The organism is Sphingomonas sp. (assembly GCF_019635455.1).
Classification (GTDB): Bacteria; Pseudomonadota; Alphaproteobacteria; order Sphingomonadales; family Sphingomonadaceae; genus Sphingomonas.
Genome location: NZ_JAHBZJ010000005.1, coordinates 165950 through 207148 on the forward strand (window position 1 = coordinate 165950; position 41199 = coordinate 207148).

Sequence of the window (41199 nt, forward strand, 5' to 3'; positions counted from 1 at the left end):
GTTACCGCCTGCATCAGCGCGAACAGCGCGGCAAGCATCTCAGATCTCGTCGATCATGTCCGCGAGCGTGTCGAGACACGCATGGGCGAGTTGCTTGCACCGCTCGGGCGACCAGCCGAATTCGGTGTCGGGACTGGGATCATGGTCCTTGAACGGCATTTCCAGCGTCATCGACACCGCGCCGAACCGCTCCGCAAGCTGGTTGGTGGACATCGACAGATTGGCCTGGCCCGGCTTCGACTTCTCATATCCCTGTTCGAGCTGGAACAGCGGCGTCGCGGCGGCGAGGCGCCGCCCATAGGCGTAGTATTTCGCGCCCAGTTCGTCGGTCCAGCCCGGAATCCCCTCAAACCCGGCGAGGAAATTCGCCGGAATCGCTTCGTCGCCATGGACGTCCATCGCGAAATCGACGCCGGTTTCGTCCATCGCGGCGCGGACCAGAAACACTTCCGGGCTCTTCTCCATCGTCGGCGCATGCCATTCGCGGTTGAGGTTCACCCCCGCCGCATTGGTGCGCAGATGGCCACGGAAGCTGCCGTCCGGGTTCATGTTCGGCACGACATGGACGGTCGCCTTGTCGCGCAGCGTGCGCGCCGTGGCGTCCGCCGGGTCGGTCAGCTTCTCCAGCGCACCCTCGGCCCACCATTCGGCCATCGATTCGCCCGGGTGCTGACGCGCATAGATCCACACCTGCTTCGGTCCGCTGCCCATCGTCAGCAGGTCCATCGCGCGACCATCGAGCGTGACGCCGAGTTCGCGATGCGACACCCCCGGGCGCGCCGCCATGCGCGCGATCAAACGCTGGTGCCGCTCCTGCGAATAGGGGGCGAAATAGGCGAACCAGGCGACGTCGGAGGCAAAGTGATGGGTAAAGCTGAATACGCCATCGTCATAGTCCCCGTCGGTCAGCCGCCATGCCTCACGATCGACGCTGACGCGCGCGCGATAGCCGGGCCAGCCGAACGCATAGGCGGCGTTGCCGGCATTGACGATGCGGAAGGTGATCGTGCGGCCGCGCGCGCCGGCGACGCGAAAGTGGAACCACTGGTAGAAATCGGACTGGTGATCGGGGACGATTTCCAGATCGACGGAATCGCCGTCGATCCGGACCGGACGGATATTGCCGCTGTCGAAGGCGGCGTTGATGTGAATGCTCATTTCACCGTGATAGTGATGCCGGACTGGCCCGGAAACCCCTTGAACAGCGCCATGGCGAGCCGGCTGGCGGTCGGGTCGGGCTGGGCGCCCGCCTGTCCGCCGATCGCCTCGGTTACCGCCCGCCCTTCCCAGATGACCGTGTTGTCGCCGCGCCGGCGCATCTGAACGGCAAGTTCGGTGCCATAGACGGTGCGGGTCTTGCTGCCGATGCCGACGCTCGCGCCGCCGCCCAGGCCGACGCCGCCGCCATAGCTGCCCCCGCCCAGCCCGATCGTGAGCGGCGGGCGGGTGCGGATCTGCCCCTTTTCCGTCCGGCGGAAGGCGACGGTCGCGAGATAGTCCGTCTTTTGCCCGGCCGGGGCGGGGGTGAAGTTCATTCGGGCAAGCTCCGACGCCACGGCATCGGCATATAGCTGATATTCCGGCCCCATCGCTTCACCCGGTACGCCCTCGATCGCGATCGTACCGGCCGGGATCGGTTGAGAGAGGTGATAGCGCGTGGCATCGACGGGCGCGGCGCGCCCGCCGCCCATCGTCGTGCAGGCGCTGGTGAGTGCCGCAACTGCGGCGATGGCGATCAGGGCGGGGGTCTTCATCGCTTCATCCTCCTGCCGTCCGGACGGGTCGGCCTAACTGCTTCAACATCGTTACGGGGGCGTAGGTTCCCCGCGACGCACGCCTTGACTTGCCGGCCACGCACCTATAGGCGGGCGCCTCTTTTCCGGCACACCAAACAGACGAGAAACCGAGACCGATCATGAAGATCGTGAACAGCCTGAAGTCGCTCAAGGGGCGGCACCGTGACAATCGCGTGATCCGCCGCCGTGGACGCGTGTACGTAATCAACAAGACGCAGCGGCGCTTCAAGGCCCGTCAGGGCTGACCTGCACGCCGGTATGGGGACGATTCGCGCCGTTATCTTTGATATCGGGAACGTTCTCTTCACCTGGCACCCGCGGTTTTTGTACGAGCGCCTGATCGGTGACGATCGGGCGCTCGACGCATTTCTGCGCGACGTGGTGACCACCGAATGGCATTTCCAGCATGATGCGGGACGCGACTTTGCCGACACCTCGGCGGAGCTGATCGCAGCGCACCCCGAACATGCCGATCTGATCGCCGCCTGGGGGCCGCGGTTCAACGAGAGCGTGGGCGGCCCGGTCGCGGGGATGCTCGACCTGGTGGCGGAACTGGACGCGGCGCGCGTGCCGCTGTTCGCGATCACCAATTTCAGTCACGAATTCTGGCCGCCGTTCCGGGCGCAATGGCCCGATCTGTTCGACCGGTTCGGCGATATCGTCGTGTCGGGCGACGAAAAGCTGGTGAAGCCCGATCCTGCGATCTACCGCCTGGCGCTCGACCGGTTCGGACTCGACGCGGGTGAGGCGGTGTTCATCGACGACAATCCCGCGAACGTCAGCGCCGCAGCGGCGCTGGGGCTTCGATCGATCCTGTTCGAGGACGCGGCAACCACCCGCCGCGCGCTGGCAGAGGCAGGGCTGCCGGTCGCGGCCTAATGCCGGCCCTTCAGCTCGTCGCCGACGATGGTGACGACGTGCAGCACGTTGGTCGATCCGGGCGTGCCGAACGGAACGCCGGCGCACACGATCACGCGATCACCCGCCTTTGCGATGCCGTGACGCAGCGCCATGCGCTTTGCCTTCGCCACCATTTCCTCGAACGAATCGACGTCGCGGGTGTGGACCGCATGGGTTCCCCAGAGCAGCCCCATGCGGCGCGCCGTCTCCATCTTTGGCGTCAGCACCAATATGGGAACCGACGGACGCTCGCGCGCGATACGGCGCGCGGTCGAGCCGGACATGGTGAAGCAGATGATCGCAGTCGCCGACACCGTGCTCGCGATCGACTTCGCCGCTTCGGCCAGCGCGTCGGCGGTCGTCGGATCGGGGCGGGTGACGGTGAAATGCACGCGATCGCCATGCGCCGGATCGCGTTCCACCGAATCGGCGATGGCATCCATCATCGTGACCGATTCGATCGGCCACTGTCCGGCCGCGCTTTCGGCCGAGAGCATGATCGCATCGGCGCCGTCATAGACCGCCGTCGCCACGTCCGACACTTCCGCCCGGGTGGGGGAGGGGGAGGTGATCATCGATTCGAGCATCTGGGTCGCGACGATCACCGGGCGCCCCTGGCGCCGCGCGGTCTCGACGATACGCTTCTGAAGCGGCGGGACGTTCTGCGGCGGCAGTTCGACGCCCAGATCGCCGCGCGCGACCATCACGCCGTCGCACGCCTCGACAATCTCTTCCAGCCGCGCGACGGCGCTCGGTTTCTCGATCTTGGCGAGCAGCGCCGCGCCACCGCCGATCAGCCGGCGCGCCTCGGCCAGATCCTCGGGCCGCTGGACGAAGGACAGCGCGATCCAGTCGACCTTTTGCGCAACCGCAAAGGCGAGGTCGCTGCGATCCTTTTCGGTGAGCGCGGCGAGCGGCAGGATCATGTCGGGGACGTTCAGCCCCTTCGAATTGGAAAGGGTGCCGCCGACTTCCACGCGGGTTTCGATCCAGTCCGCGCCATAGCCGGTGACGCGCAACACCATCTTGCCGTCGTCGAGCAGCAGCCGCGCATCCTGGGCGACCGATTCGAAAATCTCGCGATGCGGCAGTTCGACGCGGGTCGCATCGCCCGGCGCGGGATCGCGGTCGAGGATGAATTTCGCGCCCGTTTCCAGCACGACCTTGCCATCGGCGAATTTGCCGACCCGCAATTTCGGCCCCTGAAGATCGGCGAGAATGGTGGTCGGCCGGCCGGTGATCTTTTCAAGACCGCGAATCGCCTCGATCACCGGAATCTTCGATTCCTGGTCGCCATGGCTCATGTTGATGCGGAAGGCGTCGGCGCCGGCGGCGTGGAGCGCGGCGATCATCTCGGGCGAGTTGCTGGCCGGTCCCAGCGTCGCCAGAACGCGGACCTTGCGCGATCGCGGGTGCATGGCCTTGGTCATCGCGCGCTCTCCTTGGGTTGTGCGGCCCGTTCCCTAACGCCAAATGCAGCGTATTCAACCGTGGAGGCAGAAAAGTGACAACGTTGGACAGTATCGACGACCGGATCGCCGCCGCGGCATTTCGCCGGCTGGTCCGCCATTTGCGCCACCGCACCGACGCGCAGAATATCGACCTGATGGGGCTGGCGGGCTTTTGCCGCAACTGCCTGTCCGACTGGCTTCAGGACGCGAGCGGCGGGACGCTGGACAAGGAGGCCGCGCGCACCGCGATCTACGGCATGCCCTATGCGGTGTGGAAGGCGCGGCATCATGCGGAGGCGACGCCTGAACAGATCGAGCGGATGAACGCCAGCGTCGCGCGCAACCGCCGGGAGGATGCGCTGGACGAGGCGCTGGACGAGAGTTTCCCGGCCAGTGACCCGCCGGCGATGACCGAACCCAATCGCTGACCCGGAAGCGCTGGCGCGCCGGCGACCAAGGGCATAGTCTCCCGCCAAAAGGGGGAAAGAATCATGCGCTTCAGTCCGTTTGCCGCCATCGCCTTGCTCGCCGCCTCACCGATCGCGATCGCCCAGGTGGCGGCGCCGGCCGCCACCGCGGCCTCCACGGTGCGCTATATCCATGCCGGGGCGTTGCTCGCCAGGCCGGGCGAGGCGCCGCGCGGGCCGAGCACGATCATCGTGCGCGACGGCAAGATCGCCGAGGTGCGCGACGGCTATGTGGCGCCGGAGGGCGGTGCCGAGGTCATCGACCTGAAGGACCGGTTCGTGATGCCGGGCCTGATCGACATGCACGTCCATTTGTGGGGGATCGGCGGCGATCCGATGCGCGACCGGCTGACCGCGCTGACCCGCGACAGTGGCGACGACATGATGTTCGCGATCGAAAATGCCCGCGCCACGCTGGAGGCCGGGTTCACCACGGTGCGCGACCTGGGCGGTGAGCCGCGTGGTATCCGGGCATTGCGTGAGGGGGTGGAGCGTGGCGTCGTCGCCGGGCCGACGATCGTCAATGCCGGCGCGCCGATCTCGGTAACGGGCGGCCATGGTGATCCGGGCAACGGCATGGCCGAAATCTTCGCCAATGCGGTCCACGCCAATTACCACAATACCTGCGACGGGCCGGACGATTGCCGGCGCGCGGTTCGCGAACAGGTCGCGCTGGGCGCGCAGGTAATCAAGTACATGTCCACCGGGGGCGTGCTGTCCAATGTCTCGGGCGGGCTGGGCCGGGCGATGACCGATGACGAGATGAAGGCGATCATCGACACCGCACACGGACTGGGCCGCAAGGTCGCGACGCACAGCCACGCGATGGCCGGCACCAAGGCAGCGGTCGCCGCCGGGGTCGATACCGTCGAACATGGGTCGTTCCTGGACGATGAGGCGATCAGGTCGATGAAGGCGCATGGCACATGGCTGGTGCCGACGATGATGGCGCCCGCCGCCGCGTTGAAGCAGGCGCGCGCGGGCATGTTGCCGCCGGCCGTCATCCCCAAGGCGGAGGAGGCCGCCGCCGCCGCCTTTGCCAGCCACAGCAGGGCCTATGCCGCCGGCGTGAAGGTGGCGTTCGGAACCGATAGTGGCGTTTCGAAACATGGCGACAATGCGCAGGAGTTCGCGTTGATGGTGAAGGCGGGAATGTCGCCCGCCAACGCGCTGAAGGCCGCCACCGCCAATGCCGCCGAGGCGCTGGGCCGGTCGGCATCGATCGGCAGCATCGAACCGGGCAAGGATGCCGACATCATCGCGGTTTCGGGCAGCCCGCTGGAAGACGTGACCCGCATGGAGCGCGTCGATTTCGTCATGCGCCACGGCGTGGTGCATAAATCGGGTGGCAAGCGGCAGGCATTTCCGGCGGAGTAGGCCGCCGACCCCTAAGCGCCGCGTCCAATGACGAGCCGAAGCGGGCCGTCGAAGAACGGCTGCGTGCGAAAATGGCCATAGGTTTCGTCCCACCTTCCCGTGGCGAGATCGTGGGACAGCACGCGGATGAAGCGATCGACCGCGGCTTCCGGAACGAGACTCCAACTGGAGCAGGCGAGCCGTGCCGCCGGGTCCAGAAAGGCCTCGGGTCGGCCGTAATAGGCCTCGTTGAAACCGTCGCGGCAATCGAGCGGAACCGGCACCGGCTGCACCTCAACCGCGCCGCCCAGCGCCGCGGCGATGCGATCGATCGACGGGAAGCGCCGGGCCTCGATCTCGCGCACTTCCGGGATGTAGTCGCTAAGCCAATAGTCCATCATCCGGTCGGGATCGCACACGAGGAGAACGACGGGACCGCGCGTGACGCGCCGCATTTCGGCCAACCCCTTTTCCAGATCGAACCATTGATGCACGGTGACCGTCGCCAGCGACGCATCGAAATCGGCGTCGGCAAATGGCAGGTCTTCGGCGACCGCGTTGATCGCTCGCGAGAGATGGGGTGGACGCTGCGCTCGCATCGATGCTGACGGCTCCACCGCAGTGACTTCGCGATCCAGCGGCTCATAGGAGCCTGCGCCCGCGCCGACGTTCAGGACGGTCACCGCATCACCGAGCGCACAATGAATTTGTGCAGCGATTACCGGATCGGGTTGGCGAAAGCGGCTGTATGTGCCGCCGATCTCGCCATAATCGACGTCGCCCGCGCTTCCATCCGCGCGGCGCGCACCGGTCATCGAATGCGCCCGGGCTTCACCCGACCACCCGGTTGCCGCGGCAGGTCATCGAGAAATGCGGCGACGTCGGCCAGCTTCACCGTCCGGTCGAGATAGGTCCGGCCGATCCCGCGCGCGAGGAGGAAGGGAAGGGTCCCGCCATCCATCTTCTTGTCGTGCAGCATGTGATCGACCAGCCGCGCACCGCTGGCGGCGATGCCCGCGCTGGCAAGGTCATGGGGCAGGCCGCTCGCCCGCAGATGCGCGGCGACACGCTCGGCATCGGCGGCAGGGCAGAGTCCCTGACGCACCGAGAAGGCGAAGGCGAGCGCCATGCCCGCCGCAACGCCCTCACCGTGGAGCAGCCGGTCCGAAAAGCCGGCCTCCGCCTCCAGCGCATGGCCGAACGTGTGGCCGAGATTGAGCAGCGCGCGGGTGCCGGTCGTTTCACGCTCGTCGGCGGCGACGATCCGCGCCTTGGCCGCGACCGAATGCGCGATGGCATGGGCGCGCGCGGCGCCGTCCCCGGCGAGCAGGGCCGCGCCATTTGTTTCGCACCACGCAAAGAAGTCCGGATCGTCGATCAGACCGTATTTGACGACTTCCGCATAGCCGGCGCGCTGGTCGCGCAGCGGCAAGGTGTCGAGCAGATCGGGGTCGATCAGCACGAGCGCGGGCTGATGGAACGCGCCGATCAGGTTCTTGCCCGCGCGGGCGTTGATCGCGGTCTTGCCGCCCACGCTGCTGTCCACCTGTGCGAGCAGGGTGGTCGGAATCTGGACGAAGTTGCACCCGCGCTTGAGCACCGACGTCGCGAAACCGACCAGATCGCCGATCACGCCACCGCCCAGCGCGATGACATGGTCGCCGCGTTCGATCCCCAGATCGAGCAGCCGGTCGGTCAGCGATTCGAGGTGCGTCCAGCTCTTGGTGGATTCGCCGGGCGGCAGCACGATCGTCTCGCTCGCCAGTTTTCCGGCCATGAGCGCGTCCGCCAGCCGCCGCGCGTGCGGCGCGACATTCGCATCGGTGACGATCACGAACGGTCTGGCGCGGGCGAGTGGGGCGAGCTGATCGGCGGCATGATCGAGCAGGCCGGCGGCGATCCGCACGTCATAGCTGCGCGCGCCGAGCGAGACGGGAACGGTGATCACGGCCTGAGCGCCAGGAGAATGTCGTTCACCGTCGCCTCATGCGGGGCCATGCGGCTGACGATGTGGATCGGGGCGAGCGCATAGACCGGGTTGCGGACGGCGGCGAGTTCGGTGAGCACCTGAAGCGGGTCCTTTCCCCGGAGTAGCGGCCGGTGATCGCGGCGGGAGACGCGTTCGGCCAGGATCTTGGGCGCGGCGTCCAGCCAGATCGCGGTCGCCTGGTCAAGGATCAGCGCGCGCGTATCGGCGTTGAGGAACGCGCCGCCGCCGGTCGCGATCACCTTGGGCGATCCATCGATCAACCGCGCGATCACCCGCCGTTCGCCGTCGCGGAAATGCGCCTCCCCGAACCGGTCGAAGATTTCGCTGACGGTCATGCCGGCGGCGGTTTCGATTTCGGCATCGGCATCGGCAAAGGGCAGGCGAAGCCGCTGCGCGAGGCGGCGGCCCACCGTCGTCTTGCCCACGCCCATCAGGCCGATCAGCACGATCGGGCGGGTGATTTGTAGCAGATCGGACGCCTGGGTTTGCAGCATGGTCGCGGGGGCTATACAGCGAGGGCCACGCTCGGGCAAAAGGCCCGTTGCCTGTTGTCAAATCCGGTTCGAGGGGATCGATGTCCCGTTCTGTCGTCATCATTGTCGTGGTCGCTATCTTGTTGATCGGTGGCCTTTTTTTCCTCGCCGGACGCGATGCCGAGAAGCAGCCGGCGCGTGTCGAAAAGGTCGTGCCGCTTGAAAATCTCTCGAACTAGCACCGCGATCGCGGCCGCGCTGGCGGCGCTTGCCGGCGTCGGGATTCCCGCGCTGGGGCAGGATCGACCCGAATCGCTGCTGCCGCCCGGGTTCAACGACCCGGTCGCCGCTCCCGCCCCGGCGCCGGCCCCGGCGCCTGCGCCCGCCCCGACACGCGCGCCGCAGCCCGGCGCGACGCGCGCGCCTGCACCGGGCGGCGACTCCGCTGCCTCCGGAGCCGCTCCCGATGGGGGGGCGCCCACCGCCGCATCGCCCGCCCGCGCCGAGGCCGGCAGTGGCGAGGTGGATTATGCCGTCGTCGCCAAATATGAACTGCCCGATTTCGCGAAGCGGTCGCTCGCGGTGGTCGGGCCATCGTCGCCGGCGAGCGACGGGTTGCCGGCAAATGCGTTCGGAAATGCCGATGGGCGCTATCTCGAAGCGTTGATGCGCCGGCTCGATGCGCCCATCGCCTCGCGCTGGCTGTCAATCGCGCTGCGCCGTGCGCTCCTGTCGCGGGTCAACACCCCGGCGGGGGTGAACGGCGCGGATTTTGCCGCCGAGCGCGCCTGGTTGCTGGTCCGGATGGGCGAGGCGGAGGCGGCACGGGCGATGGTCCAGTCGGTCGATGTCGCCAACTACACGCCCAAGATGTTTCAGGTCGCCATGCAGGCGATGCTGGCGACCGCGGATCCCGGCGGAATGTGCCCGATGGTGACGCCGGCGCTGCGCACCGCGCCCGATCGCAACTGGCGCCTGGCCGAAGCGATCTGCGCGGGACTTGGCGGCGATCCGAACAAGGCCGGGCCGCTGATCGACGGCGCGCGCCGACGGCTGGGCAACACCATCGATATGCTGCTGGCCGAAAAGCTGGTCGGCATGGGTGTGGCCGGGCGGCGCGCGGTGACGGTGGAATGGGACCAGGTCGATGGCCTGACCGCATGGCGCTGGGGGCTGGCGGTGGCGTCGAACACCGATGTTCCCGACCGGCTGTTGTCCGGCGTGGGTCCGCAGGTGCGATACTGGCGCGCGACGTCCCCGGCGCTGGGGTTGCGCGATCGCGCGGCGGCGGCTGAGGCTGCGGCGAGCCAGGGCGTTTTCTCCAGCCAGGCGCTGACCGACCTTTATGGCGAGATCGAGGAGCAGGAGGATGCCAGCACTGCCGAAGTGGCGGTGGCGCGCGATCTGCGCGCGGCATTCATCGCGGCGACCCCGGCCGACCGGCTCGATCGGATGCGGCAGCTGTGGGACGAGGCGCAGGGGCCGCGTGCCGCCTATAGCCGGCTGATCCTGACCGCGCGCGCGGCAGCGGCAGTCCACCCTTCCGCCGAGCATCGCGAGGACAGCGATCGCATCATCGCATCGATGCTGAGCGCGGGATATGACCGTGCGGCGATGCGCTGGCGCGACGTGGCGGCGCGCGGGAGTGATGGCTGGGGCATGTTGCTGCTGGCCGATCCCGCGTCGCGCGCGGCGGATGTGCGCGATGTCGAGGCGTATCGGAGCAGCGCGGACGCGACCAATGGCGCGATGCTGATCGCCGCGATGGCGGGGCTGGGCAAGATCACCAGGGCGGATGGCGAGCGGTTGATGCGCGGGGCGGGCGTCGAATTCGGTGCGGCGAATGCGTGGACCCGCGCCATCGCCCGCGCCGCCGATGCGCGCCAGCCGGGTACGGTCGTGCTGCTCGCCGCGATGGGGATGCAGACGCGGGTGTGGGACGGCGTCTCGCCCGAGGCGCTGTATCACATCACCCGCGCGCTCACCCGGGTGGGTCTGGAGAACTACGCGCGGATGATCGCCGTCGAGGCGATCACGCGGCTTTGAGTTTCGCGGACGAAGACGGCCGGGCGATCGGCCGCTTCCTGGAGATGATGGCGGCGGAAGCGGGGGCATCGCCGAACACGATCGCGGCCTATGCGACCGACCTGCGGCTCGCGTCCGGTGTGCTCGGCGGGGGACTGGCGCGCGCCGACGCAGCCGCAATCGAACGGCTTGCCGGGGACTGGCGCGACCTCTCGCGCGCGACGGTGGCGCGCAAGTCGGCGGCGTTGCGGCGCTTCTTTGCCTTTCTGGTCGATGAGGGCGATCGGGCGGACGATCCCGGGCGCGCGCTCCCCCGGCCGGGAAGCGGTCGCGCCTTGCCCCGCACCCTGTCCGGCGCGGATGTCGAACGGCTGTTCGCGGCGATTCAGGCGCGGATCGCGCGCATTCCCGCTGATCCCCGCGACCTGCGCCTGCTCGCGCTGATCGAGCTGCTCTACGGATCGGGGCTGCGGGCGAGCGAACTTGTGTCGTTGCCGCGCGGCGCGGTGCAGCCCGACAAACCCTATCTGATCCTGAAGGGGAAGGGCGGGCGCGAACGGCTGGTGCCGCTGTCGGACCGGGCGCGGGGCGCGGTCGCGGACTGGCGCGCGCATGTCGATCCGAAATCGCCATGGCTGTTCCCCTCGGGCAAGTCGCATCTCAGCCGGATTCGGCTGTACCAGATGGTGCGTGCTATCGCGGGGGAGGCCGGGATTCCGCCCGACCGGATCAGCCCGCACGTGCTGCGCCACGCCTTTGCCACCCACCTGTTGGAAGGGGGCGCGGATTTGCGTGCGTTGCAGGCGATGCTGGGCCATGCCGACATCGCGACGACCGAAATCTACACGCATATCGACAGCGCGCGGCTGGTCCGGCTGGTCAACGAACGACATCCGCTGGCGGAGCGGACCGCGCCGCGCCGCGTTGACGCGGACGAACGTCAGGCATAGGGGCCGGGGCAATGGCTAGTTTTCTTGAATTCGAAAAGCCCATCGCCGAACTGCAAGCGCGGATCGACGAACTGCGCGACGCGGCCGCCGGCGGCGAGGTGGATATCGAGGCCGAAATCGGCAAGCTCCAGGCGAAGTCGGACAAGTTTCTGCGCGACGCCTATGCCCGGTTGACGCCGTGGCAGAAGACGCTGGTGGCGCGGCATCCGGAGCGGCCGCACTTCAAACATTATGTCGCGCGACTGATCGACGATTACATGCCGCTGGCGGGCGATCGCGCCTTTGCCGACGACGCGGCGATTCAGGGTGGGCTCGGCCGGCTCCGGGGGCGTCGCGTGATGGTGATCGGCCATGAAAAGGGCGACGATACCGCGACCCGGATCAAGCATAATTTCGGGATGGGCAAGCCCGAGGGATATCGCAAGGCGATCCGGCTGGTCGAACTGGCCGACCGGTTCGGCATCCCGGTCGTCACGCTGGTCGATACGTCCGGCGCCTTTCCGGGCATGGAGGCCGAGGAGCGCGGCCAGGCCGAGGCGATCGCCCGATCGACCGAGGCGTGCCTCGATCTGGGCGTGCCGCTGGTCGCGTCGATCCTGGGTGAGGGGGGATCGGGCGGCGCGGTCGCGCTGGCCGCGGGCAATCGCGTGCTGATGATGGAGCACGCCGTCTATTCGGTGATCTCGCCCGAGGGATGCGCATCCATCCTGTGGCGAACGGCGGACAAGGCGCCGGATGCGGCCGAGGCGATGAAGGTGACCGCCCAGCATCTGAAGGAACTGGGTGTGATCGACACGATCGTGCCGGAGCCGCTGGGCGGCGCGCATCGCGATCGCGACGCCGCGATCGACAGGCTGGGCGATGCGATCGAGGCGGCGCTCGGCGAACTCGCGGGTGAGAGCGCACAGGCGCTGCGCCAAAGCCGGCGCGCCAAATTCCTGGCAATGGGCCGGACGTAGGAAAAAAAGCCCTCCCCGGGCGGGGAGGGCCTTCGGACTGCGCTTACGACGCCTTCATGTTGGAAGAGACGTTGGTGAACGTCTTTTTGAGCTGATTTCCCAGCCCCTGCATCGCGGCGATCGCAGCGACGGCGATCAGCGCGGCGATCAGCCCATATTCGATCGCGGTCGCGGCGCGGGTATCGCGCAGCATGGCAACGAAGTTCTTAAGCATGTTTCGCTCCAGCGTGAAAAAGGGGGCGGCAAAGCCTGTGGCCGCCGCCCCCCGTTTTTCAATCGACGTTTCGAATGAAGGGGGTCTTACGACGCCTTCATGTTCGACGAAACGTTGGTGAAGGTCGTCTTGAGCTGGTTGCCCAGGCCCTGCATCGCGGCAATCGCGGCGACGGCGATCAGAGCGGCGATCAGGCCGTACTCGATGGCGGTCGCGCCCTTCTTGTTGCCGAAAATCTTGCGGATCGTGTTCATACCGGTCTCCATCCTGTTCACAAGCTTCATCTACCCGGCTGTCCCCGGGGATCGCCCGTGTCCAGCAGGTTCGAAATTAGGGGCCGGAGGTTAACAAACAGCTTAAGGCCGAAGCGGAATCGTTCAGCCCGCGCTGGCGTCCTGAACCTGTTGCGACACGTTGTTCCACATGCCCGTGGTGCCGCCCGCAAGTTCGGTCAGCGCGCCGATCATTGCGAGCACGATCAGCGCGAGGATGAAGCCATATTCGACCGAGGTCGCAGCGCGGCGGCAGCGGCCAAGGCGAACCAGCAATGATCTCAAAGGTCGCAAGCGCGTACCTCCACCGTTTTGGGTAGTGACGGTTTACCCCAAACAGGATTAACGAAAGGTCGATGCGCGACTCGGATAGGTCCGAAACGGAACTCCTGATGGTGGTGGCCGCGGCGATGATCGATGCCGATGGCCGCGTGCTGGTCCAGCGACGTCCTCCTGGCAAGCCGATGGCCGGGCTGTGGGAATTTCCGGGTGGAAAGGTCGATCCGGGAGAGACACCGGAAATCGCGCTGTGCCGCGAACTGGCCGAGGAGCTTGGCATCGATGCGGATCCGGGGGGCCTGACGCCGCTCGCCTTTGCGAGCGAGCCGGTCGGCGATCGCCATCTGTTGCTGCTGCTCTACGGCCTTCGCGACTGGCGCGGAACGGCGCAGGCGCGCCATGCCACCGCATTGCGATGGCTCGCGCCCGCCGCCCTTCGCGACCTGGAGATGCCGCCGGCCGACGGGCCGCTCGTCGCGGCGCTGGTGGCGGGAGCTAGCGTCGGAGCTTGAGCGCGTCCGCCAGCGACGCCCTCGCGGACCCGCGCCGGGCCGGTTTTGGCTGGGACGGGTCGGGCGCCCAGCCGGTGACGAAGATCGTGTCGAAGCGCTCGACCGTTCGGCCTGCCGCGTCGGCGCGTGCCGCGAACGCATCCACCGCCCGGGCGAGGGTCGCGCGTGAGAGCGGCGCGGGGTCGGCAAGCAGGCTGGTGCCGCCCATGCCGCGCAGATCGCGGACGAGATCGAACAGCGAGGCGTAGCGGACATCGAGCGTTTCGACGTCCGCGACGGGCAGGGCGAAGCCGGCGCGTACCATCAGGTCCCCGGCTGACCGCACGTCGATCATCGGATGCACGCGCGCGGCCGGCCGGTCCACCTCCGCCGCCAGCATCGCCGCGCGCAGCGTGGACAGCGTCGCTCCGCCCAGAAACGCACCCAGGAACAACCCATCGGGCCGCAATGCGCGCCGAATCAGCGCGAGCGCTCCGGGCAGGTCGTTGACGGTATCGAGTACGCCCGCCGAAACGATAAGGTCGAAACTGCCGTCCGCGAAGCGAGGCTGGTCCTCGTCCCCCTGAATACCCCCCGCCTGGTCGGCGAACCGGCGGCCGGCATCGATCCGGGTGACGCGCGCGTCCGGCGGGGCGATGAACGCGCCGCCGAAACAGCCAAGATCGAGAATGTCGGCAAAGTCGCGACGGACGAAGGAAAGCCGGTCGGCAATCCCCTCCAGCATCCAGGCGCGCAGGAAATCGAACGTCGCATAGTCACGCGCGGCGCGGTCGCGGCGGGTGCGGCGGCGATCGCGGACGAAGATTTCGGGCGGGGACGTCACGGCGCGGCTTGTGCCGGTTCGCGCGCCGCGCGACAAGCGTGGCGTGGGGGGAACAGGCGTCAATCTGGCGAAACCGGTGCGGGCGTTGGTGGCGCTGGCACTGCCGCCGCGCTGCCCGGGGTGCGGCGATGTGGTCGATGCCGATCACCGGTTCTGCGCGGCGTGTTTCGGTGGCCTGACGCTGATCGCTCCGCCCTGGTGCGCGGCGTGCAACCTGCCGTTCGACCATGATCGCGGGCCGGATGCGTGGTGCGCCGCCTGTCTGGCCGAACCGCCCGCGCATGGCGGCGTTCGCGCGGCGGTCGCCTATGGCCCGGTCGCACGGTCGCTGGCGTTGCGGCTCAAATATGGGCGCCGCACCGGGCATGCGGTCACCGCCGCCCGCATGATGGCGAGATTGATGCCCGGGGACGCGGCGCTGATGGTGCCGGTGCCGCTGCACCGGTGGCGATTATGGTCGCGCGGGTTCAACCAGGCCGCGCTGATCGCGCGGGCGCTGTCGCGCCTGACCGGCGTACCGGTCGAGGCCGAACTGTTGCGACGCGTGCGGGCAACGCCGGTGTTGCGCAATCTGAACGGGCGGGGACGGCGCAAGGCGGTCGCGGGGGCATTCGCCCTTGCCCCCGATGCGCGCGCGCGGCTGGACGGCCGCCACATCGTGCTGATCGACGATGTCCATACCAGCGGCGCGACCAGCGATGCGTGCGTCCGCCTGCTCAGACGCGCGGGCGCGGCGCGGGTCACGATACTGTGCTGGGCGCGGGTGATCGATTCGGACGGCGCGGATTGACAAGCCGCCGTCGCGCTCTCACCTCCAGACGATCATGGCGAAGATCGAAATCTATACCCGTGCGTTCTGCGGCTATTGTTCGCGGGCGAAGGCGCTGCTCGACGGCAAGGGCGTCGATTATGAGGAATATGACCTGACGTTGGGCGGACCGAAGCGGCAGGAGATGATCCAGCGCGCGAACGGCCGCTCGACCTATCCGCAGATTTTCATCGACGATCGTCATATCGGCGGGTCCGACGACCTGATGGCGCTCGAGCATGACGGCAAGCTGGACGCGCTGATCGGCGGATGAAGGCCGCGATCCTTCAGATGACGAGCGGGATCGACCCGCACGAAAATGCGCGCGTGTTGAGCGAGGCAGCAGCCGCCGCTGCCGGTGCGGGAGCGGCGATGCTGTTCACGCCGGAAATGTCCGGCCTGCTCGATCGTGACCGTGCGCGCGCGGCGGCGAGCATCGTAGCCCAGGATGCCGATCCGGTGCTGGCGGCGATGCGCGAGGCGGCGGCGCGCCATGGCCTGTGGGTGCATCTGGGTTCGCTTGCATTGCGCGGCGAGGGCGGGAGGTTCGTCAATCGCGGGTTCGTGATCGATGCTGCGGGCGAGATTCGCGCGTCATATGACAAGATCCATCTGTTCGACGTCGATCTGCCCTCTGGCGAACGCTGGCGTGAGAGCGACGCCTATGCGCCCGGCGACCGCGCGGTCGTCGTGGACAGCCCGCTCGGGCGGATCGGCCTGTCGATCTGTTACGACCTGCGTTTCCCCGATCTGTTTCGCGCGCTGAGCGATGCGGGCGCCACCTTGTTCTCGATCCCCGCCGCCTTTACCCGGCCGACCGGCGCGGCCCACTGGCACATTCTGCTGCGCGCCCGCGCGATCGAGGCCGGGGCCTTTGTCGTCGCCGCGGCTCAGACCGGGATGCATGCGGACGGCCGCGCGACCTATGGCCACAGCCTTGCGATCGATCCCTGGGGCGAGGTGCTGCTGGACATGGGGGAGGGGACCGGCCTGGGCCTGATCGACCTCGATCCGGCGCGGGTGGTGGACGTGCGCGCGCGGATTCCGGTGCTCGACCACCGGCGCCCGATCGGCGGGGTGGAGCCGGCATGATCGTGTTCGACCTGAAATGCGGCGCGGACCATGTGTTCGAGGCGTGGTTCGGCTCGACCGCCGACTATGAGTCCCAGTGCGCGCGCAAGCTGATCGCCTGCCCGATCTGTGGCGACGTGACCATCGGCAAGGCGGTGATGGCGCCGAACGTGGCGGCAAAGGGTAACCGGGCCGCCGCCAGCGCTGCCCAAACGCCCGATCCAAAGGCGGCGATCGCCGCGCTGGCCCAGGCGCAGGCGCGCGCGCTGGAAGGCTCGCAATGGGTCGGCGCCGCCTTTGCCGACAGGGCGCGCGCGATGCATCTGGGGGAGGAGGCGCAGGCGCCGATCCATGGCCAGGCAAGCCTCGCCGAGGCAAAGGCGCTGATCGAGGACGGAGTTCCCGTCGCGCCGCTGCCGCTGCCGGTGGTGCCGCCCGAACAGCGTAACTAGCGGCTGGCAGAGCGGTGGGTTCGCAGTTAAGAGGGCGCCCGTGACCCCGTAGCTCAGCAGGATAGAGCATCAGATTCCTAATCTGAGGGCCGCGCGTTCGAATCGCGCCGGGGTCACCAATTAAATCCCGCCGGGTCAGTGACTTGGCGGGATTTTTGTTGGGGCGGCGGGGCGCATAGAGACTTTTCGAAAGTCTGCATACGGACTTTTCAGCGGCGGCAGGCGGCAGGCGGCAGGCGGCAGGCGGCAGGCGGCAGGCGGCAGGCGGCAGGCGGCAGGCGCTCTGGTCGCGCACAAGAAAAGGCCCCCGAACCCATTGGGGTCGGGGGCCTTTCACGATCCGACCCGGAAATCCGGGCAGAAGGCTTACTTGACGTGCTTGGCGATGTGCTTGTTCAGCTCGAACATCGTCGCCTTGTCGCCGCCGAAAATCGGCTTGAGCTTGTCGTCAGCCAGGATCTCGCGCTTGTTGGCGGGGTTCTGGAGGTTGTTCTTCTTGATGTGTTCCCACATCTTGCTGACGATCTCGCTGCGCGGCAGCGGGCCGTTACCGACAACAGCCGCCAGCTCCGGCGAGGGGGTGACGGGCTTCGCGATACCGCCACGGGCGCCGCCGGATGCCTTCTTTTCCGCCATTCTTTCTTCTCCTTTGCGAGTCCGCGGCCAGGCCGCCGGCTCAAATCTTCTTCAGCGCCGACGGCTTGTGCGATGCCTTCCCGCCGTTGTCGCTTTTCACGATGTACTGCGGTTCTTCGCGCGATGCACGTACTTGATGCCCTTTAATGGAGCTATCCGACGTTTGTTTGTGGAGAACTTCGCCTTCCGCGGTGCCTCCATGCGAATTCCACGCGACCCGGTCGCCCTTGTGCAGCGCCTTCGCCATGCCGATTCTCCTTTCGCGGAGCATCAACGACCAAGGGGCGCGCGGTTTCCCGCGCGCCCCCCGGCTGATCGCGATGCGGGACCGGTCGGCCCCGCGCCGCGACATGGATCAGAACTTGTAGCGGCCCTGGATTCCGAAGAAGCGGGGCGTGCCGGGATAGGCGGCATAGTTGCCGGTCTGCTCCGGCACCGCGAAGCCAGTGATGTGATAATATTGGTTCGTCAGGTTCTCGACGAAGAACTCCAGGCTCTTGCTGCGATCGGCGGTCTGGATGCCGATCCGTGCGGACACCAGCGGATAGCCCTGATTGTAGAGCACGGTGCGCCCGGTGACGGGGTCCGGGTTGCTCGACGGGATGTTCACTTCGCTGTTGTAGCGCATATCGACATGGAACAGGCCGTGGATGTTACCGGAGATACGCGGCGTCCAGGTCGTCGCGATCGTCACCGTATTGGTCGGCTGATTGTTGAGCTGACGCCCCTCCTGCCCCTGAAGCGGGGTGCCGGTGAAGTTGTTGCTCGTGTCATATTTGGCGCTGATATAGCTGTAGCCAAGGCGCACGGTGAAATCGCGGATCGGCTGAATGATCGATTCGATCTCGACGCCCTTGCTGGTCGTGCTGTCGACATTCTGGACCACGAAGTTGTTGCCGCTGAACACCAGCGACTGCAGCCCGCGGAACTTCTGGTAGAAGCCGGCGACGTTCAGCGTGAAGGCGCGGCCCCACTGCGTCTTGATGCCGATTTCATACGCATCGACCGATTCCGAATTGAACTGAAGATCCGAACCCTGCGGGCCGTTGCCGCCGAGCAGGACGCTGTCGAACGTCGCCTGGTCGAGGTTGTAGCCGCCCGATTTATAGCCGCGATCATAGCCGCCATAGATCAGGACGTCCGGGGTCAGCTTATAGGCGAGCTTGGCGGTGCCGGTGATCTTGCTCTCGTCGCGGCTGTGCGTGTAGCTGCCGTTGAATTCGGTGTTCACCGCGGGGTTGCAGCTGAGCAGGAACAGGTTGTTGAACAGGCCGAGCTGACGCAGCAGCGTGGCATATTGCGTCGCCGCCGCGTTGCCGGCCCGCACCTGGTTGAAGAAGGTGCAACTGCCGGTGTTGTTGTTGATCGTCGCGTTCAGATCCTTCTTCTCATAGTTCCAGCGCGCACCCAGCGTCAGCGAGAGCTTGTCGCTGATGTTGATGATGTTGTGCGTGAACAGCGCGAAGGCATTGGTCTTGACGCGGAAATCGTCATTGTTGTTGCCCTGGCCCGCGGCGGCGCCCGGAAGCGCACTGGCGGCCAGCGCGGCGAGGCCGGGAACCGGCGTCGACGAATAGCCGAGCGCGGTGCAGGTCGCCGCGGGAATCGTTCCCGCAGGCGCGGTGCCGGCGGCGATCCGGAAACAGCCGACCAGCGGGGCGAGCGAGGCGCCATAGACGGCCTGATAGGCGAGCGGCGAGTTGGGAACCGCCGGATTGAGGAACACCGCGCCCGGCGTCGGCACCGTGGCGCCGAGCGATCCGAAGAACTGAACCGAGCCGCCGAATGACGGACCGGCGAGCGCGTTGAAGATCGAATCGACATAGCGGTTGCCATCATTGCCGATGCGAACCGTGTCGCGCAGGTCATTGGTTTCGTTGAGATAGAAACCGCCGATCAGCCAGTCGAGCGCGCCGCCAAAGGCCGAGCCCTGGAAGCGGATTTCCTGGGTGAAATCGACCAGACGGTTGCGATAGCCGTCACGATAGGCACGATCGATGCCCGAGAAATCGATGTCCTGATCGCGCAGCGCGCGCCAGTTGCGATAGGCGGTGATCGAGGTGAGCTTCACATCGCCCAGTTCGGCGTTGATCTCTCCCGAGATGCCCCAGTCGCGCACGCGTTCGGAGAAGTCGCGGTTCGGCGACACCGCCATGCGACGATCGGAGGGATCGCCGGTGTAAAGGCCGACGCGACCCTGTGCCGCCGCGATGCCGTTGATCAGCGGTGCGAGCGAGCCGCGCACCGCGCTGACCGCGCCACAGCAATTTTCGTCGGTTTCGTAATAGTCGCCGATCAGGCGGAACGAGAAGGTCGAGGTGTCGTAGAGCGCCTGCGCACGCGCATACCAGCGATTGATGTCGTTGATCGAACGGTCGCTGTTGACGTCGTCGATATAGCCGTCGCGCTTGCGATAGCCGCCATCGAGGCGCAGCGCGAGCTTGTCCGACACCGGGCCGGTCACCGCGCCCTTCAGCTCGAACGCGTTGTAATTGCCGTAGCTGGCCTCGACCGAGCCGCCGAAGTCGAACGACGGTTGGGCGGTGAAGATCGACAGCGCGCCAGCCGACGTGTTGCGGCCGAACAGCGTCCCCTGCGGCCCGCGCAGGATTTCCACGCGCTGAAGCTCGGGCAGTTCGGACACGGCGACACCGGCGCGGGCGCGGAAGACGCCGTCGATGAACACGCCGACCGCCGGTTCGAAGCCGGGATTGTCGCCCGCCGTCGTGATGCCGCGAATGTAGAGGGTGGTGCCGGTCGCCGAGGACTGGCCGGTCGAGCTTTGCAGCGACGGCGCGAGCTGTTCCAGCCCGCGAATGTCGTCCACGCCAGCATTCTGGAGCAGTTCGTTGCCGACCGCAGTGATCGCGAGCGGCACTTCCTGAACGGTTTCGTCGCGGCGGGTGGCGGTCACGACGATTTCGTTCGCCGACTGATAGTTTTGTTCGTCATCGGCCGCCGGCGCGCTCTGCGCATAGACGGGGGTGGCGACGGCCATCGCGATGGCGGACGCCGTGAACAGCTGGAATTTCCGCATTGGGCTCTCCTTCCTGGTGGGCGCCGGAATCTCGCGTTCGGTCGCCGGTGTGATTTCAATGTCGCAGAATTACTGCCCTCCGAATCCTTACGTCAACGTCAAACTCGTCAGGAATCCCGCAGAAATGCTTGCTATTTGCCGATACGATACAAATGTGGCCGATGCGCAACACGGTGGCGACGCTTGCCGTAGCGTCAAGCGAGAGGATAGGAGCGCGACGGATGAGCACATATGATCATATCGACCCCGTGGACGGGGACATCGTCGCGCCGCCGGCCAAGATCGACGTTCCCGAGGAAGTCGCCGAGGCGATCCGCACGTTGCTGCGCTGGGCCGGCGACGATCCGACGCGCGAGGGGCTGGTCGATACGCCAAAGCGCGTGGCCCGGGCGTGGAAGGAATATTGCCAGGGCTATGGCGAAAATCCCGCCCACCATCTGAGCCGCGTGTTCGAGGAGGTGGGCGGCTATGACGAAATCGTGCTGCTGAAGGACATACCGTTCCAGTCGCATTGCGAGCACCATATGGCCCCGATCATCGGCAAGGCGTCGATCGCCTATCTGCCGCGTGACCATGTCGTCGGCATTTCAAAGCTCGCCCGGGTGCTCCACGCCTTCGCCCGCCGCCTCCAGGTGCAGGAACGGCTGACGGCCGAGGTGGCCGATTGCATCTGGCAGGGGCTGAAGCCGGTCGGCGTCGCCGTGGTGATCGAGGCGACCCATGCGTGCATGACCGCGCGGGGCGTCCGCACGCCAGGCGTGGGCATGGTGACCAGCCGGATGATGGGCGTGTTCCGCGACGACGAGCGCAGCCGTGAGGAAGTGCTGGCGCTGATGGGCTATTGATGCGCGTTCTGGTCACCGGCGGCGCGCGACGGATCGGCGCGGCGATCGTTCGCCATCTGGTGGCGGCGGGCCATCGCGTCGCGGTGCATCACCATGATTCGCACGAGGAGGCCGATGCGCTTGCGGTCGAACTGGGCGTCGCGTTGGTGACGGCGGACCTGTCGGACGCGGACGAAGCGGGCGGGTTGATCGATGCGGCGGCGGCGGCGCTGGGTGGCCCGGTCGAGGGGCTGGTCAACAATGCGTCGCTGTTCGCCTGGGACGCGCTGCCGCTGGGGGATTATGCGGGCCTTGACCGTCACATGCGCGTAAATGCGGGCGCGCCGGTGCTGCTCGCCTCCGTGCTCGCCGCGCAGGCCGGGCTGGGGGAGGGCGCGGTCGTCAACCTGCTCGACCAGAAGCTGGCCAATCCCAATCCCGATTTTCTCACCTACACGCTCAGCAAGGCGGCGCTGGCCGAGGCGACGACGCTGCTGGCCATGGCCCTTGCCCCACGCGTCCGGGTCAATGCCGTGTCGCCGGGCCTGTCGCTGCCGAGCCTGGACCAGAGCGCGGCGGAGTTCGACGCGGTGGCGCGCGCGAACCTGCTGGAGCGGCGGGTGGCGGTGGACGACATCGCCGCGACCGTCGCGCACCTGCTGACCGCGCGGAGCATCACCGGGCAGAACATCTTCGTCGATTGCGGCCAGCGGTTCGTGAAGCGCGATGGCGACGTGATGTTCGAGGGGCGGGAGCGGCCGGATGGCTGACTATACCATCCTGCTGGAAGGGCTGGAGGTCGCCATCGGCCTTGGCATCCACGCTCATGAGCGCGCCGCGCCGCAGCGTGTGTCGGTGAGCGTCGAGCTGAGGTGCCGCTACGACGCGCCGCCGCCCGACCGGATCGATGCGGTGATCGACTACGACTATCTGCGCAGCGGTATCCATGCGCTGGCGGCGAAGGGGCATATCGAGCTTCAGGAGACGCTGTGCGACGCGGTCGCGGCGCTGGCACTGGCGGCGGACCCGCGCGTGCGGCAGGTGCGGGTACGATCGATGAAGCTGGACGTCTATCCCGATGCGCGCGTGGGGTGCGAGGTGGTGCGCGAACGAAGCTGAAGGAGGGGGCGATGCGGAGATTGAGCGTGGCGGTGGGGTTGGCATCGGCGCTGGCGTGCGGTTCGACGCCGGCACGGGCCGGTCAAGAAGGGGTGACGCTGATCACCCCAATCACCCCGATCGCACCGGGCAACTGGGTGACCGACGACGACTATCCTGCCGAAGCGCTTCGGCTTGGCCTGAGCGGGGGCGTCACCTTCCTTTTGAACGTGGGGGCGGACGGCGTCCCGACCGGGTGCAGGATCGTCGAGAGTTCGCGATCGGAAATCCTGGATCGGGCGACCTGCCGGTTGTTGCTCGAACGCGCCCGGTTCAATCCCGCGCGCGACCCGTCCGGGCGAGGACGCGCTGCGACCTTTCAGTCGCGCTTCACCTGGCGCATTCCGGAATCGCGCGAACCACAGATCGTCGGACTGCGCATCGTCCGGGAAACGCGCGGCTATCGCTGTACCTTCGAATTGGAAGGCAAGACCCGCACGCTCAAGCCGCCGATCTGCACCCGGATCGCCGAAAGCCTGGCCAAGCAGGCGCGTGAGGTGGAGGGGGTAGTGCCGCTCGGCCTGCCCGAGGTGGTAGCCGCGATCGCCGATTCGATCAGCGAGTAGATCGGGGCGATCATGGTAACCGGGGACGGGGCCGTCATTCGGAATCGGCGTTTTGGGGTTGGACGAACTGCGGTCCAATCCCTATGTCGTGCGTTCGCGCGTTCAGCGACGCGCAACATGGGGACGTTACAGGGCGGTATCGTGCAATTGCTGCTATTCATCTCCGCGCTTCTCGCGGGTCTGACCGGGGCGATCTCCGGCGACCGTGACGTGCGCGCGATGCAGCAGCGCGGCGACGCCACCATTTCCCGTTCCGCAGAGGCCGCCGTCGAGGCGGTTGCTGTCGTCACCATCGCGGTGGCGTCGGTGCGGCCGGCGGCGTCGATCGCCACCACGCCCGCCGCGCCGCTGTTCGCAGTCCATGCCGTGCCGGCGACGCGCGCCGCCCGCCTGACGAGCGAGCGCCGGCTGGAATAGCCGCGCCCGCCCGCGCTCCCCTCTCCGGCGCGCGGCACCCATTTCGCCTTCGCATCGTTTGCGCTCGTGTCGCGGGCGCGCACCCCGCAAATTCATTCGACTGGAAATCATCATGTTCGGCGGCTTTGCCAAATCCCTGTTCGGTTCGTCCAACGACCGGTACGTCCGTTCGCTCAACCCCATCATCGCGAAGATCGCCGGTTTCGAGCCGACGCTTCAGGCGCTGTCCGACGCGGAACTCGCGGAGCAGACGGTGAAGTTCCGCGAACGGCTCGCCAATGGCGAGAAGATCGACAGCATCCTGCCCGAAGCCTTTGCGACGGTGCGTGAGGCATCGCGCCGTGTGCTGGGCATGCGCCATTTCGACGTCCAGATGATCGGCGGCATCGTCCTGCATCGCGGTGAAATCGCAGAGATGCGCACGGGCGAGGGCAAGACGCTGGTCGCGACGCTGGCCACCTATCTCAACGCGCTGCCCGAACAGGGCGTCCATGTCATCACGGTCAACGACTATCTCGCCCGTCGCGACGCCGAATGGATGGGGCAGATCTATCGATTCCTGGGCCTGACCGTGGGCGTGATCGTCCCCAACCTGACCGATCACGAGCGGCGCGAGGCCTATGCCTCCGACATCACTTATGGCACCAACAACGAATTCGGCTTCGATTATCTGCGCGACAACATGAAATATGACCGCGCGTCGATGGTGCAGCGGCCGTTCGCGATGGCGATCGTTGATGAGGTCGATTCGGTGCTGATCGACGAGGCGCGTACCCCGCTCATCATCTCCGGCCCGACCGACGACAAGAGCGAACTCTATATGAGCGTCGATGCGGTCGTGAAGCAGCTCGACGAGGGCCTGTACGAGAAGGACGAGAAGCAGAAGAGCGTCGTCCTGACCGAGGAGGGCATCGAAACCGCCGAACGGATGCTGGAGGCTGCGGGCCTGCTCCAGGGCGCGAACCTCTATGATTTCGAGAATACCCAGGTGGTCCACCACCTGAACCAGGCGCTACAGGCGAACGTCATGCGCAAGCGCGACATCGACTATATCGTGAAGGACGGAAAGGTCGTCATCATCGACGAATTCACCGGCCGCATGATGGATGGCCGCCGCTGGTCCGATGGCCTGCACCAGGCGGTCGAGGCCAAGGAAGGCGTGACGATCGAGCCGGAGAACCAGACGCTCGCCAGCATCACCTTCCAGAATTATTTCCGCATGTATCCCAAGCTGTCGGGCATGACCGGCACCGCCGCGACCGAGGCGCCGGAGTTCTTTGACATCTACAAGATGAACGTCGTGTCGATCCCGACCAACGTGCCGGTCCAGCGCGTCGATCAGGATGACGAGTTCTACAAGACTCAGCAGGACAAGTTCATCGCCATCGCGCGGTCGATCAAGGAACATGCCGCAAAGGGCCAGCCGGTGCTGGTCGGTACGGTTTCGATCGAAAAGTCGGAGCTGTTGTCCGAATATCTCCATAAGGAGGGGGTCGATCATTCGGTCCTCAACGCCCGGCACCACGAGAATGAGGCGCATATCGTCGCCCAGGCCGGACGGCTGAGCGCGGTCACGATCGCCACCAACATGGCCGGTCGCGGCACCGACATCCAGCTGGGCGGCAACGTCGAATTCCGCGTTGAGGACGAACTGCGTGACATGCCCGAAGGCGCCGAGCGCGACGCGGCGATCGCGCAGATCAAGGCCGAGGTCGCGGCCGAAAAGGCCAAGGTGCTCGAAGCCGGCGGGCTGTTCGTGCTCGGCACCGAACGGCATGAGAGCCGGCGCATCGACAACCAGCTGCGCGGCCGATCGGGCCGTCAGGGCGATCCCGGCCTGTCGCGCTTCTACCTCAGCCTCGACGACGACCTGCTTCGCATTTTCGGACCCGACACGCTGTTCGCCAAGATGATGCGCAACAACATCGCCGATGGCGAGGCGATCGGCAGCAAGTGGCTGACCAAGGCGATCGAGACCGCGCAAAAGAAGGTCGAGGCGCGCAACTACGACATCCGCAAGCAGGTCGTCGAATATGACGACGTGATGAACGACCAGCGCAAGGTGATCTACGAGCAGCGTTCGGACATCATGGACGCCGAAACGGTCGGCGATGTGGTCGAGGACATGCGCGCCGAAACCGTGAACGAGATCGTCGGCAGCGCATGCCCGCCCGAGAGCTATCCCGAACAATGGGATGTCGAGGGGCTGAAGACGCGTACCCAGGAAATTCTGGGGCTGGAGGTGCCGATCGAAACCTGGATCGCCGAACAGGACGGGATCGACCCGGAGGATGTCGAAACGCGCATTCGCGAACTGGCCGAGGCGCGGGTCAAGGCGAAGTCGGACGATCTGGATCCCGAAACCTGGACGCAGATCGAAAAATCGATCCTGCTCCAGAATCTGGACCATCACTGGAAGGAGCATCTGGCGATGCTCGACGCGCTGCGGCAGGTGGTTCACCTGCGTGCCTATGCCCAGAAGACGCCGATCAACGAGTATAAGCAGGAAGCGTTCGCGATGTTCGAGCGGATGCTGGTCGCGATCCGCGAGGATGTGACGCGGACGCTGGCCTGGGCCGAATTCCGCTTCCAGCCGCCGCCCGAACTGCCGGAACTGCCCGATTTCCTGACGACGCATATCGATCCGCTGACCGGTATCGACAACAGCGCCGACTGGGACGCGGCGTCGGCGGGCCTGATTTCGGGCGAACTGCCCGCGATGCAGATCCCGCGCCCGGACGGCGGCGAATTCGGCGACGATCCGGCGAGTTGGGAAGGCCAGGTCAGCCGCAATGCGCCATGCCCGTGCGGATCCGGCCGCAAGTACAAGCATTGCCACGGCGCGCTGTAGGACCTGATCGGGCGTTGCCGAATCCTGAGCCGGAGGCGTCCCGGCCTTGTCCCGGGGTGCCTTCCGGCGGCTGACGGCGCGGATCATCATGCTGCGAAGCGCAATCGGCTCCGTCTCCCCGGGGGTCAGCCGCGGGCGATGGGTTGAAAAAAGGCCGCCCGGTTCGCTCCGGGCGGCCCATTTCCGTTCGTGATATCGCCGATCAGCGCGTCGGGGCGGCAGGCTGCTGAATCGAGGGGCCCAGGTTCGCCAGCACCTGTCGCGCGTCGAACGAGCGGACATTGTCCGGCTTGCGCCCGCGCCCGGTCACGATCTCGGCGGTCGCTTCGTACCGGTCAACGGTGCGGACATCGACCGATCGGCCCCAGAACGGGTCGCCCCAGAACGGGTCCCAGCTGCGCCAGCCCCAACGCGGGCCGTAATAGCGCCAGGAGGGTCCCCAATAGCCCCAGGGGCCGGGACCGAACGGCTCGTTCACATAGGTGCGCGACCGCTTTTCGGTATCGCGGTCGGCCATGGTGAAATAGTCGAACCCGCGTTCGACCGTCAGTTGGGCGGCGCGATAGAGCAGATACCGCTCAACCGTCTCGCGCGAGGTGAGGTTGTTGCCCGCGAAGGTGACACGGAACCGGTCCGCCTCGATCTGTTCGTCCCAGTAGCCGGTGCGGTACGTGCCGGTGCCGGTCGCGGGCTGATATGCCGTCGGCATCGCGCAGGACGCGAGCATCGACGCCGACGCCAGGGCGAGGGCCGCCGCCGCGGCTCGCATCCGGCGGGGCTGGCTGATACGCATGGGATTCATCCTCCTGACCATCTGATTTGCGGCGAATCGTGCCGTTTCCGTGGTTGTAACGAACAACACAGGGCAAATGTCCCGTTGCTGAACGAAACGACAGAAACGGCGCCGCGAAAAACGAACCGCCAGCGGAGATGTTGATCGACAGCACGCCATATCAAGGCCGCGCCGCAGGCGGTGGAAGGGGGGCGTGCGCCCAGGCGATCGGGAGGAGAGTCGGGGCGGCCGTAACAGCAAGCTTCACGCGCCGACCGATGGCGACGGTCGCCAGCACCGCGTCTTTCCGACCGGCGCAATATCGCCGGTTGCCGCGCGGTCGACGTGCTGCTGGACGACCCCGCGCCGCGCACGATCGTGCTTGCGGACAAGGCATATGACAGCAACGCCATCCGCGACCTGAGGGCGGCAGGAAGCTTCCCGAACATCCCGTCCAAGGCCAGCGCTCGAAAGCGCTGCTTCTCGAAGACGCTTTACAAGGGCCGCAACGCCGTCGAGCGCGTGTTCCGCCGCCTCAAAAGAGTATCGCGGCATCACTACCCGCTACGACAAGCTCGCCACCAGCTTCCTCAGCGCCATCCACTTCGCTGCAGCGGTCACATGGTGGTTATGAGACCAGGGCCTAGGCTGACCCGTCTCTCATGACGCGGCGCAACGAATCCGGTTGACTTTCCGGGTCGATATTATTTTGCAAAATGTCTTCAATTTTATCATGCCGCGACGAAATCTTTTCTACGGATGATTTTGACAGCCTGTAATGATCATCGGCGTTATTCACGGCAACAGGATGAGAAAACAAATACCCCTGGACCTGGGTGCATCCTTTTTGACGCAACCGTTCGAACTGATGGGGCGTTTCCACACCTTCAGCCGTAGTGACCATGCCAAGTTTTCCAGCAAGCTCGGTGATCGCTCGAATGATGGCGCGGGATTCCGCGTTGTATTCAATCGATTCGACGAAGCACCGGTCGATCTTGATCTTGTCGAAAGGAAAACTGCGCAAATAGTTTAGAGAGGAGTACCCGGTTCCAAAATCATCAAGTGCGATCCGAACGCCAAAATCGTGCAGTTTGCGTAGCACGGCAATATTTGCCTCACTATCTTGCATCAGCATCGTTTCGGTAATTTCTAGCTCGAGTCTGTCGGGGTTGATGCCCGCATTGGCAACGGCGTTGACGATCATCGGGATCAGGTTGGCACTACGCATTTGCGCCGGTGAAAGATTGACTGAGACACGGACATCTTCCGGCCAGTGCTTCAGTTGCGCGACGGCCTCACGAAGCACCCATTCGCCGATCTGCACGACAAGCCCCGTCTCTTCCGCAAGCGGAATAAAGGCAGAGGGCATGACCAGGCCCCGGGTCGGATGATTCCACCGGATGAGCGCCTCATACCCAGCGGTGTCCCCGGACTGAACGCTGACCAACGGCTGATAATATAAGACGAATTCGTTGCCGGCCAGCGCCGTTCTGAGATCCATTTCCAGCTCGCGCCGCTCGCGAGCGACTTCGTCCATGCCGGGTTCAAAATGCGCGAAGCGATTTCGGCCATTTGCTTTCGCGCTATAGAGCGCAAGGTCGGCTTTTTTCATCAGGTCCGCAGGCATGGTTTCATGGCCAAGACCGATTGCGATGCCGATGCTGGTCGAAGTCATGACCTGCATGCCCTCAAGAACGAAAGGCTGGTCGATAGTTTGAATGATGCGTAACGCGCAGGCTTCAACCTCTTCAATTCCCATCGCCTTGTCGATCAACACGGCAAATTCATCGCCACCCAGGCGGGCGACCATCGCGCCCTCACATGCAGCGAGTTCAATTCGGCGCGCGACTTCGCACAACAGCTTATCGCCAATCGGATGCCCCAACGTGTCATTAACGGATTTGAACTGGTCAAGGTCGAGGCAAAGGACGGCAGCAACCTCACCTTCGTCGAGGCGTTTGATCGAGCGAGTTAGCGTTTCATTGAACAAAAAGCGGTTGGCGAGGTCGGTCAAAGCGCAATAGTGCGCCATATAGCTGACCTTTGCCTCGGCGCGTTTTTCTACGGTGATATCTGAAGCTACGCCGTGCAGACGTCCGTCTGCGCGAGTGCGTGCTGACAGCCTCCACCATTTCGGCTCATCCGCGACGGTGAGTTGGACAATCAGGTCCCGAAATCCTTCACGGAGGTCGAGATATCGCGCAAGCGTGTCACGAGAAGTACTGACATCGAACAGGCTGATAAACTGTACGCCTTCCAACCCCGCGACGTCTCGGCCGCACGCGTCCGCAAACCTCCCGCACGGGGCCGCAATTGCACCGTCCTCATCAACCGACCACAGCCAGTCTGCGCTTTGGGCTTCATAGTCGTTGAGCAGTAGCTGTACGGTTTCAGAACTCTCCCGAAGTGCGTTCGCCTTCTCCTGCAAGGCCAATTCACTTTCGACTTTCGCTACAAAGATGTCCCTGTTGGCAAGGATCGTCCGGGTCAGAACTGCTGCATAACACAGGATGAGTGCCACCCCTTGAAAGGCGAGTGGCAAGGGTGAGAGAAGCCATGCCGTCACGCAGCTCACGGTCAACGGGACCAGATAGCTGAGTGCTGCGCTCGGCAAGGGGCCGTAACTGATGATCGCCGCCCCCATCATCCCACCGGTCAGCATGGCGAGCAGTGCAAAATCAAGAGGCTGTATATATCTCGCGCCAAACACCATCAGCAGCCCCCACGCCAGGCCATTCGCGAAGGCCATGATGTTGATTAGGCGCTTATGGGAGGTGAGGCTTAAGGTGTCACGGAGGCCGGCCATGCTGTGAGCGACACGCAATATGGCTAGGCACAAGACCATGGCGGCCCAGCACATCGCCAGAGTCCGCCAGGACGAGTTCCACAAGAAAGAAAGCACGATACAGGCGTTGAAAACGCCTCCGATCACTGCCGTCCGCGCTAGCTCAAGGCTGTTCTCTACCTGCGCTTGGTCGACAGATTTCCTTTTTTTGGAACTTCGCACGGCCCTTGGTATCTGATTCACCCTGCCACCCCATATCCGACTATTGCGACCACCGATGGGAGCTATTCAGATTTAGCACGCAAAACGAGAAAGCGTTTGAAACCCCAGAGGCCCATCCTTTGATACGGCGTTGGTTACGGGAGATGGTTTAACAAACGGCTACCATAAAGCTGCCGACCGGACGCCGCTCCGAGTGGCTTGCTGGCCATCATGGCCTGGACGGTAGTGATCGGCAGGACGCAGCAGCCGGATCGACTGACACCGCTGATACGCCCCGAAGGGGAGGGCCAGGCCGGCGGCAAGGGCGGGTCACTGGCGGGACGACGTTCGCGGCTCGACCTGGTGGTGCTCGATGCGCGTGGATATCTCCCGTTCGCGCGCCCGATGCCCCCATTTCCGCCGACTGATGCCCCGGAAATGCCCCCGCGGCGGGGGCGTCAGCCCGAACCGGCATGATCCGCCTTGAGCGCCGTTTGTCGCGATGTCGGGGGGCAGCCCAATTGAGCGGCGATGATCGCGCTTGAGCTGACGCTGTGGCTCCCCGAGTTGGATTCGAACCAACGGCCGCTCGATTAACAGTCGAGAGCTCTACCGCTGAGCTATCGGGGAACACCAGCGAGGGCGCGCCTATACGAAGCGGTTTTGCGCATTGCAAGCGCGAACGCCGCGCTTTTTTGTCAGGAGACGAACTGCTCCATCGTGATCCGCTCGTCCAGCGCATGTTCGGGATCGAACAACAAGGTGAGGTCGCGGTGGTGGTCGATCGCGATCTCGACGCGGGCGACATCGCGCACCTCGCGCTGGTCGGCGACGGCGCTGACCGGGCGTTTGGCGGGATCGAGGACGCGCAGGGTGATGCGCGTGCGTTCGGGCAGGATCGCGCCGCGCCAGCGCCGCGGCCGGAACGGGCTGATCGGGGTCAGCGCCAGCAGCTGCGACCCGAGCGGCAGGATCGGGCCATGGGCGGACAGGTTATAGGCGGTCGATCCGGCCGGGGTGGCGACCAGGATGCCGTCGCATACCAGTTCGGGAAGGACGACGCGATCGTTCACCGCGACTTCCAGCTTCGCGGTCTGGCGGGTTTCGCGCAGCAGCGACACCTCGTTGATCGCGGGCAGGACCTGGGTTTCGCCATCGACCGTGGTCGCGGTCATCACCAGCGGCGTGACCTTGAACGGGCGGGCGCGCTTCAGCCGCTCGTCCAGCCCGTCCGGACGCCATTCGTTCATCAGGAACCCGATGGTGCCGAGATTCATCCCGAACACCGGCACGATCCGGTGCCGCTCCAGCATCGCGTGCAGCGTCTGGAGCATGAAGCCGTCGCCGCCCAGCGCGACGATCAGTTCCGCCTGGTCCAGCGCCGCCCAGTCATGCGCGGCGAGCAATTCGGTGGCCGCAGTCTCGGCGGGGTTGGTGGGAGAGGCGACCAGCGCCCGGGGTGCCGTAATCATCCGCCGGTCACGCTCATATGCCGCGATACCGCCGGGGCGGCGCCGGCGCGGATCGCGAAGTCGTGGCGCGCCGGCTTGCTCGCCAGCGCCGCGTCGATCGCGGCATCGACGGCCGCCAGCCCGCCGGCACGGATCGCAGCCTTCAGATCGACCTGATCGTCATGGCCGAGGCAAGTATAGAGTCTGCCCTCTGTCGTGAGCCGCACACGGTTGCACCCGTCGCAAAAATTCTGGGTCATCGGGGAAATCAGGCCAAGCCGCGCGCCGGTTTCCGCGACGCGCCAGTAACGCGCGGGGCCGCCGCTCGCATGATCGTCACGGGTCAGGGTGAAGTCGCGCGACAGGGCGTCGAACACCTGGGTCAGCGGCAGGAAGCGGTCGGCGCGATCCTCTCCGGTATCGCCCAGCGGCATGGTTTCGATCAGCGTCAGGTCCATGCCCAGCGCGCCCGCCCAGTGCAGCATCGGCGCGAATTCATCGTCGTTCAGGCCGCGCAGCGCGACCATGTTGATCTTGACCGTCAGTCCGGCCTCACGCGCGGCGTCGATGCCGTCGAGCACCCGGTCCAGCGCGCCATGGCGGGTGATGAAACCGAACCGATCGGGGTCGCGGCTGTCGAGGCTGACGTTGATCCGGCGAACACCCGCCGCGGCCAGGGCTGCGGCGTGGGTGCGCAGATGCGTGCCGTTGGTGGTCAGGGTCAATTCGTCCAGGCCCTGGCCGACCTGTCGCCCCAGCCGACGTACCAGATCCATCGCGTCGCCGCGCACCAGCGGCTCGCCGCCGGTCAGCCGGATCTTGCTGACGCCGCGTGCGACGAAGCGTTCGGCGATCAGCGCGATTTCCTCCAGCGCCAGCACTTCGCTGCGCGGCAGGAACGTCATCCTTTCGGCCATGCAATAGCGGCAGCGCAGATCGCACCGGTCGGTCACCGACACCCGCAGATAGCGGATCGTGCGCCCATGCCGGTCCATCAGCGGCCGATCCATCAGCGGCCGATCCGTCGAAAGGGGCGTCGAAGCCATGGCATGGAGCTAGGACGTTCATGGCTTCGCAGCAACCCTTGGGTTACAGAGGCGTCGATGACCGCTTCCGCGCCCTTGTCCGCCACATCGCCTGGCCGGGACCGCCCGCTGTTCCTGCTTTCATTCCGTCAGCGCGACGAACTTGCGGCGCTGGCGGGGAAGGGCGGCTGGCGCGTGGTCGCGGCGCGCCGGGCGGACGGCGCGGAGCGACGCCTGATCGCCAGCGGCGCCGCGGTGGCGGTGGTTGATGCGCGCGGCGCCGTCGAGGAGGGGCTGGCGGCGGTGCGCGCGCTGGCCGGGCCGACGGGCGCGGCCGGGGGGGCGCTGCTGGCGCTCGTCTCGCGCGGCGATGCGGCGCGGCTGGGCGAATTCCACGATGCCGGTGCGACTCATTTTCTGGCCAGCCCGATGCGCGAGGTCGAGTTCGTGCAGGCGCTGCGCTTTGCCGAGCGCCATGCCCGTCGCGTTGGCGGAGAGGCGCCCGCAACCGCCGGCGGCGCCGACCCGCTTGGCTGGCGCTACGATCCCGCGCGCGATTCGATACAGGTGACGCCGGCGCTCGCCGCCTTGCTGGGCCTGTCGGAACAGGCATCGGTCCGGGCGATGCTCCGCCGTGTCGATGCGTCGGACCGGGGGGCATTGCGCTCGGCGATCGCGCGGCTGCGATCGGGGTTGTCGGCCACCGCCTTTGCGCATGAGCTGCGCGGAGCGGGCCGGGTGGTCGAACACCTTCAGATCGACGGACGCACCGGGCGCGTGCATGCGCTGATCGAACGGCTGGGCCAGATCGATGCGGGGGCGGCGGTCCGCGAGGCGCTGGGTGCGACGCGCGATGCGGCGGGCGCGCGCCGCTGGATCGCGCGACGGCTGGAGGACGGGCGCGCGGTCGGGCTGGTGCTGGCGACGCTCACCCGTTTCGATCTGGTCAATACCGCCTATGGCCGGGTCACCGGTGACGAAGTGCTGCGCGCGGCGGCCGCGCGCCTGGCCGATGTGGCGCGCGGGGCGTTCGGGCGTCGGGCGATCACCGCGCGGCTTGGCGCTGCCGAGTTCCTGCTGGCGGTCGATGATGCCGATCCTGACATGCTGGCCGATGCGGCGCGGCAGGTCGAGGCAGCGTTCGCGCGCCCGTTCGTCGCCGGCGATTCGATCACGCCGCTTGGCGCGCGCGTCGCCTTTGCCACGTCGCAGGCCGGGGACGATGCGGCGGCGGTGCTGGCGCGGGCGGGCGAGGCGCTGGCGGGCGGGAGTGGAGCGGGGGCGGATGCCCCGATCGACGCGCTCGCGCTCGATCTGCGCCGCGCGCTGGAGGCTGGCGAGATCGGCCTGCTGTTCCAGCCCCAGGTCAGCATCGCCACCGGCCAGATCGTCGGCGTGGAGGCGCTTGCCCGGTGGAGCCATGCATCGCTGGGCGAGATCGGCGCGGAAACGCTGTTCGCCGCGGCCGCACGCGCCGGGATCGAGACGGCGCTTTCGGAACATGTCCAGCGGCTGGCGCTGACCGCTGCCCGGGGCTGGCCCCCGGCGCTGGCCGCGCTGCGGCTCGCGATCAACGTCACGGCGGCGGACGTCGCCCGGGCGGGGTTTGTCGATCTGTTGCTGGACTGGATCGACGCGAGCGGCTTTCCGCGCGCGCGCCTGACGGTCGAGATCACCGAGGGCGGCCTGATCGCCGATCTGGGCGAGGCGGCGCGGCTGCTCGGCGAATTGCGCACCGCCGGCTGTCGGGTGGCGATCGACGATTTCGGGACGGGCTATTCCAGCCTCGCCTATCTGAAGGCACTGCCGCTCGATTATCTGAAGATCGACCGCAAGCTGACGCAAGACATCGCCGGCTCGCCCCGCGACCGGGTGGTGGTGCGCGGGGTGATTGACATGGCACGCTCGCTCGGCCTCACGGTGGTTGCCGAGGGGGTGGAAACGCCCGAACAGCTTGAACTGCTGGCCAAGGAGGGGTGCCAATTCTATCAGGGCTATCTGTGCGCCGCGCCGCTGAGCGTCGCGGATCTGGCGGCGCTGGTGGAGACTGGTCGATGATCCGATTCCTGCTCGCGCTGCTGCTCGTGTTTCCCGGTGTCGCGCTGGCACGTGAGGACGGGGGAGCGCGGGCGCGGATCGAGGCGGCGATGGCCGCGAGCGCCGCCGGGTGGGACCGTGGCGATCTGAACGCGTTTCTGGCGGTCTATGCCGATGATCCATCGACCAGCTTCACCGGCACGAAGGGGATCGAGCGCGGGCTTGGCCCGATCCGCGCGCGCTATGCGGAGCGGTATCGCGAGCAGTTCGGTCCAGATCCCCGGCCAAACCGAACGCGGCTGAGCTTTTCGTTTGAGGATTTCCGGATGATCGGGGCCGATCATGCGCATGTGATCGCGCGCTGGACGCTCACGCCCGTCGCCGGCGGCCCGGCGATGACGGGCATGACTTCCCTGCTGTTTCACCGCGAAGCGGGCGGGTGGAAGATCGTCGCGGATCACAGCAGCTGATGAACGATCCCCGCGACCTTTCCGGCGTCTGGTACGGTCGCTATTTCGCGACCTCATGGGGCGTCGAGGAGAACAGCTTCATCGCGCATCTTGAGGATGAGGGCGGCGCGTTCGTCGGCACGATCACCGAACCGGATACCACCGGCGCCGCCGATATCCGCCGCGCCTTTATCGACGGGTCGCGCAGCGGCGCGTCGCTGCGCTTCACCAAGCAATATGATCCCGCCGGGCCGCTGGCCCATGCGGTTGCCTATAGCGGGACCGTCACCGACGACGGGACCGAGGTGACCGGCGAATGGCGGTTTTCCGGCTATCATGGCAGCTTCGTCATGTGTCGCGAGATATTCAGCTATGACGAGCTGGAGGAGCGCGCCGAGACCGAACTGGATGCGCCGATCGCGGTCGATGCCGACGATCGCCGGCTGCGCTGACGCCTATTCGCCGAAGGAGACCCCGAATGACCCACCAGCGCGGCCTGGCCGCGATGCTGACGCTGCTGTTCGTCGCGATTCCCGCGTCCGCCCAGGAAAGCGCGCCCGACCGCTCGCAGGATGTCGCGTGGCACAACCGCCAGATGCTCGCGCTGGCGCAGCGCCATGGCGGCGCCGGCTGGCACGTCACCGCCAGTGGCCTGCGCTGGCGCCTGATCGCGGGCAATGGCGCCGGCGAACATCCCGGTCCGGCCGATCGCGTCACGGTCCACTATACCGGCACCTTCACCGACGGGGTCGAGTTCGACAGTTCGGTCCGGCGCGGCACGCCCGCCACCTTTCCCCTGAACCGCGTCATCCGCGGTTGGACCGAGGGGGTTCAGCTGATGGGTGTCGGCGACAAGGCCGAATTCGCGATTCCCATGGACCTGGCTTACGGCCCCGGCGGGCGTGGGCCGATCCCGGGCGGCGCGACGCTGTTGTTCACGGTCGAACTGCTGGGGATCGAGCGGGCGGCGGCGGAGTAGGGCTTCGCCGGCGCGAGGTCGAAAAAACGCGCGCGCCGATTGAACCGGACAATCGCGCTCGCCCACCTTATCCTCGAAAACCGAAAGGGGGGTGGGCGATGGCGCGGGAGGCGTCCCGATTGCTGGACGAGTATCTGGTGGTCTCGGCGCAGGCCGGCGACCGCCGCGCCTTTGCGCAGCTCGTCGCGCGCTGGCACAAACGGCTGATCGTGCATGCGTGGCGCCTGACCGGCGACCCGGACAGCGCGCGCGACGCGGCCCAGACCGGCTGGAGCGAGATCGTCCGCGGTCTCGCTCGACTGAACGACGCGCGCGCCTTTCCCGCCTGGGCCTATCGCATTGTCTCGCGCGTCTGCGCGAAGCAGGCGCGGCGTGAACGCGGGCGGCGCCTGCTGGCCGAGGCGATCGGGGCCGAGCCTGCGCCCGAACCGATCGGCCCCGATGCGGGCGTGGAGCACGACCGGCTTCGCGCCGCGATCCGCGCGCTGCCGCCCGATCAGCGCGCCGCGATCGCGCTCTATCATTTCGAGGAATTGAGCGTCGCCGAAGTCGCGGTCGCGCTCGACGTGTCGGCGGGCACGGTCAAGACCCGCCTGATGCACGCCCGGCGTAAACTCCGCGCCGCGCTGGAAGGAGAAGAGACATGCGGGATATCGACGCGCTGATCGGCGACGCACTGGATCAGGAGGAGCGCGACCTGCTCGCCCGGATCGGCGACGAACCGGGTTTCGTGCGACAGGCGTTCGGCCTGTTCGGCGGCCCGACCGGCTGGGCCAATATCGTACTGGCGGTCGCGCAATTGGTGATGTTCGTCGGTGGCATTTGGGCGGCGTGGCACTTCTTCGAGGCCGCCGATCCGCTGACGGCGCTGCGCTGGGGCCTGCCTGCCGCGACGCTGCTGATCATGGCGATGGTGACGAAGATGGTGTTCCTGCCGGTCATGTACACGCAACAGGTGATGCGCGAGCTCAAGCGGTTCGAAGTGCTGATGGCGTCGCGGAAGGCGTAGACGTCACTCCGGCACAGGGACCGGGGCGCCGGACGGGAAGGTGCGCCTTCAGCCCAGCGTTTCGAACGCCCCGGTCTCGAAATCCGCCTCGATCATTGCGACGATCTTTTCCGCGACCGTCTCGGGCGGCTTCACGCTCTCCGGCGCCTCGCCGGGATAGGCGCGCGCACGCATTCTGGTCCGTGTCGCGCCGGGGTTCAGCAACGCGACGCGTACGCGGGTGAGGTTCTTCACCTCGTCGCCATAGCTCAGCAACAGATTCTCGAACGCCGCCTTGCTGGCGCCATAGAGGCCCCAATAGGCGCGCGGGCTGCGCCCGACGGTGGAGGTAAGGCCGATGACGCGCCCCGCATCCGCCTTGCGCAGCAGCGGATCGAACGCGCCGATCAGCGCCGCCTGTGCGCTGACATTGAGCGCCAGGACCTTGGCGACCTCCTTGGCGTCGAACGCCGATACCGCCGCCAGCGTGCCGAGCGCCGCGGCATTCAGCACCAGGATGTCGAGCCTGCCCCAGCGTTCTGCGACAGCAGCGGCAAGGCGGGGAATCGCGTCGGTTTCGATGAGGTCCATCGGCGCGATCGTTGCGGATCCGCCGGCGGCGTGGATCGCCTCTTCCACCTCCTCAAGCCCGCCCGGCGTGCGCGCGGTCAGCACCACATGCGCGCCGGCGCGGCCCAGCGCGATCGCGGTCGCCGCGCCGATCCCGCGGCTTGCGCCGGTGACGAGCGCGATCCGCCCGGAAAACTGCGTGTCGCTCATGTGAAGTCTCAGGCCGGTTCGTCGAGCAGGGCAAGCTGGCTGGCCGCCTGCTCGTCATGGTCGGTCAATTGGGTGGGATAGTCGCCGGTGAAGCAGGCGTCGCAATATCGGGGCAGCACATCGGCGCGCCGCGCCTCGCCCAGCGCCCGATACAGGCCGTCGATGCTGACAAAGGCGAGGCTGTCGGCCTGAATGAAGCTGGCCATGCCGGCGACATCCATCTTCGCCGCCAGCAGTTTCGACCGTTCGGGCGTATCGACGCCATAGAAGCAGCTGTGCGTGGTCGGCGGGCTGGCGATGCGCATATGGACCTCTGCCGCGCCAGCCTCGCGCATCATCTCGACGATCTTCAGGCTGGTCGTGCCGCGCACGATCGAATCGTCGATCAGCACGATCCGCTTGCCCTGGATCAGCGCGCGATTGGCATTGTGCTTCAGCTTGACGCCCAGATGGCGAACCTTGTCCCCCGGCTGGATGAAGGTGCGCCCGACATAGTGCGATCGGATGATGCCCAGTTCGAACGGGATGCCCGATTGCTGCGCATAGCCGATGGCGGCCGGAACCCCCGAATCGGGGACCGGGACGACCAGATCGGCCTCGACCGGCGCTTCATCGGCGAGTTCGGCGCCGATCGCCTTGCGCACGGTATAGACCGAGCGGTCCTGGGCGATCGAATCGGGGCGGCTGAAATAGACCCATTCAAAGATGCAGGGGCGCGGCGCGATCGCGGTGAACGGGCGCAGCGAGCGCATCTCCCCGTCGCTGACGATGACCAGCTCGCCCGGCTCGACATCGCGGACATAGTCGGCGCCGACCACGTCGAGCGCGACCGTTTCGGAGGCGAAGATATAGGCATCGCCCAGCTTGCCCATCACCAGCGGGCGGATACCCAGCGGATCGCGACAGGCGATCATCCCCTCCGCCGTCATGCAGATCAGCGAATAGGCGCCCTCGACCTGTTTGAGCGCATCGATGAATCGATCGAGCAGGTCGCGATAGCCGCTGGTCGCGACAAGGTGGATGATCGTTTCGGTATCGGACGTGGACTGAAAGATCGATCCGCGCCGGATCAGCTCGCGGCGCAGGTGCATCGCGTTCGAGATATTGCCGTTATGCGCCACCGCGAACCCGCCGCTCGCCAGTTCGGCGTAGAGCGGCTGGACGTTGCGGAGCGCGGTTTCGCCGGTCGTCGAATAGCGGACATGGCCGCACGCGACGCTGCCCGGCAGGCCACGGATGATGTCGTCGCGATCGAAATTGCCCGCCACATGCCCCATCGCGCGATGGGTGTGAAAGGCGGTGCCGTCCCAGCTGGTGATGCCGGCGGCTTCCTGCCCCCGGTGCTGGAGCGCGTGGAGGCCGAGCGCCACCAGCGCGGCGGCGCCATCCGCGCCGGCGACGCCGAAAACGCCGCATTCCTCGCGCAGCTTGTCGCCGTTCCGGTCGGGATGTTCAAAAGGATGTGTGGTCAGCATCGGCCCTGTCGTGGGGAGTCGTGGTCGATCCGCGGGCATATAGGCGCTCGATCCGCACTTGTCGCCCCTTTGTCACATCCGCGCGCGGACCCGTTCGCCGGCCGTCGCGTTGATCGGGTATCAATCGCAAGGAGACGGACGATGGCCAGCGAACACGGTCCCCAGATCAAGAATGACGAAATGTACGAAATGCTGCGCGATGCCGGTGCGTCGAAGGAAAAGGCGGCGCGGATCGCCAACGCCCAGGATAACGGCACGCTCAACCATGACAGCCGGCATCTCGAAGACCGCACGGTCAAGGAGCTGTATGACGAAGCGCAGGAGATCGGCATCGAGGGGCGGTCGGACATGACCAAGCAGGAATTGATCGACGCGATCCGCGACCGTTGACGCCGTACGGCCGAGGATTTCCGGTAGCGAAGGGGAGGGCGCCCTAACTCCCACGCTGTTCGTGACAATCGATGATAACCCGATCCGTGATCGATTATCCCACTCGCACTGACCTGTTTAACTCGTTTCCGGCGGAATGCCTCTGCCGATAGCTTGATCGCCAGACACACCGACAATGGAGAAGTTGCCATGGACGCGAAGACCGGAGAGATGAGCGGGGGTTGCCCGATGCATGGCGCTGGCGGCGTCCGCGCGCTGCTGGGCCGCACCAACAAGGACTGGTGGCCCGAGATGCTGGCGACCGAGATCCTCAATCCCAATGGCCCCTCCAATCCGATGGGCGCCGATTTCGACTATGCCAAGGCGTTCAAGTCGCTCGACTATGACGCGCTGAAGGCCGACCTGACCGCGCTGATGACCGACAGTCAGGATTGGTGGCCGGCCGATTATGGCCATTACGGCCCGTTCTTCATCCGCATGGCGTGGCACGCCGCCGGCACCTATCGCACCGCCGACGGCCGTGGTGGCGCCAATAGCGGGCAGCAGCGCTTCGCGCCGCTCGACAGCTGGCCCGACAACGGCAATCTGGACAAGGCGCGCCGCCTGTTGTGGCCGATCAAGCGCAAATACGGGAACAAGATCAGCTGGGCCGATCTGTTCATTCTGACCGGCAATGTCGCGATCGAGAGCATGGGCGGCCCGGTGTTCGGCTTTGGCGGCGGCCGCGCCGACGTCTATGAGCCGGAGCGCGACATTTACTGGGGCAGCGAGGACAAATGGGTGAACGAAGGCGTTCAGACCCGCATCGCCCCCGAACATGGCATGCAAGAGATCGAGGGGCCGCTCGCCGCGATCCAGATGGGCCTCATCTACGTCAACCCGGAGGGGCCGCAGGGCAATCCGCATGACGACGCGGGCATGGCCCGCGACATGAAGGAAACCTTTGCCCGGATGGCGATGAACGCAGAGGAGACCGTCGCGCTCACCGCCGGCGGCCACACCTTTGGCAAGGCGCATGGCAATGGCGATGCGTCGCTGCTGGGCGCCGCGCCGGCGGGCGGGGACCTTGCCGCGCAAGGCTTTGGCTGGGTCAGCAGCCATGAAAGCGGCGGGATCGGGGAGCATACCGTCACCAGCGGGATCGAGGGGGCGTGGACCAATACGCCGCGCGAATGGACCGAGAATTATTTCCGCCTGCTGTTCGACTATGAATATGAGCTGGTGAAGTCCCCCGCCGGCGCGAACCAGTGGCAGCCGATCGATCAGAAGGAAGAGGACATGGCCCCGGCGGCCTGGGACCCGTCGATCAAGGTCCCGACGATGATGACCACCGCCGACATGGCGTTGAAGCGCGATCCCGAATTCCGCGCGATCAGCGAACGATTCCGCAAGGATCATGAGGCGTTCAAGGATGCGTTCGCGCGTGCCTGGTTCAAGCTGACCCATCGCGACATGGGGCCGAAGGTCCGCTATCTCGGCCCGGACGTTCCCGCCGAGGACCTGATCTGGCAGGACCCGGTCCCCGCCGGCACCATGCCGTCGGACGCGGACGTGTCGGCGGTGAAGGCAAAGATCGCGAA

General features: G+C 66.4%; 48 protein-coding genes, 2 tRNA genes and 1 pseudogene (1 of these 51 running past the window's edge). 30 read left to right on the plus strand and 21 right to left on the minus strand.

Annotated features, from left to right (window positions below; all coding sequences use genetic code 11):
• The 3 genes in view from KF783_RS08665 to KF783_RS08675 are tightly spaced (at most 1 nt apart) and all read right to left on the minus strand, a layout consistent with a single transcriptional unit that may run on beyond the window.
• Window positions 1–38, minus strand: the 5' end (the start) of a protein-coding gene (locus KF783_RS08665; RefSeq protein ID WP_294078275.1) for a hypothetical protein. Its footprint begins 712 nt before the window's first position; only the first 38 of its 750 coding nucleotides appear in the window; its start codon is at window positions 36–38; the stop codon falls past the left edge of the window.
• A 1-nt stretch (window position 39) separates the two neighbouring features.
• The gene (locus KF783_RS08670) at window positions 40–1158 is read right to left on the minus strand and encodes a M14-type cytosolic carboxypeptidase (RefSeq protein ID WP_294078277.1); all 1119 of its coding nucleotides are present in this window, start codon (window positions 1156–1158) and stop codon (window positions 40–42) included.
• Complete coding sequence (locus tag KF783_RS08675) at window positions 1155–1754, minus strand: DUF4136 domain-containing protein (RefSeq protein ID WP_294078278.1); 600 nt, start codon at window positions 1752–1754, stop codon at window positions 1155–1157. The genes KF783_RS08670 and KF783_RS08675 overlap by 4 nt, the downstream gene beginning before the upstream one ends.
• A gap of 161 nt (window positions 1755–1915) precedes the next feature.
• Here KF783_RS08675 and ykgO point away from each other — a divergent pair, with 161 nt between their 5' ends.
• Together ykgO and KF783_RS08685 are read left to right on the plus strand one after the other, a co-directional pair.
• Window positions 1916–2041 (plus strand): type B 50S ribosomal protein L36, encoded by a 126-nt coding sequence (gene ykgO / locus KF783_RS08680; RefSeq protein WP_066575973.1) that lies wholly within the window; start codon window positions 1916–1918, stop codon window positions 2039–2041.
• A 13-nt stretch (window positions 2042–2054) separates the two neighbouring features.
• On the plus strand, window positions 2055–2675 hold the full coding sequence (locus KF783_RS08685; RefSeq protein WP_294078279.1) for an HAD family phosphatase: 621 nt from the start codon (window positions 2055–2057) through the stop codon (window positions 2673–2675).
• Here the strand turns inward: KF783_RS08685 and pyk are convergent.
• Window positions 2672–4126, minus strand: a complete 1455-nt coding sequence (pyk, locus tag KF783_RS08690) for a pyruvate kinase (protein ID WP_294078281.1) — start codon at window positions 4124–4126, stop codon at window positions 2672–2674. The two genes, KF783_RS08685 and pyk, sit on opposite strands and share 4 nt — an antisense overlap.
• A gap of 74 nt (window positions 4127–4200) precedes the next feature.
• Between pyk and KF783_RS08695 the strand changes: the two genes are divergently transcribed.
• The gene (locus KF783_RS08695; protein ID WP_294078283.1) at window positions 4201–4575 is read left to right on the plus strand and encodes a DUF1244 domain-containing protein; all 375 of its coding nucleotides are present in this window, start codon (window positions 4201–4203) and stop codon (window positions 4573–4575) included.
• Between the two features lie 63 nt (window positions 4576–4638).
• Window positions 4639–5991, plus strand: a complete 1353-nt coding sequence (locus KF783_RS08700; protein ID WP_294078284.1) for an amidohydrolase family protein — start codon at window positions 4639–4641, stop codon at window positions 5989–5991.
• An 11-nt stretch (window positions 5992–6002) separates the two neighbouring features.
• On the opposite strand, the gene KF783_RS08705 is transcribed toward KF783_RS08700, so the two are convergent.
• From KF783_RS08705 to KF783_RS08715, 3 genes are read right to left on the minus strand one after another with little or no spacing between them, the layout of a single operon-like run.
• Window positions 6003–6785, minus strand: coding sequence for a class I SAM-dependent methyltransferase (locus KF783_RS08705; RefSeq protein ID WP_294078286.1), 783 nt, complete (start codon window positions 6783–6785; stop codon window positions 6003–6005).
• Window positions 6782–7918, minus strand: a complete 1137-nt coding sequence (gene aroB, locus KF783_RS08710) for a 3-dehydroquinate synthase (RefSeq protein WP_294078288.1) — start codon at window positions 7916–7918, stop codon at window positions 6782–6784. Before aroB ends, KF783_RS08705 begins: the two co-directional genes overlap by 4 nt.
• Complete coding sequence (locus tag KF783_RS08715; protein ID WP_294078290.1) at window positions 7915–8454, minus strand: shikimate kinase; 540 nt, start codon at window positions 8452–8454, stop codon at window positions 7915–7917. The genes aroB and KF783_RS08715 overlap by 4 nt, the downstream gene beginning before the upstream one ends.
• Before the next feature lie 80 nt (window positions 8455–8534).
• Here KF783_RS08715 and KF783_RS08720 point away from each other — a divergent pair, with 80 nt between their 5' ends.
• The 4 genes from KF783_RS08720 to KF783_RS08735 are packed head-to-tail and all read left to right on the plus strand — an operon-like array spanning window position 8535 to window position 12367.
• Window positions 8535–8672 (plus strand): hypothetical protein, encoded by a 138-nt coding sequence (locus KF783_RS08720; protein ID WP_294078291.1) that lies wholly within the window; start codon window positions 8535–8537, stop codon window positions 8670–8672.
• On the plus strand, window positions 8653–10479 hold the full coding sequence (locus KF783_RS08725) for a hypothetical protein (protein ID WP_294078293.1): 1827 nt from the start codon (window positions 8653–8655) through the stop codon (window positions 10477–10479). The genes KF783_RS08720 and KF783_RS08725 overlap by 20 nt, the downstream gene beginning before the upstream one ends.
• Entirely contained in the window at window positions 10476–11408 is a 933-nt protein-coding gene (locus KF783_RS08730) for a tyrosine-type recombinase/integrase (protein WP_294078294.1), read from the plus strand. Before KF783_RS08725 ends, KF783_RS08730 begins: the two co-directional genes overlap by 4 nt.
• Window positions 11409–11419: 11 nt before the next feature.
• A complete protein-coding gene (locus KF783_RS08735; protein ID WP_294078296.1) occupies window positions 11420–12367 on the plus strand; it encodes an acetyl-CoA carboxylase carboxyltransferase subunit alpha in 948 nt (315 codons plus the stop codon).
• A gap of 43 nt (window positions 12368–12410) precedes the next feature.
• Here the strand turns inward: KF783_RS08735 and KF783_RS08740 are convergent, their stop codons facing one another.
• The 3 genes from KF783_RS08740 to KF783_RS08750 form a co-directional block, all read right to left on the minus strand.
• Window positions 12411–12581: a Flp family type IVb pilin gene (locus KF783_RS08740; protein WP_294078298.1), complete on the minus strand. Its 171-nt coding sequence runs from the start codon at window positions 12579–12581 to the stop codon at window positions 12411–12413.
• Window positions 12582–12667: 86 nt separating this feature from the next.
• Window positions 12668–12835, minus strand: a complete 168-nt coding sequence (locus KF783_RS08745) for a Flp family type IVb pilin (RefSeq protein ID WP_066665303.1) — start codon at window positions 12833–12835, stop codon at window positions 12668–12670.
• A 123-nt stretch (window positions 12836–12958) separates the two neighbouring features.
• Window positions 12959–13138 (minus strand): Flp family type IVb pilin, encoded by a 180-nt coding sequence (locus KF783_RS08750; RefSeq protein ID WP_294078358.1) that lies wholly within the window; start codon window positions 13136–13138, stop codon window positions 12959–12961.
• Between the two features lie 107 nt (window positions 13139–13245).
• Between KF783_RS08750 and KF783_RS08755 the strand changes: the two genes are divergently transcribed.
• Window positions 13246–13644, plus strand: a complete 399-nt coding sequence (locus KF783_RS08755) for a (deoxy)nucleoside triphosphate pyrophosphohydrolase (protein ID WP_294078300.1) — start codon at window positions 13246–13248, stop codon at window positions 13642–13644.
• On the opposite strand, the gene KF783_RS08760 is transcribed toward KF783_RS08755, so the two are convergent.
• Complete coding sequence (locus KF783_RS08760; RefSeq protein ID WP_294078301.1) at window positions 13628–14467, minus strand: methyltransferase domain-containing protein; 840 nt, start codon at window positions 14465–14467, stop codon at window positions 13628–13630. The genes KF783_RS08755 and KF783_RS08760 overlap by 17 nt on opposite strands.
• A gap of 43 nt (window positions 14468–14510) precedes the next feature.
• Between KF783_RS08760 and KF783_RS08765 the strand changes: the two genes are divergently transcribed.
• The 5 genes from KF783_RS08765 (at window position 14511) to KF783_RS08785 (ending at window position 16917) form a co-directional block, all read left to right on the plus strand.
• The gene (locus tag KF783_RS08765; protein WP_294078303.1) at window positions 14511–15257 is read left to right on the plus strand and encodes a ComF family protein; all 747 of its coding nucleotides are present in this window, start codon (window positions 14511–14513) and stop codon (window positions 15255–15257) included.
• 34 nt (window positions 15258–15291) lie between these two features.
• Complete coding sequence (gene grxC / locus KF783_RS08770; RefSeq protein ID WP_294078304.1) at window positions 15292–15549, plus strand: glutaredoxin 3; 258 nt, start codon at window positions 15292–15294, stop codon at window positions 15547–15549.
• On the plus strand, window positions 15546–16367 hold the full coding sequence (locus KF783_RS08775) for a carbon-nitrogen hydrolase family protein (protein WP_294078305.1): 822 nt from the start codon (window positions 15546–15548) through the stop codon (window positions 16365–16367). Before grxC ends, KF783_RS08775 begins: the two co-directional genes overlap by 4 nt.
• Window positions 16364–16798 carry a DUF1178 family protein gene (locus KF783_RS08780; RefSeq protein WP_294078306.1) on the plus strand — a complete coding sequence of 145 codons (435 nt, stop codon included), beginning with the start codon at window positions 16364–16366 and terminating at the stop codon, window positions 16796–16798. Before KF783_RS08775 ends, KF783_RS08780 begins: the two co-directional genes overlap by 4 nt.
• 42 nt (window positions 16799–16840) lie before the next feature.
• A tRNA-Arg gene (locus tag KF783_RS08785) sits at window positions 16841–16917 on the plus strand.
• 247 nt (window positions 16918–17164) lie between these two features.
• Here the strand turns inward: KF783_RS08785 and KF783_RS08790 are convergent.
• From KF783_RS08790 to KF783_RS08800, 3 genes are all read right to left on the minus strand, one after another.
• A complete protein-coding gene (locus KF783_RS08790) occupies window positions 17165–17434 on the minus strand; it encodes an SWIB/MDM2 domain-containing protein (protein ID WP_294078308.1) in 270 nt (89 codons plus the stop codon).
• 40 nt (window positions 17435–17474) lie between these two features.
• Window positions 17475–17681 (minus strand): DUF2945 domain-containing protein, encoded by a 207-nt coding sequence (locus KF783_RS08795; RefSeq protein ID WP_294078309.1) that lies wholly within the window; start codon window positions 17679–17681, stop codon window positions 17475–17477.
• 108 nt (window positions 17682–17789) lie between these two features.
• A complete protein-coding gene (locus KF783_RS08800; RefSeq protein ID WP_294078311.1) occupies window positions 17790–20471 on the minus strand; it encodes a TonB-dependent receptor in 2682 nt (893 codons plus the stop codon).
• A gap of 221 nt (window positions 20472–20692) precedes the next feature.
• Here KF783_RS08800 and folE point away from each other — a divergent pair, with 221 nt between their 5' ends.
• The 6 genes from folE (at window position 20693) to secA (ending at window position 26287) form a co-directional block, all read left to right on the plus strand.
• Entirely contained in the window at window positions 20693–21316 is a 624-nt protein-coding gene (folE, locus tag KF783_RS08805; protein WP_294078313.1) for a GTP cyclohydrolase I FolE, read from the plus strand.
• Complete coding sequence (locus KF783_RS08810) at window positions 21316–22065, plus strand: SDR family oxidoreductase (RefSeq protein WP_294078315.1); 750 nt, start codon at window positions 21316–21318, stop codon at window positions 22063–22065. The genes folE and KF783_RS08810 overlap by 1 nt, the downstream gene beginning before the upstream one ends.
• Window positions 22058–22414 carry a dihydroneopterin aldolase gene (locus KF783_RS08815; protein ID WP_294078317.1) on the plus strand — a complete coding sequence of 119 codons (357 nt, stop codon included), beginning with the start codon at window positions 22058–22060 and terminating at the stop codon, window positions 22412–22414. Before KF783_RS08810 ends, KF783_RS08815 begins: the two co-directional genes overlap by 8 nt.
• A gap of 11 nt (window positions 22415–22425) precedes the next feature.
• Complete coding sequence (locus tag KF783_RS08820) at window positions 22426–23019, plus strand: energy transducer TonB (RefSeq protein WP_294078318.1); 594 nt, start codon at window positions 22426–22428, stop codon at window positions 23017–23019.
• 141 nt (window positions 23020–23160) lie between these two features.
• On the plus strand, window positions 23161–23436 hold the full coding sequence (locus tag KF783_RS08825) for a hypothetical protein (protein ID WP_294078319.1): 276 nt from the start codon (window positions 23161–23163) through the stop codon (window positions 23434–23436).
• A gap of 112 nt (window positions 23437–23548) precedes the next feature.
• Window positions 23549–26287, plus strand: a complete 2739-nt coding sequence (gene secA / locus KF783_RS08830) for a preprotein translocase subunit SecA (RefSeq protein WP_294078321.1) — start codon at window positions 23549–23551, stop codon at window positions 26285–26287.
• Window positions 26288–26489: 202 nt separating this feature from the next.
• Here secA and KF783_RS08835 read toward each other — a convergent pair whose 3' ends face one another.
• The gene (locus KF783_RS08835) at window positions 26490–27080 is read right to left on the minus strand and encodes a hypothetical protein (RefSeq protein WP_294078323.1); all 591 of its coding nucleotides are present in this window, start codon (window positions 27078–27080) and stop codon (window positions 26490–26492) included.
• 300 nt (window positions 27081–27380) lie between these two features.
• Between KF783_RS08835 and KF783_RS15795 the strand changes: the two genes are divergently transcribed.
• Window positions 27381–27725: a transposase gene (locus KF783_RS15795; RefSeq protein WP_366511717.1), complete on the plus strand. Its 345-nt coding sequence runs from the start codon at window positions 27381–27383 to the stop codon at window positions 27723–27725.
• Here the strand turns inward: KF783_RS15795 and KF783_RS08840 are convergent.
• Entirely contained in the window at window positions 27703–29865 is a 2163-nt protein-coding gene (locus KF783_RS08840; protein ID WP_294078324.1) for a bifunctional diguanylate cyclase/phosphodiesterase, read from the minus strand. The two genes, KF783_RS15795 and KF783_RS08840, sit on opposite strands and share 23 nt — an antisense overlap.
• 498 nt (window positions 29866–30363) lie before the next feature.
• Between KF783_RS08840 and KF783_RS15800 the strand changes: the two are divergent.
• Window positions 30364–30447 (plus strand): annotated as a pseudogene (locus KF783_RS15800) (ATPase); the annotation flags it as partial.
• Between the two features lie 153 nt (window positions 30448–30600).
• Here the strand turns inward: KF783_RS15800 and KF783_RS08845 are convergent.
• The 3 genes from KF783_RS08845 to moaA form a co-directional block, all read right to left on the minus strand.
• Window positions 30601–30675 (minus strand) — tRNA-Asn (locus KF783_RS08845).
• Between the two features lie 68 nt (window positions 30676–30743).
• Window positions 30744–31517: an NAD kinase gene (locus KF783_RS08850; protein ID WP_294078326.1), complete on the minus strand. Its 774-nt coding sequence runs from the start codon at window positions 31515–31517 to the stop codon at window positions 30744–30746.
• Window positions 31514–32506, minus strand: a complete 993-nt coding sequence (gene moaA, locus KF783_RS08855; protein WP_294078360.1) for a GTP 3',8-cyclase MoaA — start codon at window positions 32504–32506, stop codon at window positions 31514–31516. The genes KF783_RS08850 and moaA overlap by 4 nt, the downstream gene beginning before the upstream one ends.
• Before the next feature lie 93 nt (window positions 32507–32599).
• On the opposite strand from moaA, the gene KF783_RS08860 reads away from it, so the two are divergent.
• The 6 genes from KF783_RS08860 to KF783_RS08885 all read left to right on the plus strand — a co-directional run bounded on the left by KF783_RS08860 (window position 32600) and on the right by KF783_RS08885 (window position 36995).
• Window positions 32600–34579, plus strand: coding sequence for a bifunctional diguanylate cyclase/phosphodiesterase (locus tag KF783_RS08860; RefSeq protein ID WP_294078328.1), 1980 nt, complete (start codon window positions 32600–32602; stop codon window positions 34577–34579).
• Window positions 34576–35028: a DUF4440 domain-containing protein gene (locus tag KF783_RS08865; protein WP_294078329.1), complete on the plus strand. Its 453-nt coding sequence runs from the start codon at window positions 34576–34578 to the stop codon at window positions 35026–35028. The genes KF783_RS08860 and KF783_RS08865 overlap by 4 nt, the downstream gene beginning before the upstream one ends.
• Window positions 35028–35459, plus strand: a complete 432-nt coding sequence (locus KF783_RS08870; protein ID WP_294078332.1) for a hypothetical protein — start codon at window positions 35028–35030, stop codon at window positions 35457–35459. The genes KF783_RS08865 and KF783_RS08870 overlap by 1 nt, the downstream gene beginning before the upstream one ends.
• Window positions 35460–35485: 26 nt before the next feature.
• Window positions 35486–35986, plus strand: coding sequence for an FKBP-type peptidyl-prolyl cis-trans isomerase (locus KF783_RS08875; protein WP_294078333.1), 501 nt, complete (start codon window positions 35486–35488; stop codon window positions 35984–35986).
• Window positions 35987–36084: 98 nt separating this feature from the next.
• Window positions 36085–36651: an RNA polymerase sigma factor gene (locus tag KF783_RS08880; RefSeq protein ID WP_294078334.1), complete on the plus strand. Its 567-nt coding sequence runs from the start codon at window positions 36085–36087 to the stop codon at window positions 36649–36651.
• Entirely contained in the window at window positions 36630–36995 is a 366-nt protein-coding gene (locus KF783_RS08885; protein ID WP_294078336.1) for a DUF6768 family protein, read from the plus strand. The genes KF783_RS08880 and KF783_RS08885 overlap by 22 nt, the downstream gene beginning before the upstream one ends.
• A gap of 48 nt (window positions 36996–37043) precedes the next feature.
• Here the strand turns inward: KF783_RS08885 and KF783_RS08890 are convergent, their stop codons facing one another.
• Window positions 37044–37754, minus strand: coding sequence for an SDR family NAD(P)-dependent oxidoreductase (locus KF783_RS08890; RefSeq protein ID WP_294078339.1), 711 nt, complete (start codon window positions 37752–37754; stop codon window positions 37044–37046).
• Between the two features lie 8 nt (window positions 37755–37762).
• Complete coding sequence (gene purF, locus KF783_RS08895; protein ID WP_294078340.1) at window positions 37763–39229, minus strand: amidophosphoribosyltransferase; 1467 nt, start codon at window positions 39227–39229, stop codon at window positions 37763–37765.
• 141 nt (window positions 39230–39370) lie between these two features.
• On the opposite strand from purF, the gene KF783_RS08900 reads away from it, so the two are divergent.
• Window positions 39371–39619 carry a Rho termination factor N-terminal domain-containing protein gene (locus KF783_RS08900; RefSeq protein ID WP_294078342.1) on the plus strand — a complete coding sequence of 83 codons (249 nt, stop codon included), beginning with the start codon at window positions 39371–39373 and terminating at the stop codon, window positions 39617–39619.
• Window positions 39620–39808: 189 nt separating this feature from the next.
• The coding region (locus KF783_RS08905; RefSeq protein WP_366511716.1) for a peroxidase family protein at window positions 39809–41199 on the plus strand (1391 nt) is incomplete at its 3' end.

Bases quoted from the DNA above. Each gene is read 5' to 3' on its own strand.
- KF783_RS08880 (WP_294078334.1), top strand. From the start codon at position 36,085: ATGGCGCGGGAGGCGTCCCGATTGCTGGACGAGTATCTGGTGGTCTCG.
- KF783_RS08860 (WP_294078328.1), top strand. From the start codon at position 32,600: ATGACCGCTTCCGCGCCCTTGTCCGCCACATCGCCTGGCCGGGACCGC.
- KF783_RS08840 (WP_294078324.1), bottom strand. From the start codon at position 29,865: ATGGCCGGCCTCCGTGACACCTTAAGCCTCACCTCCCATAAGCGCCTA.
- KF783_RS08810 (WP_294078315.1), top strand. From the start codon at position 21,316: ATGCGCGTTCTGGTCACCGGCGGCGCGCGACGGATCGGCGCGGCGATC.
- KF783_RS08700 (WP_294078284.1), top strand. From the start codon at position 4,639: ATGCGCTTCAGTCCGTTTGCCGCCATCGCCTTGCTCGCCGCCTCACCG.
- KF783_RS08885 (WP_294078336.1), top strand. From the start codon at position 36,630: ATGCGGGATATCGACGCGCTGATCGGCGACGCACTGGATCAGGAGGAG.
- KF783_RS08835 (WP_294078323.1), bottom strand. From the start codon at position 27,080: ATGCGTATCAGCCAGCCCCGCCGGATGCGAGCCGCGGCGGCGGCCCTC.
- KF783_RS08745 (WP_066665303.1), bottom strand. From the start codon at position 12,835: ATGAACACGATCCGCAAGATTTTCGGCAACAAGAAGGGCGCGACCGCC.
- KF783_RS08900 (WP_294078342.1), top strand. From the start codon at position 39,371: ATGGCCAGCGAACACGGTCCCCAGATCAAGAATGACGAAATGTACGAA.
- pyk (WP_294078281.1), bottom strand. From the start codon at position 4,126: ATGACCAAGGCCATGCACCCGCGATCGCGCAAGGTCCGCGTTCTGGCG.
- KF783_RS08795 (WP_294078309.1), bottom strand. From the start codon at position 17,681: ATGGCGAAGGCGCTGCACAAGGGCGACCGGGTCGCGTGGAATTCGCAT.
- KF783_RS08755 (WP_294078300.1), top strand. From the start codon at position 13,246: ATGGTGGTGGCCGCGGCGATGATCGATGCCGATGGCCGCGTGCTGGTC.
- KF783_RS08675 (WP_294078278.1), bottom strand. From the start codon at position 1,754: ATGAAGACCCCCGCCCTGATCGCCATCGCCGCAGTTGCGGCACTCACC.
- KF783_RS08740 (WP_294078298.1), bottom strand. From the start codon at position 12,581: ATGCTTAAGAACTTCGTTGCCATGCTGCGCGATACCCGCGCCGCGACC.
- KF783_RS08875 (WP_294078333.1), top strand. From the start codon at position 35,486: ATGACCCACCAGCGCGGCCTGGCCGCGATGCTGACGCTGCTGTTCGTC.
- KF783_RS08775 (WP_294078305.1), top strand. From the start codon at position 15,546: ATGAAGGCCGCGATCCTTCAGATGACGAGCGGGATCGACCCGCACGAA.
- KF783_RS08715 (WP_294078290.1), bottom strand. From the start codon at position 8,454: ATGCTGCAAACCCAGGCGTCCGATCTGCTACAAATCACCCGCCCGATC.
- folE (WP_294078313.1), top strand. From the start codon at position 20,693: ATGAGCACATATGATCATATCGACCCCGTGGACGGGGACATCGTCGCG.
- secA (WP_294078321.1), top strand. From the start codon at position 23,549: ATGTTCGGCGGCTTTGCCAAATCCCTGTTCGGTTCGTCCAACGACCGG.
- KF783_RS08780 (WP_294078306.1), top strand. From the start codon at position 16,364: ATGATCGTGTTCGACCTGAAATGCGGCGCGGACCATGTGTTCGAGGCG.
- moaA (WP_294078360.1), bottom strand. From the start codon at position 32,506: ATGGATCGGCCGCTGATGGACCGGCATGGGCGCACGATCCGCTATCTG.
- KF783_RS08850 (WP_294078326.1), bottom strand. From the start codon at position 31,517: ATGATTACGGCACCCCGGGCGCTGGTCGCCTCTCCCACCAACCCCGCC.
- grxC (WP_294078304.1), top strand. From the start codon at position 15,292: ATGGCGAAGATCGAAATCTATACCCGTGCGTTCTGCGGCTATTGTTCG.
- KF783_RS08685 (WP_294078279.1), top strand. From the start codon at position 2,055: ATGGGGACGATTCGCGCCGTTATCTTTGATATCGGGAACGTTCTCTTC.
- KF783_RS08720 (WP_294078291.1), top strand. From the start codon at position 8,535: ATGTCCCGTTCTGTCGTCATCATTGTCGTGGTCGCTATCTTGTTGATC.
- purF (WP_294078340.1), bottom strand. From the start codon at position 39,229: ATGCTGACCACACATCCTTTTGAACATCCCGACCGGAACGGCGACAAG.
- KF783_RS08705 (WP_294078286.1), bottom strand. From the start codon at position 6,785: ATGACCGGTGCGCGCCGCGCGGATGGAAGCGCGGGCGACGTCGATTAT.
- KF783_RS08865 (WP_294078329.1), top strand. From the start codon at position 34,576: ATGATCCGATTCCTGCTCGCGCTGCTGCTCGTGTTTCCCGGTGTCGCG.
- KF783_RS08815 (WP_294078317.1), top strand. From the start codon at position 22,058: ATGGCTGACTATACCATCCTGCTGGAAGGGCTGGAGGTCGCCATCGGC.
- ykgO (WP_066575973.1), top strand. From the start codon at position 1,916: ATGAAGATCGTGAACAGCCTGAAGTCGCTCAAGGGGCGGCACCGTGAC.
- KF783_RS08820 (WP_294078318.1), top strand. From the start codon at position 22,426: ATGCGGAGATTGAGCGTGGCGGTGGGGTTGGCATCGGCGCTGGCGTGC.
- KF783_RS08670 (WP_294078277.1), bottom strand. From the start codon at position 1,158: ATGAGCATTCACATCAACGCCGCCTTCGACAGCGGCAATATCCGTCCG.
- KF783_RS08735 (WP_294078296.1), top strand. From the start codon at position 11,420: ATGGCTAGTTTTCTTGAATTCGAAAAGCCCATCGCCGAACTGCAAGCG.
- KF783_RS08790 (WP_294078308.1), bottom strand. From the start codon at position 17,434: ATGGCGGAAAAGAAGGCATCCGGCGGCGCCCGTGGCGGTATCGCGAAG.
- KF783_RS08890 (WP_294078339.1), bottom strand. From the start codon at position 37,754: ATGAGCGACACGCAGTTTTCCGGGCGGATCGCGCTCGTCACCGGCGCA.
- KF783_RS08870 (WP_294078332.1), top strand. From the start codon at position 35,028: ATGAACGATCCCCGCGACCTTTCCGGCGTCTGGTACGGTCGCTATTTC.
- KF783_RS08800 (WP_294078311.1), bottom strand. From the start codon at position 20,471: ATGCGGAAATTCCAGCTGTTCACGGCGTCCGCCATCGCGATGGCCGTC.